The sequence below is a fragment of the Pseudomonas sp. TAA207 genome, from assembly GCF_001529285.1.
Classification (GTDB): domain Bacteria; phylum Pseudomonadota; class Gammaproteobacteria; order Pseudomonadales; family Pseudomonadaceae; genus Aquipseudomonas; species Aquipseudomonas weihenstephanensis.
Genome location: NZ_LLWJ01000048.1, coordinates 1 through 57,671, shown reverse-complemented (window position 1 = coordinate 57,671; position 57,671 = coordinate 1). Strand labels below are relative to the sequence as shown.

Below are 57,671 nucleotides of genomic sequence, written 5' to 3'. Positions count from 1 at the left end.
TGTGTCTTTGCCCCGTGGCGCGCCGCTCAGGGTTTTGCGGTTGAGTGTGGCAATGCCCTGGCACAGTTGCTGTTCGAGGTTGGCGTTGAGCAACACGCCGTCGTTGAGCACGAAGTTGGCTGTGCCGTTGAGGCTTTCAATCAGCGCGTTCTGGCTGTTGCCGCTGCCTGTCACGTTACTGTTGAGAGTCAACAAGCCGTTGATTGGAGGTTTTTGACCCTGGCTTTGCAGGATTTTTTCCACCGGTACGTTGTTGATGTGGGTTTGCAGGTTCACCAAGGGCAGCATCGGGCGCACATCGAGGCTGCCGTTGGCGGCGAAGTTGCCTTTGTACAAATCGCCGCGCAGGGTTTCGAGGGTCAGCAGGCCGTCTTTGCTGTTGGCCTTGAGCGCAGCGTTTTGAATCGGCAGTTGGCTCACGGTCAGTTGGCCAAAGCTGATGTCCGCCGTCAGGTCCAGTGCCTTGAGGCGCGTGACAGGAATCAGCTTGGCGGTGCTCCAGCCGCTTTTGGTCGGCGCAGCAGGCAGTGGCGTGTCGCCTGACGCGGCCAGGGCACCGGCTTCGCTCGTTTGCACTTGGGCCTGGCGTGCGGCAGTGGCGCTGGCGGCTTCTGCGGTTTTAGGCGGCAGGTAGCGATCTGCGTCGAACGTGTCACCTTTGAGCTGAATACGCAGGGCTTGTTTGGAGAAGTCTTCAACGGCCACGTGGCCGGTGAAGGTGCTGCCATCAAGTTTGAGGTTCAGTTCGTCGAAGGTCAGGCTCGAAGGTGTGCCTGACAGGCGACTGACCAGCTCAAACGTGCTCAGGCTGCCCGGTGCCATCGGCGGCAACGTGTGGCCGATGCTGTCGAGGAACTTGGCCAGATCAAGCTGGGCAATCGACAGGCCGCCACTGATTTGCGGGGTGGTATCCAGGCTGTGGGCCTTGAGTTCGCCCAGTGCTCGCAGTTGGTTGGCAGAGATCTTCAGGCTGCTCCATTCGGCGACGTTCGCTGCCAGATCAACCAGAAGTTGCCCTTGGGCTGCATAGGTGACGGTTTTGCCCTGTAACGGCTCGCCCGACGCTTCACCGGTGACTTTCATGTCTTCGAACTGGTAGCGCTTGAGCACGCGATCAAAGCGCAGTTTGCCGTCGACTTCGGTTTTGACCCGCATCACTGGCTTGTTGGTGCCCAGAAACGCAGTCAATTTGACCGGGGTGCTGGTGGCTTCGTGAATCGGGCCGGTGCTCAGTTGAATGCTTTCAGCGCTGAACTGCTGGCCGTTGCGCTCGTCGTTGTATTCCACCCGTGCGTTGTTCACGGTCAGGCTGTCGATATCGAGCTTGATCGGCTGGCTGGAGGTGTCGGGCTTGGCCTGCGGCGCTGGTTGCGTACTGGCTGGCGGTGTTTGAGCGCTGGCACTCGCAGGTGCGGGCTGGCCGATGTCTTGCCAATTGCCGTGGCCGTCTTTGTCACGGGTTAAACGCAGGTTCAGGCCTTCAACGCGTACGTCGCTCATTTGCACTTCTTTGCGCAGCAGCGGCAGCACGCGCACAGACAAACCGAGCATTTGCAAGTCAGCGAACGGTTTGGTCGGCGCCGCGAGGGTCGCTACGCTGGCGTCGTGCAGTTCCAGGCCGAGCCAAGGGAAGAGGCTCCAGCCAATGTCGCCATTGAGAGTCAGCTCAATGTGGGCTTTGTCACGGGCTATCTGGCGGATCTCGTCTTTATAGTCGTTGGGATCAAACAGATGGCTCAGGGCAAAGCCCAAAGCCACGATGATCAGCAACAATCCGAGAAGCACCAGACCCAGGATTTTGCCGAACGCTTTCATGGGCGGGTCCTTGTAGGTCTGTGTGAAGGTAAGTTTTAAAGTTAGCCGCAGAGTATAGCGCCACGTGTCGGCCGACTGGAGTTGGATACGTGGTGTGTCCACGTTCGGTGCATCACCTCTGCGCTACGCGGTGTAGACACCTGAAAAGATTTGAGCGCGAAAAATAGGATCAATTTTGCCGAAAAAGACCGCATCAGTTTGATCTTTCTCCCGCGACCCAATGGTAATCTGCGCCTGTTTTTCGGGCCGTCTGCGGCGCATTGTCGCGCCTGGAACTCAAGCCAATAACAAGACTGCGCGCTGCATGGCGCCAAAGTCGGGGGTTGAGTGTGCCTGGAAAGCTTTTTTATTCATGGGGGATACACCAATGAGCACCAGCACCGCTGCGGGCAGCCTTGCCTCACAGCCGGCGTTCCTGTCCAAGGAGCGCATCATCGCAAAACCCGGTTTTAATCGTTGGCTGGTTCCGCCTGCCGCGTTGGCCATCCACTTGTGCATCGGCATGGCCTATGGCTTTTCGGTGTTTTGGTTGCCGCTGTCCAAAGCGCTGGGCGTGACCGCGCCGGTGGCGTGCGCGCCGGACATGAGCTTTATCGCGCAGGTGTTTTCGTCGCAGTGCGACTGGCCGATTTCAATGCTCGGCTGGATTTACACCTTGTTCTTTATCTTCCTCGGCTGTTCGGCTGCCGTGTGGGGTGGCTGGCTTGAGCACGCCGGGCCGCGCAAGGCTGGCGTGGTGTCTGCGTTGTGCTGGTGTGGCGGCTTGCTGATTTCAGCGTTAGGCATTTATACCCACCAGATCTGGCTGATGTGGTTGGGTTCCGGGGTGATTGGCGGCATCGGGCTGGGCCTGGGCTACATTTCGCCGGTGTCGACCTTGATCAAGTGGTTCCCGGACAAGCGCGGCATGGCCACCGGTATGGCGATCATGGGCTTTGGCGGCGGCGCGATGGTCGGTGCGCCATTGGCCGCGGCCTTGATGGGCCACTTCGCCGGGCCGGATGGCGTGGGCGTGTGGCAGAGCTTTTTGGTGATGGCGGCGATTTATTTCGTGTTCATGATCGGCGGCGCGTTGTCGTATCGCGTGCCCCCGACCGGCTGGAAGCCTGAGGGCTGGACCGCACCTGCAAAAAAAGCTGCCAATGCGATGATCACCCAGCGTCACGTCCACGTCAGCGTGGCCTGGAAAACCCCGCAATTTGCGTTGGTGTGGCTGGTGCTGTGCCTGAACGTTTCGGCCGGGATTGGCATTTTGGGCATGGCCTCGCCGCTGTTGCAGGAAGTGTTTGCGGGCAAGTTGCTGGGCAATGACCTGACCTTCAGCCAACTGGACGCCGCGCAACTGGCACAAATCGCGGCCATTGCTGCCGGTTTCACCGGCCTGCTGAGCCTGTTCAATATTGGCGGGCGGTTTTTCTGGGCGTCGTTCTCGGACTACCTGGGGCGCAAAAACACCTACTTTGTGTTCTTTGCATTGGGTTTTGCGTTGTACGCGCTGGTGCCGAACTTGGGGCATTTGGGCAACGTGTCACTGTTTGTGGCAGCGTTCTGCATCATTTTGTCGATGTACGGCGGTGGCTTCGCCACCGTGCCGGCTTACCTGGCCGACCTGTTCGGCACCCAGATGGTCGGCGCAATCCACGGTCGCTTGTTGACGGCGTGGGCGGCGGCGGGAGTATTGGGGCCGGTATTGGTCAACTACCTGCGTGAATACCAGTTGAGCATCGGTGTTGAGCGTGCGGCTGCCTATGACATCACGCTGTACATTCTGGCGGGGTTGTTGGTGTTGGGCTTTATCTGCAACTTGCTGGTGCGTCCGGTGGCTGACAAATACTTCATGACCGATGCGCAGTTAGCAGCCGAGCAGGCGCTGGGGCATGACAAAGGGGCGGATGCCAGCACCTCGCTGGAATGGAAAGCCGCACCGGGCAGCTTGCCATTGACGGTCGCCGCCTGGCTGGCAGTGGGTATTCCACTGCTGTGGGGCGTGTGGGTCACGGTGCAGAAAACAGCGGTGTTGTTTCACTAAGGCTATCGCGCACCTGTAGCTATTGCCGGACGCGGCGTCCGATTGCGCAGCGATCGTAAAACCTGAGGGCGGCGAACAGAGCGCTCTGGTTTTACGACGGCTTCGCCGCCGGACGCCGCCTGCGGCAGCTGCTACGCGTCAGCGGGCATTCCGTCAGTCATATCGTGTTTCTGTTTGTCAGACCCGTGCCTATAATGGCCACCTTTTTCGCCCAATGATTTTGCGGAGCTGGTGATGGCCGAACGTAAGGCGTCAGTCGAGCGCGATACTCTGGAAACCCAGATCAAAGCCTCGATCAACTTGGATGGTACCGGTAAGGCCCGATTCGATATCGGTGTGCCTTTTCTTGAGCATATGCTCGACCAGATCGCCCGGCATGGGCTGATCGACCTGGACATCGAGTGCAAAGGCGACCTGCATATCGACGATCACCATACCGTCGAGGACGTGGGTATTACCCTCGGTAAAGCCTTCAACCAGGCCGTTGGCGACAAAAAAGGCATGACCCGTTACGGGCACGCTTATGTGCCGCTGGATGAGGCGCTGTCGCGTGTGGTCATCGACTTTTCTGGCCGCCCTGGCCTGCAAATGCATATCCCTTATACCCGTGCCACCGTGGGCGGTTTCGACGTTGACCTGTTTCAGGAGTTCTTTCAGGGCTTCGTGAATCACGCCAACGTGACGCTGCACATCGATAACCTGCGCGGTACCAATACCCACCACCAGATCGAAACCGTGTTCAAGGCTTTCGGTCGTGCGCTGCGCATGGCGATCACGCTGGATGAGCGCATGGCCGGGCAAATGCCTTCCACTAAGGGCGTGCTCTGATGCAGACCGTGGCGGTAATCGATTACGGCATGGGCAACCTGCACTCGGTGGCCAAGGCGCTGGAGCACGTGGGCGCCGGTCGGGTGCTGATTACCAGCGATGCCAACGTTATCCGTGAAGCGGACCGCGTGGTGTTTCCCGGTGTGGGCGCAATTCGCGACTGCATGGCGGAGATCCGTCGTATGGGCTTCGATTCGCTGGTGCGTGAAGTCAGTCAGGACCGCCCGTTTCTCGGCATCTGCGTGGGCATGCAAGCCTTGCTCGACAGCAGTGAAGAAAACGGCGGCGTGGACTGCATCGGTCTGTTCCCGGGGCAAGTGAAGTTCTTCGGCAAGGACCTGCACGAAGACGGCGAGCACCTCAAGGTGCCGCACATGGGCTGGAACCAAGTGCAACAGAAGGTCGATCACCCTCTGTGGCACAGCATCCCGGACTTGGCGCGTTTCTACTTTGTACACAGCTACTACATTGCGGCGGGCAATCCTCGCCAAGCGGTCGGTGGCGGGCATTACGGCGTCGACTTTGCGGCGGCGCTGGCCGAAGGTTCGCGCTTCGCGGTGCAATTCCACCCCGAAAAGAGCCATACCCACGGCTTGCAGTTGCTGGAAAACTTCGTGGCCTGGGACGGTCGCTGGTAATGGCGCCTCGCAAAAAGCCGCCGATTCTTACGCTCACCCCCGAGCAAGAGAACGAAGCCAACAGCAAGATCAAACGCTTTATGGAAGACCGTTTCGAACTGGACCTGGGTTCGTTCGAAGCGGCTGAAATCCTTGAGCTGTTCACGCGTGAAATCGCGCCGCATTACTACAATCGCGCGATTTTCGATGTGCAGGCGCACCTCAAAGAGAGGTTCGAGAGCATCGAAAGCGACGTGTGGGCGCTCGAAAAGAATTGATTTCCGAGTCACTGACTCCCGAATTTAAAGGTTTGCCAGATGCTGATTATCCCCGCTATCGATCTTAAAGACGGTGCCTGTGTACGTCTGCGCCAGGGCCGCATGGAAGATTCCACGGTGTTCTCCGATGACCCGGTGAGCATGGCCGCCAAATGGGTTGAGGGCGGTTGCCGCCGCTTGCACCTGGTCGACCTGAACGGTGCCTTTGAAGGCCAGCCGGTCAATGGCGAAGTGGTCACGGCGATTGCCAAGCTGTACCCGCATTTGCCGATCCAGATCGGCGGCGGGATTCGCTCGCTGGAAACCATCGAACACTACGTCAAAGCGGGCGTGAGCTACGTCATCCTGGGCACCCAAGCGGTGAAGAACCCTGAGTTCGTGGCACAGGCGTGCCGTGCCTTCCCCGGCAAAATCATCGTGGGTATGGATGCCAAAGACGGTTTCGTGGCCACCGATGGCTGGGCAGAAGTCAGCACCGTGCAAGTGATCGACTTGGCCAAGCGTTTTGAAGCGGATGGCGTGTCGGCCATCGTTTATACCGATATCGCCAAAGACGGCATGATGCAGGGTTGCAACGTGAGCTACACCGCAGCACTGGCGGCCGCGACCACCATCCCTGTGATCGCCTCGGGCGGCATTCATAACCTGGGCGATATCAAGGCCCTGATGGACGCCAAGGCACCCGGTATCGTCGGTGCCATCACCGGCCGTGCAATCTATGAAGGCACGCTGGATGTGGCCGAGGCGCAAGCCTTCTGCGACAGCTACAAGGCCTGAGGAGAACGTCATGGCGTTAGCCAAACGCATCATCCCTTGCCTGGACGTGGATAACGGCCGGGTGGTGAAGGGCGTCAAGTTCGAAAATATTCGCGATGCGGGCGACCCGGTCGAAATTGCCCGTCGCTACGACGAGCAAGGCGCTGACGAGATTACCTTTCTCGACATCACCGCCAGCGTCGATGGTCGCGACACCACGCTGCACACGGTGGAACGCATGGCCAGCCAGGTGTTTATCCCGCTGACGGTAGGCGGCGGCGTACGCTGTATTCAGGACATTCGCAACCTGCTCAATGCGGGCGCGGACAAAGTCTCGATCAATACCGCAGCGGTGTTTAACCCGGAATTCGTGGGCGAAGCGGCGCAGCATTTTGGTTCGCAGTGCATCGTGGTCGCCATTGATGCGAAAAAAGTCTCCCAGCCGGGCGAAACTCCGCGCTGGGAAATCTTCACCCACGGCGGGCGCAAGCCAACCGGCCTCGACGCAGTCGAGTGGGCGATGAAGATGGAAGGTTTGGGCGCCGGTGAGATCCTGCTGACCAGCATGGATCAGGACGGCATGAAGAACGGCTTCGACCTGGGCGTCACCCGTGCCATCAGCGATGCGCTGGGTATCCCGGTGATTGCTTCGGGCGGCGTCGGCAACTTGCAGCATTTGGCTGACGGCATCCTGGAAGGTCACGCCAGTGCAGTATTGGCGGCGAGTATTTTCCACTTTGGCGAATACACCGTGCCTGAGGCCAAAGCGTACATGGCTGAACGCGGGATCGTGGTGCGTTAGGCCGACGGTTGCAACTGTCAGCGTCCTTGGGTCAGGCGCTGACAGTGCGGCGCTGAGAGGGATAACAATCAACGGTAGGCGATGTTGTGCCTCGTGGGTGCTCGACATCGCCTACAGAGAAATTCGCGCGTAGTTTGAGGGGCTTAGTCTATGAAGTCATACACAGGCTCGAGCATCTCCTTGGTAAATACCCCTTTACCCGTATCCTCTATCAGCTTGAATGTTCCATCGGGATAAACAGTCACGCCCAGTGAGCTGGCTACGGTGACGGAGACACCTTCTCGATCTTTTAACAAGCTCATCAGTGGCCGTTGGTTATTCGTCGTTTGCCCAATGATAATCCCCATTCCGACAGTGGAGTGAGAGTTTATGCCGGCCACCATAATGACTTTTCCTCCACGCTCCAAAGAGTCTTCTAATGTGCTCAGCAGTTTTGAGGCATCTTCACCTATTAATCCCTGCTCCACGTTGCTACCGCTCAAGTGCATCAGTGTGCGTGTGCGATAAACTTTGCCATCCCAGTCCGTCAGAACCGCGATGGCCGAGCAATCGGTCAGACTGCGAGTAGTCAGTATTGATTCGTTGCCCTGGTTAAGGGTCTGCGAGTTCCCCATGAAAATATCAATTGGCTGTGATGTTTGTGCCGGGAGGGCAGGCTTTACAGGTGGCGGCTCAGGCAGTTTTCGTGCGCTCGTTTGCAATAGGGTGGAAGTGTTGTTGGGCTGGAAGTTTTTCAGCGGTGGCCCAAAGAGCTTTTCGGTTTTTGGGTCGTAGGCATATAAGACGCCTGAGTCATCGCGCTTTGCGAGCACTTTTAAGGGGTCGGCATTGTTGGCAGTTTTAATGCTTCCCTGGATAACGTCGGGTCTTTTGATCGTCGAAAGAAGGTCCGCACTATTGGCTCCACGACGAAGGAATTGGAAACCTTGATTGGCCAGGGATACCCCCGAATTCAACAGCTTTACTGCGCCGGAAAATAGCGCTTTCCCGCCGGAAAATGGGTTGGCTCCGCTGGCCGCAGCCCGGCCCAGGATATTCACCCCTTTTTTAAATTTGCTGGCCAGGCTGCCAGTGTGACCTGCCACTTTGGCTATTCCGCCTGCGGCTTTGGCGCCCACGAATAAAAATCCAAAGATGTCTTGCACCAGATTCTCATACCCGTCCCGAGTATTACCTTTTGAAAAGTTGTGAATGGCCGATGCGAAGGGGACGAGGATGCGTGTGAAGTTCTGGATTTTTTCAAAGTCAGTAACTTCGGTGTCCAAGGTAGTGAGGCCTTGGGTTTGTTCGAATAAATTCCGGCTGTCATTCGGGAAGAACTTATTCGACATGAGCTGGGCAATGTATTGCGTTCGGCTGCTGTTGAACGACTGGAGGGGCGCGTCGGTTTTTTGGGTGGACTCACGCTGGCGGCGTTCTGCGTCGCTTTTGCCGTGAACTTCATTTATCTCCTTATTTGAGTACGTCGTATAGTTTGAAAAGCTGTTGTTGTCCTTGGGCGGCAGTTTTGTCCACTCACCCTGCACCCCCGGCTTAAAGTTTGTGATGGGGCGAATAAAACCTTGTGGGGGGTTGATTTCGTAGTGGTAGGTTTTGCCGTTGTACTGGGTTTCTATAATTAAGCCACGGTGATGTTCGTCTATGCTCCGTTGAACGCCATGTCGCCCAGGTGTTGTATCATCAAAACCGTTTAGTCTGAGGCCACTGATCGAACTGGTGGCATTGTGTTGTTCATATACTTTAATGGCCCCAAACTCCAGCCGCTCACGATCTTTCAGAGGCAGTTGGGATATAAGGTGTCGAACGGAGATGGCGGTGGAATTTTTTTTCCCCTCATAATAATTTGAGAAGGATTGTTTGAAAGCCTCTTGAATATCGGGAATTTCATGGCGACGCAGTGCAATCGTGTCGACAGGGATTGAGGGGTCGGATGATTGATAAATACCACGGGCAAGTTCACCTGAAATAACAAGATCAATGATCGAGTAAGGGCCTTTTAGGTGGTTCCACTGGTCAATGGGGGTGAGGCATTTTTTCTTGAAGTCAATACCGTCTCCAAACTTTTCTTTTAATATCTTATCGGCCAGGTCTTCCCGTGTAAGCAACTCAGTGTCTTTAGCCGAAGACGCTTTTTCTAAGGCAATGAATCGCTCTTTGGCTTTTCCTCGTACGTGCTCAATCTGTGCATCGGTGTAGCGGTTGTTGTCGTTTTTCTTGAGGATGCCATCGTTGATCGCCCAATACATCATTGCCTGTAGAGAGGCCTGTTGTTCGACCTGTTTTTCGGCCGCTGTAATGGGCGAGATGTTGGCGTATTGCATGATTTTTTCGTAACTCATGTTCAACGCCTGGCCAGGCGCTTGCGCCTCTATTCGGGCAACGGCAGCCTTCAGGCTGATCCAGCTGGGTGAGCCGTAGGTCACGCTATCCGGGATCTCTTTTACCAGCAGTTCCGGCGCATGACGGGCTAATAACGCAAAGGCTCTGACAGGCGCAAAGTCAGCAGCGGGCGTTTCAGGATTCGCCAAGTGTTCAGTGAGTGCCTTGACCACCTCGCTCAGAGGTTTACCCCCGAGGTCGGGGCTTGAAAGATCAAAGCCTGCGACCTTGTTGGTGCTGTTGTCCGGGTCGAGGATGCTCTTTGCGTCGATACCTATGGCAATGGCGGTCATGGCCCAATCGTTAATGCTGGTCGCTGAGGGTGCGCCTTTGAATTGGGTTTGCAGGGCTTGACCCAATGCATAGGCTTCAGGGGTGTTGAGGAGGTTGGTAAGAAATGCACGTGGGTCGCTCAACTCTTCGGGCGACCATTGCCGTGACTGGGTCAGATAACCCAATGCATCTTTGCTGCGGCGCAGATATTCAAACTCCTCGAGCTCTATGGCGTTGTTTCTCACCGATGCCAGGATGTTTTTTTTCATCTCTTGGCTCAAAGGGGGCGCAGACCAGGACAGTCCCCCACCGAAGTTACCGTAGGGAGCAGATTGAAGCGGGGGGTGGGATAAGGCGTTTGCGAGGTTTTGAATATCAGCGACGTTTTGAGGCAGGATCCAGTCGTTGGCGAGAATACATTGCTCCAGGCTAATTTGCTTTCCAGCCATGGGCTCGCCATTGAGTTGCAGGGGAGAGTCGGCGGGCAGGGTAATGCGCGTATCTCGCAGGCTGTCGCTCGCTGAGGTGACTCTTTTCCAGTAAGCCGGGCTTTTAGAAAGTTCGGCAACGTTATTTGTTACTTTTGCTTGGGCATAGACATGTGTTTTTTCGATGACTTGTTTATATGCCTGTACGAGTGCGTTTTTAATTGCGATTTTAGTTGCGTCTGGAGCGTGGTACTCCTCATGCGTGGCCACAGACGCCCATTTTGATATGTTTCTCCACCCCGAGGTGGCTCCATTTTGAGTCCGTTGCCTGGAGGGGGAGGAGGCTGATGAAGAGGGTAATTCTTGATCTGTCTCAGGGTTCGGACTACGCCTGACTCGGGGCAAGGGTTCAGAGGCGAAAGGAGGGGCTTGGTGTGTTTCGTTGGACGGGGGCTCAGCGTGTGCATTATTCGCGGTGTTGAGTGCGGGACTCAGGGGTTTTTCGACTTTTTTTTCAGGCGATGTTGTTGGGTAAGGATGATGGGAAGCAGAGGGTGTGAGTGACGTGATCATTGAGGAACTCCGGTCTCATATTTTTGTGAATTTCACAGTTGAGTGGCGAAGTTATTGGTGGTTGTTCCAGAGTAAGAATCCCTGTTCTATGTCCGTCTATGAGTTTACGAATTTTGGTGTGCCGCGCTGTCTTCAGTAGAGCTGCCCTTATTGCTATTGCTATTGCTATTGCTATTGCTATTGCTATGGCTTTGACTGGCGGCGGTCTATAGCCCATCCAACGAGTTCTTAGGGAGTGGCCTATCACTTGAATGGTCTGAATTGCTCTGCGTTTTTTGATGCCCTCGCTGCCTGACGTTCGCTACATCAAGTGGGGTCGAGTCATCACACTTTTTTGCGCTTAATTCATGATTGTTTTCATTCATCGCGCCTTTCCAGAATGTCGACGTGTGTGGAAAGTTGTACGGGGCCGTCTTCCAGTGTAAGGGGACTCAGAGGCATGGGCCGTGGTGTATGAATAGGGCGTACTTAACGTAATCAATAAAAAATGGTGGACGGTAATAAACATAAGGTTGACCTGCGAATAAGTCGTTGTTTCTTTCCTTCAAAATCACTCGCGGCATTAAATCAGGTCAATGCGACGCGTTGAGTTAGTTAAATAGGGTTAGCGACGGATGCACGCTGGCAGCACGTAGAACCGAGTCAGTCTAAAGGCGACTGGACAGCATGGCGTGCTCGCGGCACTCTTGGGCACGCCATGGATTTAGGTAGCTCGTATGTTCAAACGTCTTTTGCCAGTCTTCGCCGGCCTTTCACTGCTGTTGGCGAATGCGGCCTCAGCCGCCGAAAGCTCGGCTTACTCGATGGTCTTGCTGACAGAGAATTTTCCGCCCTACAACATGGCGAAAAATGGCAAAAACTTTGCGCAAGACGAAAACATCGAAGGCATCGCCGTCGATGTACTGCGCGAAACCTTCAAACGGGCCGGTATTTCCTACAGCATGACCTTGCGCTTTCCATGGGAGCGCATTTATCACCTCGCCCTTGAAAACCCCGGCTATGGGGTATTTGTAACGGCGCGCGTGCCAGAGCGCGAAGCCCTGTTCAAATGGGTCGGCCCCATTGGGCCAGATGACTGGGTGCTGCTGGCACGCGGTGACAGCCCGATCAACGTCACGTCTCTGGAGAAAGCCAACCAATACCGCATCGGCGCCTACAAAGGCGATGTCATTGCATTGTCACTGGAGCAAAAAGGCCTGCGTCCGGTGATCGTGTTGCGCGATCAGGACAACGCGAAAAAACTGCAAGCCGGGCAGATTGACCTCTGGGCCACAGGCGATCCGGCGGGGCGTTTTTTAGCGCGTCAGGTCGGGATTTCAGGGTTCAAGACGGTGCTGCGTTTCAATCAGGCTGAGTTGTATCTGGCGTTGAATAAAGACGTGCCGGATGCGGTAGTGGCCAAGCTGCAAAAAGCGCTGAATGAGCTGCGCGCTGAAGGTGTGGTCGAAAAGATCGTTGCCAAGTACCTGTAACGCTCGAAAAAGCCGGTAGCGCAGTGATGGGTTTACGACCGGTTGCAGCTTGCGTGCCTTGGCAGCGCCTAGAGGGTATGTGCGGTGCTTATGGCTGGCGATACACGCCATTTTCACCATGCCCGGCCATCGCTTTGTTGCTGCGCACGCCGATCATTTGCCGAATGTCGATCCAGTCAATGCCTTGGGCTTTGAGCTTGGGCAGTTCACGTTCCAGCACGGCCAGGGTTTGCGGGTAGGGGTGGCCAATCATGACCGTCGAGCCTTGTTTCCTGGCCAGTTTGATGGCGGTTTCAAGTTGTGTGGTGATGGCTTGCTCGGTGCGTACGTCGTCCAGAAACACATCCCGCGAGACGCTGGCCAAACCAATTTTTTGTGCCTGGGCCGCCGCCACCGTTTGTGCGCTGGTACGGCTGTCGACGAAGAATTTGTGACGGCGCTGCAAGTCGCCCATCAGCCAGGCCATCGCTTGCGGCTGGGAGGTCATGCGGCTGCCCATGTGGTTGTTGATGCCACTGGTATAAGGCACGGCCTTGAAGGCCGCATTGAGGCGCTTTTCGAGTTCATCGACGGGTAAGTCGGGGTGCCAGGCAAACGGCCCCGTCGCCGGGTCCATAGGCATGTGCAGGATTACGATTTTCCCGGCTTTGTACGCTTCACGGGCAAATTGGGCCGCGTGCGGGGTGTCGGGCATCACGGCCGCAGTGACCGGGCCGGGCAAGCCCAGCACACGGCGATCGCGTGGCAGGTTTTGCCCCAGGTCATCAATGATCAGGCTCAAATAAGCCTTGTGCGGGGCGGCTGGAGGGCTGGCCGGCGCCGCGTGGGCGGCCCCGGTCAGGCAGCAAAGCAGGCTGATGAGCAGCGAAAAACGCATCTCAATTGCCGCGCGTAATGCTCAGGCCCTTGAGCAGGCTCAGGGCCTGGCTCAACTGGAAGTCGTCATCCTGTGGCATTGGCTTGGCTTTAGGGCTGGAACCCGTTGGCTTGTCGGCACCGCCATTGCCATTGCCCAAGTGACCTTGCAGGTCGGCCTCTTTGAAGTACTCGGTGTCTTGCTCGCGGGTGATTTTGGCGCGGCTGACTTCGATGTCCGGCACGATACCCTGCGCCTGAATCGAGCGCCCGTTGGGCGTGAAGTACAGCGCGGTGGTGATTTTCAGGGCGCGGTCATTGTTCAGTGGCAGTACGGTTTGTACCGAACCCTTACCGAAACTGGTGGTGCCCATCACCACGCCGCGTTTTTGGTCTTGCAAGGCACCGGCGACAATTTCTGAGGCCGAGGCGCTGCCACCGTTGATCAACACCACCAGCGGTACGTTCTCGCTGAGGTCTTTACCGGTGGCCGAGAAACGCAATTCGGAATTGGCGATCCGGCCTTTGGTGTAAACGATCAGCCCTTTGGTGATGAAGTGGTCGACCACTTCAACGGCCGATTGCAGCACGCCGCCGGGGTTGTTGCGCAGGTCGAGGATGATGCCCTTGAGCTTCTTGTTACCGTTTTCGCGGCGCAACTTGGACAGGGCTGAGGCGACTTCTTCGCCGGTCTTGACCTGGAACTGGGTGATGCGGATATAACCGTAGCCGTCTTCGAGCAGCTGAGACTTAACGCTTTTGACCTGAATATTGGCGCGGGTCAGGGTCACATCAAACGGTGTGCCGCCATTGCGTACCAACGTAAGCGTGATTTTTTGCCCGACTTTGCCACGCATTTTGTCCACGGCTTCGGTCATGGTCAGGCCGCGTGTGGGCTGGCCATTGATCTTGACGATAAAGTCGCCGGCCTGGATGCCGGCTTTGCTGGCAGGCGTGTCGTCGATCGGCGAGACAATCTTGATATTGCCGTCTTCGGTGCCGACTTCGATCCCCAGCCCGCCAAATTCGCCGCTGGTGCTTTCTTGCAGCTCGGCGAAGTCTTCAGGGCCCAGATACGCGGAGTGCGGGTCGAGGTTGCTGAGCATGCCTTTGATGGCGTTCTCCAGCAGGGTTTTATCGTCGACCGGTTCAACATACGCCGCCTTGATTCGGTCCATGACCTCGGCGAAGGTGCGCAGCTCATCCAGTGGCAGCGGGGCCTTGGCGCTGGCTGCGGCGACTGGCTGGGCGGCTTGCCCGGCGGCCAGTGCCAAAGGCGCGGCAATCACCAGGGCGATCGTCAGGGCCAGCGAGTTGAGGCGGGACAAATGCGGCATGTTGAACGAACTCCTACGTATTAAAGGTGATGGGCTCATCCTTGAGCACGGCACCATTGTGCAGGGTCGCTGGGGCGGCCCTGCTGACGAATAGCAAAATACAGCGCCGCAGTGGCTTGGCCACCGCTGTTGCCCACGGTGGAAATCACTTCCCCGGCTTTAACAATGTCGCCGGCAGACTTGAGCAGTGTCTGGTTGTGGCCATACAAGCTCAGGTAGCCGTTGCCGTGGTCCAGAATCACCAGTTGGCCAGCGCCGCGCAGCCAGTCGGCAAACACCACGCGACCGCCGTGTACAGCGTGCACTTGGGTGCCTGCGCCGGCACTGATCATGACCCCATCCCACTTGGTACGGGCATCATCGCCGCGGGTTTCACCAAAGCGTGCAAGCAGTCGACCATCAACTGGCCAAGGAAGTTTTCCCCGCGCCTGAGAAAAAGGCCCGCCGTATGAAACGCCGGCGCTTGAAACCAATGCGCCGGGTGTGGATTTGACGGGTTTACGCGGGGCGTCGGTCACAACCGATTCAGCTTCGCGTTGGCGTTTGCGCTCGGCTTCTTGTTGAGCGAGCAGGGCTTTTTGGCGCGCGGCTTCGGCTTCGCGAGCCTGGCGTGCCAGTGTTTCTTCAATGGTCTTGAGGACTTTAGCCAGATCGGCCTGATCCTGCTCGCGGGCCTGCAATTTTTGGTCGCGGTCTTTGACGTCGGTACTGAGCTTGGCCAGCACTTGCTGACGTTCAGCCTTCACTTTGTCGAGTTCGGCGCGCTGGCTGTCCAGGCTGCTTTTTTGCGTCAGCAACTGGGCCTGTTGCAGGTTGATATCCGCTTCGACGTTGGCCAGTTGGCGCAGGGTTTCATTGAACCCCTTGAGCTGCTCCAGGCGGGCCTGGCTCAGGTAGTCGTAATAGGTGAGGGTGCGGGCGAACTTTTCTGGGTTTTGTTGGTTGAGCAGCATTTTCAGGTATTCCTGACGACCGCCCTGATACGCGGCACGGGCCTGAATGGCGATCAGGCGTTGCTGTTCAACTTTTGCGCTGTTGAGTTTTTTTTTCTCACTATCAAGGCGCAGCAGCTCGCCTTCACTCTTTTTTAGTTCTTTTTGCAGTTCCTCCACCTGTTTTTCCAGCTTGCCGATTTCGGTCTCGGTGCCGCGCAGGTCTTTTTGCACGCCGGACTTTTCTGCCTGGAGTTTGCCGAGGAGCTTTTTCAGCTCGCCGATATCCTGGCGCGTGGCGTCGAGCTGTTGTTGGGTTTGCGCGCGCTCATCGGCAAAGGCCGGTTGCAGCAGGCACGTGAGAGTCAGGGCTATAAGGGCGCGGAGCATGGGGCGGGCGACACCTGGGGAATGGGACGGCCTAGTATGCCCGCCCTCGTTGAGTATGAGAAATCCGTGACATGAAATAGTCGCTGGCGCAGGCTGCGAAGGGCAGCGCAGCTGCCCGTCTTCTCAAACCCACGCGATGACGTGGCGGGCGGGCAGCCTTTTTCGTCGCCAGTGGCAGCGATCACAAGGTTTACATTAGTCCACCAAAATAGAGGTGCCGGTCATTTCTGCTGGTTTTTCCATACCCAGCAGTTTGAGCATGGTGGGGGCCACGTCGGCCAGTACACCGCCGTCGCGAACCTTGAACTTGCGCTTGCCGACATAAATAAACGGCACCGGCTCGCAGGTGTGAGCGGTGTGCGCCTGGCCGGTGGACTCGTCTTCCATCTGTTCGACGTTGCCATGGTCGGCTGTGATCAGGGCTTCGCCGCCGACTTTTTCCAGCGCTTCAACGATACGGCCCACGCAGGCGTCCAGGCACTCAACCGCTTTGACCGCTGCATCAAACACGCCGCTGTGGCCGACCATGTCGCCGTTGGCGTAGTTGACCACGATCACGTCATAACGTTGATGTTCGATGGCATCGACAATGTTGTCGGTGACTTCGGGCGCGCTCATTTCTGGCTGCAAGTCGTAGGTGGCGACTTTAGGCGACGGGATCAGAATGCGTTCTTCGCCGGGGAACGGTTCTTCGCGCCCACCGGAAAAGAAGAAAGTGACGTGCGCGTATTTCTCGGTTTCGGCAATCCGCAGTTGGGTTTTACCGTTTTTGGCCAGGTAATCGCCCAGCACGTTTTCCAGGCTGCCCGGCGCAAACGCGCTAGGCGCCGGGATGCTGGCGGCGTATTGAGTCAGCATCACGAAACCGGCCAGTTTTGGCTGGCGCGTGCGCGGGAATTCTTTGAAGTCGTCCTCGACGAACACGCGGCTCAGCTCGCGGGCGCGGTCGGCGCGGAAGTTCATGAACACCACCGCGTCACCGTCTTCGACCTTGACCGGCTCGCCCAGGGTGGTGGCTTTGACAAACTCGTCGCTTTCGCCACGGGCATAAGCGGCTTCAAGACCTTCTTGCGCGGTGGCGGCGTTGAACTCGCCTTTGCCGTCAACGATCAGGTTGTAGGCTTGCTCGACACGGTCCCAACGGTTGTCGCGGTCCATGGCGAAATAGCGGCCGATCAGGCTGGCGATACGGCCTTTGCCGAGATCTTTGAAGGCTTCGTCCAATAGCTCTATAGAGGACGCGGCGCTTTTAGGCGGAGTGTCGCGGCCATCGAGGAAGGCGTGCAGGTAGATTTTTTCGGCGCCACGCTTGTACGCCAGCTCGGCCATTGCCACGAGGTGGTCTTGATGGCTGTGAACTCCACCCTCAGACAGCAGGCCCAGAATATGCACGGCCTTGCCATTGGCGACGGCTTTGTCGACGGCGGCGCAAAGGGTCGGGTTTTCGAAAAACTCGCCGTCGCGGATCGACTTGGTGACACGGGTGAAGTCTTGATACACCACGCGGCCAGCGCCCAGGTTCATGTGGCCGACTTCGGAGTTGCCCATTTGCCCGTCCGGCAGGCCGACATCCATGCCCGAACCTGAGATCAGGCCATTGGGCATGCTTGCACAAAGGCGATCGAGCACCGGTTTCTTGGCTGAATAAACGGCGTTGTAGTCGTGGCTTTCACTGTGACCGAAGCCATCCAGGATGATCAGGACCAAAGGTTTAGGCGTGGTAGTCATAGATCCCACTCGTGGCTGGTTTAAAAAGGAGGTATGCAGAAGACGGGCAGTTTAAAGCGAAGTTCATGTGGCGTCACCGCCGGGCGGGGTTTGGCCGACCAAGGCGGCTGTGTATACTGGCCCACATTTTACGACCCTGGAACCTTCTGATGGTTGATCACCTGATTGCATTTGCCACTTCTCACTACCTGTTGGTGGGCGCGTTTGTCATCCTGCTGGCGTTGTTGATTGCCCACGAAATGAGCCGTGGCGGACGTAGCATCAGTACCGGCGAGTTGACCGGTCTGGTTAACCGCGACGAAGGTGTGGTGATTGATATTCGCCCGGCCAAGGATTTTGCCGCCGGCCACATCGTGGGTGCATTGAACATCCCGCAAGACAAGCTGATGGCGCGCATTGCCGAGCTGGACAAGCACAAGGGCAAAACCATCATTCTGGTCGATGCCCAGGGCCAGCATTCTGGCTCCCACGCCCGTGAACTGCTCAAGGCTGGCTACAACGCCGCCAAGCTGTCCGGTGGTATCGCCAGCTGGCGCGCCGATAACCTGCCTGTGGTGAAGTAACTATGTCCAAGGTCATCGTTTACTCCAGCGATTATTGCCCTTACTGCATGCGGGCCAAGGCTTTGCTTGAGAAGAAGGGCGTTGCCTTTGAAGAAATCAAAGTCGACGGCAAGCCTCAGGCGCGTGCCGAGATGGCCCAGAAAGCGGGTCGCACCTCGGTGCCGCAAATCTGGATCGGCGACCAGCATGTTGGTGGATGCGATGACCTGTTTGCTTTGGAGCGCGCCGGTAAATTGGATGCGCTGCTGAACGTCTGACTCTCATTCTCTATAAGCCCCAAGATCAACAAGGATCTGTGATGACTGACCAACAGAATACCGCTGCGACTGAAGACGATACTTCTCCACAATTCTCGTTGCAGCGTATCTATGTGCGTGACCTGTCGTTCGAAGCGCCGAAAAGCCCGGCAATCTTCCGTCAGCAGTGGGAGCCGACCGTGGCTCTGGACTTGAACACGCGTCAGAAGCCGCTCGAAGGTGATTTCCACGAAGTGGTCCTGACCTTGTCGGTCACGGTCAAGAATGCTGACGAAGTGGCGTTCATCGCTGAAGTGCAGCAGGCTGGCATCTTCCTGATCAAAAACCTGGATGCGGGTTCGATGAACCACACGCTGGGCGCGTTCTGCCCCAACATCCTGTTCCCGTACGCACGCGAAACCCTGGACAGCCTGGTCACCCGTGGCTCGTTCCCGGCGCTGATGCTGTCCCCGGTGAACTTCGATGCCCTGTACGCGCAAGAGCTGCAACGCATGCAAGAAGAAGGCACGCCGACTGTTCAATAAACAGCCGCTGCTGGATTGAAAAAGCGCCGTAAGGCGCTTTTTTATTGGGCTTTGGAGCTGTGTGCTTACTTGAAGCCTAACTGGCGCCAGGCTTCGTACACGGCGACAGCCACGGTGTTGGACAGGTTCAGGCTGCGGCAGCCTTCGCGCATCGGCAAGCGCAGGCGGTGTTCGCCGTCCAGCGCATCCAGCACCTGGGGCGGCAAGCCACGGCTCTCAGGGCCGAAGATAAAAGCATCACCTTCGGCAAACTGCGCGTCATGAAATGGCTTCGAACCTTTGGTGGTAAAGGCAAACAAGCGCGGATGCCCCAGGTGTTCAAGGCAACTGGCCAGGTCGGCGTGACGCTTGAGTGGCGCATACTCGTGGTAATCGAGCCCGGCGCGGCGCAAGCGCTTGTCGTCGAGTTCAAAGCCGATGGGTTCAATCAAATGCAGGTGGCAGCCGCTGTTGGCGCACAGCCTGATAATGTTGCCGGTATTCGGCGGAATTTCTGGTTGAAAAAGGATGACGTGAAACATGCACGGCTCCGAACTTAAAGATGGCGAGGATTCTACTCCCGAAGAGGACCCGCGACCTAAACTATGGCCGCGTGTTTTAGGTTCTTTGGCGATTGTGGGGTTTATGGTCGGGATGATGATCGGCCGGCTGACGACGCCTGAGCCTGTGCAGTTGCAGCAGGTTGAGGTCTTGCCGGGGGCGTTGGTGGTGTGGTTCAGCGATGAGCCCAAACTGCACGGTGAAATGGTCGATGGCACAGTCGGCTTGCTGTTCGATGCGCAGGGTAAGGCGCAGAACGGCCAGTTCAAGCTCAATGGCAAAGATGTGAATTGGCGGGTGCAGCGCACCGATGGTGGGTTGCTGCTGACGTTGGTGGCGGCCCGTGCCCTGCACGGCGACTGGGCCGGAGCGCCACAGGATGGCCGCTGGCGGTTGCAGGTAAACCTGCGCGAGTAATAAAAGAGGGAATGCCGGCCTGCCTGTACCGGGTTCCCCAAAACGGCTGCGCGTTGATGCGCGGGGCATCAAGGCTGCGGGTGTAAAAGTGGGGAGTCCTGGCCTGCCTGTACCAGGGTCCCCTAAAGCGTTATCAGGGTTATTGCAGGGCGCGTGCCAGTTTTAGATTTTTTTGTCGAAAATGTCTTATGCAAATGCAAAGCCCCGGATTCCGGGGCTTTTTGTCTGTAGGGCAGGTTTGAGGCGCGGCTGCGGCTGCAGCCCTTGAGCCAGAGCTGTGCGCGTTAATGGTGCAGCCTTGCTCAAAAATGCCCTCTCCCGCAGGAAAAGGGCTGGGGTGAGGGCTTTTGATCTGCCTTAAGCTTCGTCAGCATCCTCCTCGTCGCCGTCGATCTTCATGCCCAGTTCTTTGATCTTGCGGGTCAGGGTGTTGCGGCCCCAGCCCAGCAGCACGGCGGCATCGCGACGGCGGCCCGCGGTGTGTTTGAGGGCGGTCTCGATCATGATGCGTTCAAATGTTGGCACCGCACTGTCCAGCAGGTTGGATTGACCACGGGCTAACGCTTGATCGGCCCACTGACGCAGCGCGTGTTCCCAGTTGGTCACGGGGGAAGCGTCTTGCTGGAGGTTGAGCAATTCGGGCGGCAAATCGCTGATATGCACTTCGCGCCCGGATGCCATCACGGTGATCCAGCGGCAGGTGTTTTCGAGTTGGCGCACGTTGCCCGGCCACGGCAGGTTTTTCAGATATTGCTCGGTCTCGGCCTTCAGCAGTTTTGGCTCCACCGACAGCTCTTGCGCCGCGCTGCTGAGAAAGTGGCGGGCCAGTGTCGGGATGTCTTCACGCCGATCCGACAGGCGCGGTATATGGATGCGGATCACGTTCAGGCGGTGAAACAAGTCTTCACGAAACTTGCCTGCCTGTACCAGTGTTTCGAGATTCTGATGCGTGGCCGCAATGATGCGCACGTCGACCTTGACCGGAATGTGCCCGCCCACGCGATAGAACTCGCCATCAGCCAGAACCCGCAGCAATCGGGTTTGTGTGTCGGCAGGCATGTCGCCGATTTCATCCAGAAACAAGGTCCCGCCATCAGCCTGTTCAAAGCGCCCGCGGCGTAAGTTGGCAGCGCCGGTAAACGCGCCTTTCTCGTGGCCGAACAGCTCGGACTCCATCAGGTCTTTAGGAATGGCCGCCATATTCAACGCAATAAACGGCGAGGCAGCACGCGGGCTGTGGCGATGCAGCGCATGGGCAACCAGCTCTTTACCGGTGCCCGACTCGCCGTTGATCAGTACGGTGATGTTGGAATGGCTCAAGCGGCCAATGGCGCGAAACACTTCTTGCATCGCCGGGGCTTCGCCAATGATCTCCGGGGTGCGTGCCAGCGTGGGCGCCACGGCCAAGCCTTGTTGCTCTTGGGCGTGCTGGTTGGCGCGCTTGACCAGCGACACGGCTTCATCAACGTCAAATGGCTTGGGCAGGTATTCAAATGCGCCGCCCTGATAGGACGCCACGGCGCTGTCCAGGTCGGAGTGCGCCGTCATGATGATCACTGGCAAGCGCGGGTGCTGTTCGCGGATCTTGGCCAGCAAATCCAGGCCGCTCGCACCGGGCATGCGGATGTCGGAAATGATCACGTCGGGTTGCTGGCGAGCCAGGCGACTCATCACCCCATCGGCGCTGTCGAAGCTTTGTGTGGTCATGCCTTCCTGCTGCAAGGCTTTTTCCAGGACCCAGCGGATTGAACGGTCGTCGTCGACGATCCACACGGTTTCACTTCGGCTCATGTCGATGCGGCTCCTTGTTCCAGTGGCAGAAAGATCGAAAAGAGTGTGTGGCCAGGGTGGCTTTCACACTCGATCAACCCCTGGTGCTGACTGATGATGTTCTGGGTGATGGCCAGGCCCAGCCCGGTACCGTCGGGGCGGCCGCTGACCATGGGGAAGAAGAGGGTGTCTTGCAGCTCGGCCGGGATGCCCGGCCCGTTGTCGATGATTTCGATTTTGGTCACCAGGCGATGGCGGATGTGGCCAATGGTGAACTGACGCATGGCCCGCGTGCGCAGGCTGATGCGCCCCAGCCGCAGTTCGTTTTGGCTGCCAATGGCCTGCATCGCATTGCGCACGATATTGAGCACGGCCTGAATCATCTGTTCGCGGTCGATCAGCAGGTCGGGCAGGCTGGGATCGTAATCGCGCACCAGGGTGATGCCGCCCTGGGTCTCGGCTTCGACCAGGTTGCACACGCGCTCCAGCACTTCATGCACGTTGGTCATGGCCAGCGAAGGCAGTTTGTTGGAACCCAGCATGCGGTCTACCAGGTTACGCAGGCGGTCAGCCTCTTCGATGATGACGTTGGTGTAGTCGCGCAAGCCTTCGTCGGGCAGCTGACGGGCCAAGAGTTGGGCCGCGCCACGAATGCCGCCCAAGGGGTTCTTGATTTCGTGAGCCAGGCCGCGCACCAGCATTTTGCTGGTCTCTTGCTTGGACAGCTGGGCTTCTTCTTTAGTGATGCGCAGCAGGCGATCGCGGGGGTGCACTTCGAGCAGCAGCAAGGTCGTGCCGGCACTCAAGATCGGTGTCACGGCGTAATCCACGGTCAAGGTTTGACCCGTGAGCGAGGTCAGCATGGCTTCACGCTTGGTGAAAGGGTGCGCTTGCTCAACGGCTTGACGCAATGAATGCAGGGCTTCAGTGGACTCGGTAAACAATTCGCTGATGAATTGCCCGTGGCTGCGTTGACCGCTGATGGCCAATAGCATCTCTGCCGCCGGGTTCATGTACTCAAGGCGCAAGTCGGCATTGAGCAACAGGGTTGCGGTGGTCAGATTGTCGAGTAGCAGTCGGTGCAAGGCATCACTGATGGTCATGGGCCGATCCCGGATTACGTGCGTGGGTTACACGCTGAGACAAGGAAAATGCAAAAACCAAACCAAGGCTCTGAAAAGAAGCGCTAATCGCCTGAAATAAGACGTTACAGCTCATCAACAGGGTGTAGATGCTCACGGAGTGAGTCGTTTTGAACCAAATTGGGCTGGCGAGGTGGGCGGTGATGTTTCTATTGCACCAATATAGTGCAAATCAAGTGAAAGGTTTCAGTCTCGGCTGCATGTTCATGGGGCAGAAGGTCGTTGGCTTGATGTTGATCACTGTATGGCCGGAGGCGGCTTGCCCATCCGTGACGGCAACGGCCACATCCCGCTGATGGCCAGTCACGTGTTTTTCACGTTTTGACATCAGCAGGTGCGGATGGGCGCGGAGGGTGAGATCAGTCGGGTTTCGAGAGCGGTAAGCCGGGAGCGCCTGCATAGAAAACAATCAGTTCCACGGGGCTGTTACCGCTCGTACCACGGTGTGGAATATTCACCAGTTCGGGCAGTACTTCTCCGGGTTTAAGCCGGGTTTGATGACCGCTGCGGGTTTCAACCATTAACTCGCCGCTGAGCACATACGCCACGTTGGGCATGGGGTGGGTATGCCACTTGAGCGTGGTGTTGGCGGGAATGGTTATTTTAAGGACCGTGAGTTCCGGGGTTGAACCGGGGTAGGTGTCATAGGCTGTGCCATCCCAGGAATGGCTGGTTTTGAGCAGTTGTTCGGTCTGGACTTCCTGGGGGCCATGCGTACAGCCCAGCAGGCTCGTACAGAGGGTGGCGAAGAATAAGGGCTTGATAAGGCGTGCTGGCAGCATGGGCGAGTCCTGAGGTGATTGAACGCGTGTGAGGCGCTCAAACTACGCAGGGAGGCATGCAATGGCTGTCAGTCGAAGCAATATGGCGTGCGAGTAAAGGATGGGATGTGCGTAAGACCGCGGGCATAAAAAAACCTCCCGAAGGAGGTTTTTTTACATCACGCGGCGATCACCGGTGTGACGGGATCAGCAGCTGTAGTACAGCTCGTATTCCAGAGGGTGCACGAAGGTGCGCACTTTGATTTCTTCTTCGCTTTTCAGAGCGATGTAGGCGTCGATGAAATCGTCGCTGAAAACGCCGCCTTTGGTCAGGAACGCACGACCTTTGTCCAGCTCTTCCAGAGCTTCTTTGAGGCTGCCACACACTTGCGGGATCTCTTTGGCCTCTTCAGGCGGCAGGTCGTACAAGTTTTTGTCAGCAGCGTCGCCCGGGTGGATCTTGTTCTGGATGCCGTCCAGGCCAGCCATCATCAGTGCTGCGAAGCACAGGTACGGGTTGGCAGCCGGGTCCGGGAAACGCGCTTCGATACGGCGAGCTTTAGGGCTGGACACGTAAGGGATGCGGATCGAGGCAGAGCGGTTGCGGGCCGAGTAGGCCAGCATGACCGGCGCTTCGAAACCTGGCACCAAACGCTTGTAGGAGTTGGTGGCCGGGTTGGTGAAGCCGTTCAGTGCTTTACCGTGCTTGATGATGCCGCCGATGAAGTACAGGGCGGTGTCGGACAGGCCGGCATAGCCTTCGCCAGCGAAGGTGTTTTTGCCATCTTTGGAGATGGACATGTGTACGTGCATACCCGAGCCGTTGTCGCCGTACAGAGGCTTGGGCATGAAGGTCGCGGTACGGCCGTAGGCGTCAGCCACGTTGTGTACGCAATATTTGAGGGTCTGAACTTCGTCAGCCTTCTTCACCAGGGTGTTGAACTGCACGCCGATTTCGTTCTGGCCTGCGGTTGCCACTTCGTGGTGGTGAACTTCGATAACCAGACCCATTTCTTCCATGGCGTTGCACATGGAGGTACGGATTTCGTGGTCATGGTCGAACGGTGGCACCGGGAAGTAGCCGCCTTTGATGCCTGGACGGTGGCCACGGTTGCCGCCTTCTACGTCCTGGTCGGACATCCACGAACCTTGTTCGGAGTAGATCTTGAACATGGAACCGGAAATGTCGGACTTGAACTTCACTTCGTCGAAGATGAAGAACTCAGGCTCCGGGCCCACGAACACGGTGTCACCGATACCGGTGGACTTCAGGTATTCCTCGGCACGGTTGGCGATAGCGCGCGGGTCGCGGTCATAGCCTTGCATGGTTGAAGGCTCGATGATGTCGCACACCAGGATCAGCGTTGGCTGTTCGGTGAACGGGTCCAGAACGGCCGTGCTGTCGTCTGGCAGCAGGATCATGTCGGACGCTTCGATACCTTTCCAGCCCGCAATGGAGGAGCCGTCGAACATTTTGCCGTCGGTGAAGAAGTTTTCATCCAGCGCATCACGAGCCGGCATGGTCACGTGGTGTTGAGTACCTTTGGTGTCCGTGAAGCGCAGATCAATCCACTTGACGTCATGATCTTTGATGAGTTGAACCGACTTCGACATATGTCCTCCGGGGTGGCTTCGGGCGGGTAGTAGTGGTGCGCCCTTAGTAATGTGCTTGATGCCGGCGCGAATACTCTGCCAAGGCAACCTGCCTCACAAGGGAGCAAATTGCATGCCAGTGCCCCGAGTTGGGTGTAATGCGCCAAACTCAAGCCGGTAAGCGGTGCAGCCTACCGATTAGCGCCCGTTATCGCACTCAAATGAAGCGAAAAACCGTGGTTTTGCTCTATTTTGGTGCGTGCAAAACCGTTTGTACGATAACTGGTTAAACCTTGAGCAATTTCCGCTATAATCCGCGCCCCCCTTTTTTGGCAGGCTGCTCGCGCGCTGTTTTCATGAAACTAATCGTTAAAGTCTTCCCCGAAATCACTATCAAGAGCCGTCCGGTTCGGATGCGTTTTGTCCGTCAATTGGCTAAAAACATCCGTGCTGTGCTCCGCGATCTGGACCCGGCTGTGGTGGTGACCGGTGTGTGGGACAACATCGAGCTGCAAACGCGCGTGAGCGACCCCAAAGCCTTGAAAGAAATGACTGCGCGCCTGAGCTGCATGCCAGGCATTGCGCATTTTCTTCAGGTAGATGAGTACCCGTTGGGCGACTTCGACGACGTGGTAGAAAAGTGCAAATTGCACTTTGGCGAGTCGCTGGCCGGCAAGGTTTTTTCGGTGCGTTGCAAACGCGCTGGCAAGCACCCATTTACCTCGATGGAAATCGAGAAATACGTGGGCAGCAAGCTGCGTCGCGAGTGCGGTGCGGCCGGAATTTCGCTGAAAAACCCGGAAATCGAAGTCCGAATCGAAATTCGCGACCAACGGTTGTTTGTGATTCACAGCCAGCACGACAGTATTGGCGGCTTCCCGTTGGGTGCGCTTGAACAGACCCTGGTGCTGATGTCCGGTGGTTTCGACTCTACCGTGGCGGCTTACCAGGTCATGCGTCGCGGCTTGATGAGCCACTTCTGCTTCTTCAATCTGGGCGGGCGCGCCCATGAATTGGGCGTGATGGAAGTCGCGCACTATATATGGAAGAAGTACGGCAGCTCGCAGCGCGTGCTGTTTGTCAGTGTTCCGTTCGAAGAAGTTTTGGGCGAAATTCTCGGCAAAGTCGATAACAGTCATATGGGCGTCATTTTGAAGCGTATGATGTTGCGCGCTGCGACCCGTATTGCTGAGCGACTCGACATCGAGGTGTTGGTCACCGGAGAAGCGATTTCTCAGGTTTCGAGCCAGACACTGCCCAACTTGTCGCTGATTGACTCGGCAACAGACAAATTGGTGTTGCGTCCGCTGATCGTCAGCCACAAGCAAGACATCATTGATCAGGCGGTTGAAATCGGTACGGCCGATTTTGCCAAGCATATGCCTGAATATTGCGGGGTGATTTCGGTCAACCCCAAGACCCACGCCAAGCGCAACCGCGTGGAGTATGAAGAACAACAGTTTGATATGGCCGTGCTTGAGCGTGCGCTTGAGCGGGCCAAACTGGTGCCGATTGATCGGGTAATCGATGAATTGGGCCAGGACTTGCAAGTCGAAGAAGTCAGCGACGTGCTGGCGGGCCAGATCGTCATCGACATCCGTCACCCGGATGACCAGGAAGATCGACCGCTGGAACTGGCTGGCATCGAAGTACAAGCGTTGCCGTTCTATGCTTTGAACAGCCGCTTCAAGGAACTGGATGATACCCGTCAGTACCTGTTGTATTGCGACAAAGGCGTGATGAGTCGCCTGCATGCTCACCATTTGCTCAGTGAGGGACATGCCAATGTGCGCGTTTATCGACCGAGCTAAGAGCCCGGGGCTGTATGCCTGTGGCCTGCGTCACCGGCCCCCCGACGCCGCCGTCAAGCTGTAATGGTTTGCACGGACTCTACTGTTAATCGCTGCCTGGACTCAGTCAGCACACCGAATCCTCTGATCGAGATACACAAGTGATCGAAAATCTACGTAACATCGCCATCATTGCTCACGTTGACCACGGTAAAACCACCCTGGTAGACAAACTCTTGCGTCAATCCGGCACTCTGGAGCGCAACGAGCTCAACGACGAGCGCGTGATGGACTCCAACGACCAGGAAAAAGAGCGCGGCATTACCATTCTTGCCAAGAACACCGCGATCAACTGGAACGGCTACCACATCAACATCGTGGACACCCCGGGCCACGCCGACTTCGGCGGTGAAGTAGAACGCGTAATGTCGATGGTTGACTCCGTTCTGCTGCTGGTTGACGCTCAAGACGGCCCTATGCCGCAAACCCGTTTCGTGACCAAAAAGGCGTTCGAAGCCGGCCTGCGTCCAATCGTGGTAATCAACAAGGTTGACCGTCCAGGCGCGCGTCCGGACTGGGTTCTGGATCAGATCTTCGACCTGTTCGACAACCTGGGTGCTACCGAAGAACAGCTGGACTTCAAAGTGGTTTACGCCTCTGCCCTGAACGGTATTGCTGGTCTTGACCACACCGACATGGCTGAAGACATGACCCCGCTGTACCAGTCGATTGTCGACAACGTACCAGCACCACAAGTTGACCGTGATGGTCCGTTCCAGATGCAAATCTCGGCACTGGACTACAACAGCTTCCTGGGCATTATCGGCGTTGGCCGTATCGCTCGTGGTCGCGTCAAGCCGAACACCCCGGTTGTTGCCATCGACGCTGACGGCAAGCGCCGCAACGGTCGTATCCTGAAGCTGATGGGTCACCACGGTCTGCACCGTGTAGACGTTGAAGAAGCTTCGGCAGGCGACATCGTGTGCATCAGCGGTATGGATTCGCTGTTCATCTCCGACACCCTGTGTGATCCGCTGAACGTTGAAGCGATGAAGCCGTTGACCGTTGACGAGCCAACCGTTTCCATGACCTTCCAGGTAAACGACTCGCCTTTCTGCGGTAAAGAAGGCAAGTTCGTGACGTCCCGTAACATCAAGGAACGTCTGGACAAAGAGCTGCTGTACAACGTTGCACTGCGCGTTGAAGAAGGCGACTCGGCTGACAAATTCAAAGTATCGGGCCGTGGCGAGCTGCACTTGTCCGTACTGATCGAAACCATGCGTCGTGAAGGCTTCGAAATGGGCGTTGGTCGTCCAGAAGTGATCATCCGCCTGGTTGACGGCGTTAAGCACGAACCGTTCGAAAACGTCACCATCGACCTGCCTGAAGAATCTCAGGGCAAGGTGATGGAAGAGATGGGTCTGCGTAAAGGCGACCTGACCAACATGGTGCCGGATGGCAAAGGCCGTGTGCGTCTGGAATACAACATCCCTGCTCGTGGTCTGATCGGTTTCCGTAACCAGTTCCTGACCCTGACCAACGGTGCTGGCATCCTGACCTCGATCTTCGATCGCTACGACACCATGAAGTCGGGCCACATGTCCGGCCGTCAGAACGGTGTTCTGGTATCGGTTGAAACGGGCAAGGCGCTGACCTACTCCCTGGAAACCCTCCAGGCGCGTGGCAAGCTGTTCGTTGAGCACGGTCAAGAGATCTACAACGGTCAGATCGTTGGTCTGAACAGCCGTGACACCGACATGGGCGTTAACCCTACCAAGGGCAAAAAGCTCGACAACATGCGTGCTTCGGGTAAAGACGAAACCATCGCTCTGGTTCCACCTGTTCGCTTCACTCTGGAACAGGCTCTGGAATTCATCCAGGACGACGAGCTGTGTGAAGTGACGCCTAAGTCCATCCGTCTTCGTAAGAAGATCCTGGACGAAGGCGAGCGCACCCGCGCTGCTAAAAAAGCCAAAAACTAAGTCACTTAGTTAGCGGTTACAAAAACGCCCCCGACCTTGCGGTCGGGGGCGTTTTTTTATGTCCGGGATTTGTGTCTACAGCAGCCTCTCACCCCAGCCTTCTCTCAAGGGAGAAGGTGAGGGTCTGTACTGAATCAAAAATCCATCAATTTAACGCTGCTGTTTTTGCGCTCGACAGCCTTTGGAATATACGCGCAGTACCCTGGACGCGGACCGATGCGCGGGTGGTTGCGGCACGTGTCCGGGCGCTTGTCGTAGATGGTGCACATGCGCGACTTGCGGTCCAGGTACAGGCAATCGTTGTTGCTCATGCGCTGCAACGTGAAGATGCCCGACTTCTGGTTGAAACGTTCCACAATCCCTTCTTTTTGCAGGCGCTTGGCGATGTTCTTCGGCGGATCGCCGAGTTCGAACTCATCAACCAGACCGATGCGGATCAAGTCTTTGACCTTGACCTCAACCGGCAGGGTGCAGCAGCTGGAAATGCAGGAGCCGCACATGGGCGCGGTGTATTTGGCCCACGTATCGAGACGGTCGATTTCCGCGGCGGCGATCAGGTTGGACTTCATCAGGCTTATATTCCAGCGTGTAACAGGGCGCGCGATCATACCGGGGTTGATGAATATTTGAACAACCATTTGCCGGTTTTTTGCTCGCCAGGGGGTTCTGCCTCTTTTCAGGGCGTATTTGCGCGCTGCGGGCACCATAAAAACCTGCAAAAACCTCGAACCTGAGCCGCCGCCTTTTGTCAGAGCGTCTAGGCTGACTCCATTCGTTCTCCAAATCGCTCCATCTCGCTTGAGGTCGTATCGATGTCCCAGGAACCGCTTGTTTGTGATGCACAAGTGGCGGCATTTCGTGCTGCTGTACTGGCTAAACTGACGTACGCGGTGGGTAAGGACCCTGAACACGCGTTTGACCACGACTGGTTTGAAGCCATTGCGCTGGCCGCCCGCGACCACATGGTCGAGCACTGGATGGACCACACGCGGCAGATTTATCGCAAGGGTCAGAAGCGGGTGTACTACCTGTCTCTGGAATTTCTGATCGGCCGGTTGCTCTACGACAGCCTGAGCAACCTCGGGCTGCTGGACATCGCCCGTGAAGCATTGACCGAGCTGGGTGTCGACCTTGAGCAGATCCGCCTGCTTGAACCCGACGCTGCGCTGGGCAATGGCGGGCTGGGGCGTTTGGCGGCGTGTTTCATGGAAAGCATGGCAACCCTGGGCGTCGCGGCCCACGGGTATGGCATCCGTTATGAGCACGGGCTGTTCCGCCAAAGCATTGTCGATGGCTGGCAGCAGGAGCAAACCGAGAATTGGCTGGATTTCGGCAACCCGTGGGAGTTCGAGCGCGCCGAAGTGGTGTACCCCATTGGTTTTGGCGGGGCGGTTGAAACCAAAGTCGACGAGCAAGGGCATTCGCGGCAAATCTGGTGGCCTGGCGAAACCGTACGCGCCATTGCCTATGACACCCCCGTCGTGGGGTGGCGCGGAGCCAGCGTTAACACCTTGCGGTTATGGCGGGCGAGGGCGGTGCATGAATTGCACCTCGAACGCTTCAACGCTGGCGATCACTTGGGCGCGGTGGCCGAAGTGGTGCGCGCCGAAAGCATTTCGCGGGTTCTGTACCCGGCCGACAGCAATGAGGCGGGCCAGGAGTTACGCCTGCGTCAGGAATACTTCTTTGTGGCGGCCTCTTTAAAAGACTTGATCCGCCGCCACCTCGATCAAGGCTTCACATTGCTCAGCCTGGGCGAGCATGTCGCCATCCAGCTCAACGACACTCACCCCTCCATCGCCGTGGCCGAGCTGATGCGCATTCTGGTCGACGAGCACGACATGGAGTGGAGCGTGGCCTGGGATGTCACGGTGCAAACCCTGGCGTACACCAATCACACCCTGCTGCCAGAGGCACTGGAGACCTGGCCGGTAGGACTGATGGAGCGGTTGCTGCCGCGCCACATGCAAATCATCTACTTGATCAACGGGTTGCACATTGATTCGCTGCGTGAGAAGGGCGTGCATGATTTTGACGTGCTGCGCGCCGTGTCTTTGATCGAAGAAGACAACGGCCGTCGCGTACGCATGGGCAACCTGGCGTTCCTGGGCTGCCACAGCGTCAACGGCGTGTCGGGGCTGCACACGCAACTGATGCGCAGCACTGTGTTCTCTGAAATGCACAAGCTGTACCCCGATCGCATCAACAACAAAACCAATGGCGTCACCTTTCGCCGCTGGCTGTATCAGTCCAACCCGCCGCTGACGGCGATGCTGGTTGAGGCCCTGGGCCCGCAGATTCAGGACGATCCGGAGCACAACCTGATTGAACTGGAGCCATTTGCCGAGCGCGCCGACTTTCGCCAGCAGTTCGCAGAGCAACGGCTGCAAAGCAAATGCACCCTGGCCGCTTTGATTTACGAGCGCCTCGCCATCGTGGTCAACCCTGAGGCCATGTTCGATGTGCAGGTCAAGCGCATCCATGAGTACAAGCGCCAATTGCTCAATTTGCTGCACACCGTGGCGCTGTATCAGGCGATTCGGGCCGAGCCGGGCAACCGCTGGGTGCCACGGGTGAAAATTTTCGCGGGCAAGGCCGCGGCCAGTTATCAACAGGCCAAATTGATCATCAAACTGACCAACGACATCGCCCGCACAGTGAACAACGACCCCACCGTGCGCGGGTTGCTCAAAGTGGTATTTATCCCCAACTACAACGTCAGCCTGGCCGAAAACATCATCCCGGCGGCCGATTTGTCCGAGCAGATATCCACCGCCGGTTATGAAGCGTCCGGCACCAGTAACATGAAGTTCGGGCTTAACGGTGCGTTGACCATCGGCACGATGGATGGCGCAAACGTTGAAATGTGCGAGCGGGTAGGGGCCGAAAACATGTTTATTTTCGGCCTTAGCGCGCAGCAAGTCGAAGCACGCAAGCGCAATGGCGAATTTAACGCCAGTGCTGAAATTGCGGCGTCGCACCGCCTCAATGATGTGTTGCAGGCCATACGCGGTGGCGTGTTTTCCCACGATGACCCGGCGCGCTACACCGGCCTGATTGACTCGCTGATTGATTACGACCGTTTTTTGGTGTGCGCAGACTTCGATGCCTATTGGGAGGCGCAAATGCGCGTCGAACAGCTGTGGCACGACAAAGACGCGTGGTGGCGTACCGCAGTGCTCAACACGGCGCGCATGGGCTGGTTCTCCTCAGACCGCACCATTCGTGAATACGCCACAGACATTTGGAAGGCGCTATAACCGCCCCGTAGCCGCTGCCGCAGGCGGCGTCCGACGGCGTAGCCGTTGTAAAAAAGCGCTTTGTATTTGTCCGGCTAAACGCAGGCGCTGAATCCACGAGCGCTTCGCAATCGGACGCGGCGCCCGCTGCTACGGGGCGCCAGCGCCTGTTTTTGCGCCTCAACTGAACCCGCCCGGCCGGTTATCAGTCTGATTAGAAGATTTGCACGGCAACACGCGTTAAACTGCGCGGGTTTTTTGCCCCCTCCCCCTTGTTCGGAGCCTTACATGTCCCGCGTTACCCTGAGTCGCTATTTGATCGAGCAGACCCGCAGCAACAACACGCCTGCTGATTTGCGTTTCCTCATCGAAGTGGTGGCGCGTGCTTGCAAAGAGATCAACCACGCCGTGTCCAAAGGCGCCCTGGGTGGTGTTCTGGGCAGCATGGGCACCGAAAACGTGCAAGGTGAGGTGCAGAAAAAACTCGACGTGATTTCCAACGAAATCCTGCTCGAAGCCAACGAATGGGGCGGTCACCTGGCCGGCATGGCGTCCGAAGAAATGGACAACGCCTACCAGATCCCTGGCAAATACCCTAAAGGCGCGTACCTGTTGGTATTCGACCCGCTGGACGGCTCGTCCAACATCGACATCAACGCGCCGGTCGGCACGATCTTCTCCGTGTTGCGTTGCCCGGAAGGCCACCTGGCTGAAAACGGCGACCTGGGCGAGAAAGCCTTCCTGCAACCGGGCACCACCCAAGTGGCTGCCGGTTATGCCATCTATGGCCCTCAAACCATGCTGGTACTGACCTTGGGCGATGGCGTTAAAGGCTTCACGCTGGACCGCGAAATGGGCAGCTTCGTGCTGACCCACGAAAACATCACCATTCCTGAAAGCACGCAGGAATTCGCCATCAACATGTCCAACCAGCGTCACTGGGAAGCCCCGGTACAGCGCTACGTCAGCGAGCTGCTGGCCGGTGAAGACGGCCCGCTGAAAAAGAACTACAACATGCGCTGGGTGGCCGCGATGGTCGCTGACGTGCACCGTATCCTGACCCGTGGCGGTCTGTTCATGTACCCGCGCGACAGCCGCGAGCCGTCCAAGCCGGGCAAATTGCGTTTGATGTACGAAGCCAACCCGATGTCGTTCCTGGTTGAACAGGCCGGCGGCGCTTCAACGGACGGCCACCAGCGCATTCTCGACATTCAGCCTGAAGGCCTGCACCAGCGTGTAGCAGTGTTCCTGGGGTCGAAAGAAGAAGTGGCACGCATCACCGCTTACCACAAAGCGTAAGCCCTGCCTCAAACGCGCCGTCGCTGGCGCAGGCTGCGAAGGGGGGCCAAGGCCCCCTTTTCTCAAATGCCTTCGCTATTCTCCTCGCAGCCTTTGGCAGCGTCAGGGGGCCAGCATTCCCTCGTCGTATCTGCATTCAACAAATCTCCCCCTGCCTTCGGGAACCCCGTCACGCTTTTCTCTTCTAAGCTCTCATTGAGGCAGCGATGCCGACTTTCCCGTTCAGGAGCTTGTCCATGAAGTTGCGTTCTTTGGCGTTGTTGTCGTTTTGTGTGTTGCTGGCAGCTTGCAGCAAGGTCAACCAGGAAAACTATTCAAAACTGTCGGCGGGCATGCCCAAGGCCGAGGTTGAAAAGTTGCTGGGCAGCCCGACCGATTGCTCTGGCGCGCTGGGCATGTCGAGCTGCACGTGGGGCGATAAAAACAGCTTTATCAGCGTGCAATATGCCGGTGACAAAGTGTTGATGTTCTCGGGCCAGGGCTTGAAATAAGCCATCGCAGGAGCGTTCACCATGAAACGTCTTTTAGCGTGTCTAGGCGCTTCGCTGGTGTTGGCCGGTTGCGCCAGCTCTGGCGATGACACACTGGCGCCCAAAACGGTCGACAACGTTGATCTCAAACGTTACCAGGGCACTTGGTACGAGCAGGCACGGTTGCCGATGTTCTTCCAGCGCAACTGTGTGCAATCACAAGCGCATTACAGCCTCAAGCCCGATGGCAACGTGGCAGTGTTGAACCGTTGCCTCACGGCAGAGGGCAAGTGGGAGGAGGCCAAAGGCACAGCGACGCCACAAGTACCGGGCAAGACCGACAAGTTGTGGGTTGAGTTTGATAACTGGGTGTCGACGCTATTGCCGGGCGTGACCAAAGGCGATTACTGGGTGTTGTACCTGGGCGATAACTACAGCACGGCGCTGGTGGGCAACCCCGATCGCCGCTACCTGTGGCTGTTGTCGCGCAAGCCGACCATTGACCAGCAAACCCGCGATGAACTGCTCAGCAAGGCTCAGCAGCAGGGCTATGACACGACGCGCTTGATCTGGCGGGGGCAGGAGTAAAACCCTGGTCGCTACCTGCGCCACCCTCGTAGCAGGTGCCGCAGGCTGCGTCCGGCGGCGCAGCCGTTGTAGGTCGATGTAGGTGTTTTACCGGCCATACCGCGTTTTAAGGCATGGCGACGGCTTCGCCCTCGGACGTCGCCGTCGCCAACTTCGGCATGCTCACAAAACCCGACGTTGCGGCCTTAACCGCGCAGCAAGGTCTTCCAGGCGCGGTTCTGGTAGACCGCGATGGCTTGGTGCTTACGGGCGTCGAGCAAGGCATCGTTGGCCTCAGCGTCTTCTGTGATGGGTTGATTGGCCAAGTCTTGCAACTTGTTCATCTCACCGTACAGACGGTCAACTTCGGCGATGTCCAACACCCCACGCGCCAGACGCAGCCATGCCTGAATTCGCTCGATGCGTGGCAGTTGCTCGGCCAAGTCTTCCGGCTGCTGCTGGTAGCGGTTCAGACGCAATGCGATGGCTTCATCCGACAGCAAGCGCGGCAACCAGCTGCTCAGTTGTGCAGCACCCTGACGATTGCCACGGGTGGTGCCACGGTCCACGGTCCAGCTGCGGTCCATCAACCAGCGCGACGTGTTGAGCGAGAACTGGCCCCAGCGCGGGTCTTCGAGTTCTTCAAGGAACTGCTCCGGTGCGGCTTTGCGCACGTCTTCGTCGTCCTGACCGATTTGCACCAGCGGGCGCCAGTCTTCCAGCAGTGCGTCGAGGGACGCGCGCAACACGCTGGTGGATTGGCGTGGCGCGGCCTGGCCGAGGCTGCTGACCAGGGCGCGCAGGTCGATCAACTGTTGCACCCAATCTTGCAGCAGACGCCAGTGGCCATTGAAACGGTATTGCTCGGCCAGACGCTGGCTGCTGGCCAGCAAGTGCCAGGCCAGTGCGGCAAAGGCGTCGTCCAGTGGCGTTTCGGGTGTCAGCTCAGGGGCTGGCAGGTTGACTGAGTAGCTGTTGGCATCGAACAGGCGATAGCCGCGCTCAGCCTTGCTGATGTCACACGGCATCAACGCCAGTTTTTCAGCCAGCTCGGCGGCCAGTTCCAGCAGGGCAGCTGGCTCGCCTTCGCGCAGTTCGAGTTCCAGTTCGCAGATTTCTTCTTTGTGCTTGCCAGCAATTACATGGCCCAAGTCCAGTGCGGCTTCGATCACCACTTTGGCTTTGCCGCGGCCCCACGAGATTTCAGCGCGCTCGCGCACGAAATCAGTGGTGAAAATCGGTTTCAGGGTCTTTTTGTCCAGCTCGGCCAACGCTTCAGGCCAGCATTCACCGTCGAGCTTTTTGACGTCGAGTTTGGCTTTGGGCAGGTGCCAGTCGTATTCATTGCGCACCGACAGCCCGGCAACGCTTTCGCCGCGGGTCTTGAGGGTTTGAATGACGTCTTCACCATCACGGCGCAGGCGCAGAGCAACCTTGGCCTTGGCCAGGTCGCGCTCTGGGGTGTCGAAGTACTGATTGAGCAACTCACGGCTTTCCCAGCCACTTTTGTTGCGTTTTTTCAGCAAGGGGTGCTCGCGCAAGGCGGCGAGGGTTTCGCGGCTGACGCGGAGTTTGATTTCGGTTTCTTTCTGCATGGCCGGAAAATCCAGGAACGGTGCGCAGCCGGGGAAAGGTGTGGCTGCCAAGGCCGTGCAGTGTACAGGACTCGCCGCCCGGGCGCCCCGCATGGGTTTATTCTGCAAAGCAGATGGCTCTATGATGGGCCTCGTCCCGCCAACAGGAAGTCAGCGCATGCCTATACCTTCCATGAAAGAGCAATTCGCGGCCTTGATCAGCACGCCGTCCGTCAGTTGCACCCAGGCTCATCTGGATCAGAGCAATCGCCCGGTCATCGATTTACTGGCGGCATGGCTGGGCGACCTGGGGTTCAAGTGCGACATCCAGCCAGTCAGCCCCGGCAAATTTAACCTGCTCGCCAGTTATGGCAGCGGTCCCGGCGGTCTGGTGCTGGCGGGTCACAGCGACACGGTGCCATACGATGACGCCCTGTGGCAGACCGATCCGCTCAAGCTCACCGAAGTCGATAACCGCTGGGTTGGCTTGGGCAGTTGCGACATGAAAGGCTTCTTTGCGCTGATTATCGAAGCCGTGCGTCCGTTGCTCGACCAGCCGTTCAAGCAGCCGTTGCTGATTTTGGCCACTTGCGACGAAGAAACCTCGATGGCCGGCGCCCGCGCACTGGCCGAAGCGGGGCGGCCACTGGGCCGGGCGGCAGTGATTGGCGAGCCGACGGGCCTCAAGCCGATCCGCCTGCACAAAGGCGTGATGATGGAGCGCATCGACATTTTGGGGCGCAGCGGCCACTCCTCCGACCCCAGCCTGGGCCACAGCGCGCTGGACGCCATGCACGATGCAATCACCGAGCTTAAAAGTCTGCGCCAGCAATGGCTGCACGAATACCGCAACCCTCAGTTCAGCGTGCCGCAGCCGACCCTCAACTTTGGCTGTATCCACGGCGGCGACAACCCCAACCGTATTTGCGGCCAGTGTTCGCTGGAGTTCGACCTGCGACCTTTGCCGGGGATGGACCCGCAGGCCCTGCGTGCGATTATCCGCAGCAAGCTTGACCCTTTGGCCGAGCGGCATCAGGTAAGCATTGACTTCGCGCCGATTGCGGCGGGTGTTGCGCCGTTCGAGCAAGACGCAGACTGCGAACTCGTGCGGGTGGCCGAGCGCCTTACCGGGCATCGCGCGCAAGCAGTAGCGTTTGCCACCGAAGCGCCTTATCTTCAGCGCCTTGGCTGTGAAACCATTGTGCTGGGCCCCGGTGACATCACCTGCGCGCATCAGCCGGGTGAACACCTTGAAATGTCACGTTTGCAGCCGACCGTGCGTCTACTGAGTCAGTTGATCGAACATTATTGCCTGACCCCGGCGCAGTAAATCACCGCAGGCCCAACCCGTACACAAGGAGAGCACGCGTGTCGCCATTGTTTCGACGATAACTACCAGCCCGTTGTGCGTTTGCTGTTCAGCCCTTTTTAGGCGACTCACTTTTCTACAGGCTTCGGTTATGCCCGATTACGTTAACTGGCTACGTCACGCGTCCCCTTACATCAATGCCCACCGCGATTGCACCTTCGTCGTCATGCTGCCTGGCGATGGCGTTGAACACCCCAATTTCGGCAACATCGTTCACGACCTGGTGCTGCTGCACAGCCTGGGCGTGCGGCTGGTGCTGGTTCACGGCTCGCGCCCGCAAATCGAACACCGCCTGCAAGCCCGTGGCCTGACACCGCATTACCACGAAGGCATGCGCATTACGGATGCGCCGACGCTGGAATGTGTGATCGACGCCGTAGGCCATTTACGCATTGCCATCGAAGCGCGCCTGTCGATGGACATGGCCTCCTCGCCGATGCAAGGCTCGCGTCTGCGGGTGGCCAGTGGCAACTTGGTGACCGCGCGCCCGATTGGCGTACTTGACGGCGTGGACTATCACCACACCGGCGAAGTGCGGCGGGTGGACCGCAAGGGCATTAATCGCCTGCTCGACGAGCGCTCAATCGTGCTGCTGTCCCCCCTGGGGTATTCGCCGACCGGGGAGATTTTCAATTTGGCCTGCGAAGACGTGGCCACGCGCGCGGCCATCGATTTGAGTGCGGACAAATTGCTGTTGTTCGGCGCCGAACCGGGCTTGCTCGACGAAGACGGTCACCTGGTGCGTGAGCTGCGCCCGCAACAAGTGCCTGCACACATGCTGCGCCTGGGCAGCGATTACCAGGCCGAACTGCTGGAAGCCGCCGCCGAAGCCTGCCGTGGCGGCGTAGCCCGCAGCCACATCGTCAGCTACGCCGAAGACGGCGCATTGCTGACCGAACTGTTCACCCGCAACGGTGGTGGCACGCTGGTTGCGCAGGAGCAATTCGAAAAGATCCGCGAAGCGGCGATTGAAGACGTCGGTGGCTTGCTCGACCTGATCAGCCCGCTGGAAGAGCAGGGGATTTTGGTGCGTCGTTCGCGCGAAGTGCTGGAGCGTGAGATTGAGCAGTTCAGCGTGGTTGAGCGCGAAGGCATGATCATCGCCTGCGCGGCGCTGTATCAGATTGCCGACTCGGACGCGGGCGAACTGGCGTGCCTGGCAGTGAACCCGGAATACCGACATGGCCGCCGGGGGGATGAACTGCTTGAGCGCATCGAACAACGGGCGCGGGCACAGGGCCTCAAAACCCTGTTCGTATTAACCACGCGCACGGCCCACTGGTTCCGCGAACGTGGTTTCGAGCCGAGCAGCGTCGAGCGTTTACCGGCGGCGCGAGCGTCGCTCTATAACTTCCAGCGCAACTCCAAAATCTTTGAAAAGGCGCTGTAAAGAGCCGGATCGACGCAAGCCTCGTCGGCGCTGACGAGGCACGAGGCTGAGTCCGGTGGCGCAGCAGTCGTAAAGCCTGCGCACCGGATATATAGATCGCAACTATCAACTGCCTTCCCTAAAACGCTCGCAAGCACAAATAGTCAATTACCCCGGCAGGCCAAATGCTTCCCTTGCACAGCCGCCTAACACGGTTAGCGGGTACATAAAAACGCCATCTATCGTGGGGGCGGTGTCGCTCAGGTCGCTATTCTTTCTCGGTTTCTCAGGCCGCCCGGCCGCTGTTTATTTCAGCGGCGTTCTACAGTAAGCCGACGTTTAAACCCTGAAGTGGTCTATTGCCGTAGTTTGCGTAGGAGGCTGCGCTTTTGCGTGCGTGTATCTCAACCCGTGCTTTATAAAATGCACTCGACTATAAATCCAGTGCCCTACACAAACTCCGGACTGGGCTGATTTCGTTCAGTTTGTTATGCCGATAATGTGCGACGCTCTCCCCATAGGAAAGCATCATATGGCCAGCCCCAAAGGAAGTTTTAGGCAACGGAGATCTGGACAGAGGGCTTTACCTCAATCGGCACTTGATTGAAAACGCATTTGCCTGCCCGCAATGCTATAACCCAGCCTGCCTCAAAATGCACACGAGAATTAATCACATTGTTCGGCATAATACAGGTCCGTCCCTAAGTGAACTTTAAATACTAAGCCAGTACAACAATGTATAAAAATATAAGGAGGGCTCGTGAAAAATTTATATGGGGTTGTCGTAATATCGCTCTACTGCGCGACTGCTAATGCCGCGCTGAATGAGTTGTCAGGGGCGTGGGCTGGGAGTATAGGGGGGGCTAGTATCGCTGTTTGCTTTAATGAATCCGAAGAGTTAAAGGGTGTGTATTATTCGGATGAGTTTAAAGCGCCTATTCGACTCATCGCAATTGATGATGTGTTTTCCGCGAAAGACAAAAAAATTGAAACGTTGAGCGGTACCAAGAGGTCAGTAACTCATCTTCTTGTGCGCTATGAAAATACCTTGGCTAAAACTGAACAAGTCGTCAGTCTTAAAAGAGTAAATAATTCAGCGTTGTACGATTCTTGCTCGAGTGTCGCTTTTGCCGGGAAACTAGCGACCTCACGTTCGATGCCGACAATAGAGTATCAAGGGCATGTTTATAATTACTATAAAAAAAATGGCGTGCCGCTATTTTCTCTCACCGAAAAAAACGCTGTGACAGATAAAATAAATAAAGATATCTATGATCTAATCCACCCCCTAAAAACAATTAAAGCGTTTGAGTTGGAGCTAAAACCTTCTCTGGGTAGCAATGGAAGTATCGAAACAAGCGAGGCTTCAATTACGCCACAATTTTGGTCTTCTGATTATCTCAGTCTGAATTTTAATCAGTGGTCTGTCGATACTGGAAGGTCAGGCGTATCCTGGGCAAGTCACACATGGGATTTAAAAACAGGGGATAGAGTTGATCCATGGGCCTGGGTCAATACCAAATATCTGTGGAAGACACCTTATTCAGGTACTGTCAAACTTCCAAAGAAATTGACCAATCTTTTATACGCTATCACAGACAACTTAAAAAATTGCCCTGCTCTTGACTCGTACGATACTTACGAAATGGTCATTACACGGCAAGGCTTACTCGTCAGCAGTCCTGCCACCGGCAATGATTGCGACAAAGAGTGGAATTTGACGTGGGCGCAACTTTATCCAATATTAACGCCCGAAGGAAAAATAGCGGCTGCGAAGATGAGTGGTTCAAATAAATAACTTACAGCGACTTACGAGTCAATTGCCAGTCACTTTCGATGGATATCATTATAAATCGCTATTTTAAAGTATTCAGTGCATTCAGCGCTGCGTTGAGTGGTTTTGGGGGAGCGAGCGTCGCTTTACAACTTCCAGCGCAACTCCAAGATCTTTGAAAAGGCGCTGTAAAGCGTCGGATCGACGCAAGCCTTGTCGGCGGCTACAGAGCGTCCCGGATGGAACCCCTGTGGCCGCCACGCCGCCTTAGTTACTGATCGCCAAAATACTGGCTTGGTAGGAAGCTACGAACAGGTCGAAATCGCCTTCTTCAGTCTGCTCAATTTCAGTTTGTTCGAGCAGTGATGTGCGGGCTTTTTCTTCGAATGCCGCCTGGTCTTCCGGGCTCAGTGCTTCACTGCGGAAATACTCGGCGTGAGCCTGGCTTTGGCGCATGGAGAATTGGGCAAAGCTTTCTTTGCGCTCAATCATGCTGGCCAATACTTTGGCCGACGGGGTCAGGGACACGTCTTTGATTTTGGCCAATTGCTCGTCCAGGGCTTTGCTGTGCGCATCGCCACCATGACTTTGATCCAGCAACGCGGCCAATGGCGCGATCTGCTCCAGCAATTCGGCTGCCCATGCCTTCATGTCGACCGCTTCGCCGTCGCGCTGCAATTGCAGGCCCGGGCGGCGACCTTCTTTGACCACACTCATGAAGTTGGACGTGCAACTGCCACATTCCGGGCTGTTGAACTGCGGGCTTTCTTGCAGCGCGCAGTACAGCAAGAAGGCGTCCAGAAAGCGTGCCTCGGGCAGATCAATGCCTACCGGCAGGAACGGGTTGATGTCCAGCAATCGCACTTCAACGTATTGCACACCGCGGGCTACCAGCGCCTGAATCGGGCGCTCGCCGCTGTAGGTCACGCGTTTTGGGCGGATGTTGGAGTAGTACTCGTTTTCAATTTGCAGGATGTTGGTGTTCAGCTGCACCCACTCGCCATCCTGATGTGTGCCGATTTCGACGTACGGTGCGTAGGGCGTGGCTACAGCTTTACGCAGGCTGTCGGTGTAGCTGTTGAGATCGTTGTAGCAGGGCGTCAGGCCCGCTTGGGCATTGCTCTGGTAACCCAGGTCGCTCATGCGCAGGCTGGTGGCATAGGGCAGGTAAAGCGTGTCGGCATCCAGTTGTTCCAGCTGGTGCGCACGGCCGCGCAAGAAGCCTGCGTCCAGCGCCGGTGACGCGCCGAACAGGTACATCAGCAACCAGTTGTAACGACGAAAGTTACGAATCAGCGCGATGTAAGCGCTGGACTGGTAATCGCGGTCGGTGCCCACAAAGCCATCAGCCTCTTTGAGCACCGGCCACAACGCCTCGGGCAGCGAGAAGTTGTAGTGAATCCCGGCAATGCATTGCATGGTTTTGCCGTAACGCAGGGCCAAGCCCTTGCGATAAACGTACTTGAGCTGTCCGATGTTGGAGGTGCCGTAGTAGGCAATCGGAATATCCGCTTCGGCCGGCAATGGGCACGGCATCGAAGGGCTCCACAGGAACTCGTTGCCGAGCTTGCTGTAGGCAAAGCGGTGAATCTTGTCGAGGCTGGCCAGCGTGTCCGCCGGGTCAGGCAGGGCCGGGGTGATGAACTCCAGCAGCGACTCGGAATAGTCGGTGGTGATTTGATCGTTGGTCAGGGCCGAACCCAGTTCTTCGGGGTGCGGCGTCTGTGCCAGGCGGGCATCGCCGGTGACGCGCAAGCATTCGCGCTCGATCCCGTGCAGACACTGCTCCAGCAGAGTGAGGTTAGCGCGCTCGCTGAGCAGAGCCAGGCGGCGGTTGAGAAGTTGGCTCAAGTTGGATTCCTTCACGCGTCAGTCGCCCCAATATGGGGGTGGTCAGGACGGTCTACAAGGGTGAAGTTGAAGCCGGCGTGGTCGCCTGGCTTTAAAAAGTAGCGCTCAGCCCCGTCCGTGTTTCGGCCCCAGGCGCTCCAGGCGCATTTCGGCACCGCGTATGCAGTGCCGAAATTAACTCAAATCGACCGGTAACCGCTACAGGACAGCGAATGTGCCTAGTGCTTTTGCGACCAGCTTGTCGCCTTGCAGCACGTCAGCTTCGACGACCAGCGTGCGACGACCGGGGTGGATGACCTTGGCGATACACAGCACTTCGCCGTCGGACACCGCCCGGATGTAGTTGATTTTGCACTCCAGAGTGACGCTTTGTTGGTCACCCTGGGCGCTGGAGCAGGCCAGCCCCATGCTGATATCGACCAGGCTGAATATCACCCCGCCATGCAGCTTGCCGCCACGATTGCGCAGGTGCGGTTCCAGACTCAGTGCGACATGCGCCAGCCCTTCATCCAGTTGCACCACGCGACAGCCGATCAGTTCACTGAAAGCGCTTTGGGTTAGCCCGGTCGGGATCTGCATCAGCGTTTCTTCAACGGCTTGGCGTTGGCGAACAGCGAGGCCATCGCGTTATTGGAAGGGGCCGGGGTCACGGTTTCTTTACGCGGCGCGGTATTTGGCTGACGCCCGGAGGAACCCGGACGTGCGCCGCGTGCGCCGTCGATTTTCTCGCCGGGGGTGTCGCTCATGCGCATCGACAGGCCCACGCGTTTGCGCGGGATGTCGATTTCCATCACTTTGACCTTGACCACGTCACCGGCTTTCACCGCTTCACGCGGGTCTTTGATGAACTTCTCGGACAGCGCCGAGATGTGCACCAAACCGTCCTGATGCACGCCGATGTCGACGAAGGCACCGAAGTTGGTCACGTTGGTGACCACGCCTTCCAGCATCATGCCCAGCTGCAAGTCCTTGAGGTCTTCGACGCCTTCCTGGAACTCGGCGGTCTTGAACTCGGGACGCGGATCGCGGCCCGGTTTTTCCAGCTCTTGCAGGATGTCGGTGACCGTTGGCAAGCCAAAGGTTTCGTCAGTGAATTTTTTTGGATCAAGACGTTTGAGAAAGCCTGCGTCGCCGATCAGCGAGCGAATATCGCGTTCTGTGTCGCCGGCGATACGTTTGACCAGTGGATACGCTTCGGGGTGAACCGCCGAGCGGTCCAACGGGTTGTCACCGTTCATTACACGTAAGAAACCAGCAGCTTGCTCGAAAGTTTTTTCGCCCAGACGGCTGACTTTTTTCAGTGCTGCACGGGTTTTAAACGCGCCATTTTCATCGCGGTGATTCACGATGTTTTGCGCCAACGTGGCGTTTAAGCCGGAAATACGGGCCAGCAGGGCCACCGAAGCGGTGTTTACGTCCACGCCCACGGCGTTTACGCAGTCTTCGACCACCGCATCCAGGCCGCGCGCCAGCTTGAGCTGGGACACGTCGTGCTGGTATTGGCCTACGCCAATGGATTTAGGGTCGATTTTCACCAGTTCAGCCAGCGGGTCTTGCAGGCGACGCGCAATCGACACGGCGCCACGGATCGACACGTCCAGGTCCGGGAATTCCTTGGCGGCCAGCTCGGACGCCGAGTACACCGATGCGCCAGCCTCGGACACCATGACTTTGGTGACTTTCAGCGCCGGGTATTTTTTGATCAGGTCGATGATCAGTTTGTCGCTTTCGCGGCTGGCCGTGCCGTTACCGATGGCGATCAGTTCCACCGAATGCTTGGCGCACAGAGCCGCGAGGATCGAAATCGTCTGGTCCCACTTGTTGTGCGGCACATGCGGGTACACGGTGGCGTATTCGAGCAACTTGCCGGTGGCATCGACCACGGCAATTTTGCAACCGGTGCGCAGGCCCGGGTCCAGCCCCAGCGTGGCACGCGGGCCAGCCGGTGCGGCCAGGAGCAAATCGTGCAGGTTGTGCGCAAACACGTTGATGGCTTCGGTCTCGGCGCCGTCGCGCAGCTCACCCAGCAGGTCGGTTTCGAGGTGGGTGTAAAGCTTGACCTTCCACGTCCAGCGCACCACTTCGCTCAACCATTTGTCCGCCGGGCGGTTCTGGTTTTGCAGGCCGAAACGTTCGGCAATCATCATTTCGCCGGGGTGCATGCTGCCCGGCAGTTCTTCGCCGACTTTAAGCGAAGAGCTGAGAATGCCTTCGTTGCGACCGCGAAAAATCGCCAGCGCGCGGTGCGACGGCATGCTTTTGAGCGGTTCGTCGTGTTCGAAATAATCGCGGAACTTGGCGCCTTCCTCTTCTTTGCCGGCAATGACGCGGGCACTGAGGGTGGCTTCTTGTTTGAGAAAGCTGCGCAGTTTGTCCAGCAGGGTGGCGTCTTCTGCGAAGCGCTCCATGAGGATGTATTTGGCGCCATCGAGGGCGGCCTTGACGTCTGCCACGCCTTTTTCGGCGTCGATGAAACGGGCAGCTTCGGCCTCGGGGCTCAGGTCTGGATTATTGAACAGGCCGTCAGCCAATTCGCCAAGGCCCGCTTCCAGGGCGATTTGGCCCTTGGTGCGGCGTTTTTGCTTGTACGGCAGGTACAAGTCTTCAAGGCGGGTTTTGGTGTCGGCCAGCTTGATGTCACGGGCCAGTTCTGGCGTCAACTTGCCTTGTTCTTCGATGCTGGCGAGGATGCTGATGCGCCGTTCGTCGAGTTCACGCAGGTAGCGCAGGCGTTCTTCCAGATGACGAAGTTGGGTGTCATCCAGGCTGCCGGTCACTTCTTTACGGTAACGGGAGATGAAGGGAACGGTGGAACCTTCATCCAGAAGAGCGACGGCCGCTTCGACCTGCTGCGGGCGCACGCCAAGTTCTTCGGCGATGCGGCTGTTGATGCTGTCCATAAAACCACCTGACAAATTGTGATGCAGGCTCGCATGCCCGGGCTTGAAGGCTTGCGAGGCTGGTTGAGCGGCTCGTTAAACGCCGCTGCCTGGGCCAAAAGGGCAGCCTGTTGACCCGTGAAGTCAGCAAATTACGGCACGTATTGAAAAAATAAATTCGGCCGCAAACTTTGAAAATACGAGGTTGCCTGACACAAAAGGCGGCGCATTATAACCAGCGTTCCCGGATTCAGGGGACTGCAAGCTGCGCCCGCTATGATCTGTGTACTGGCTGTGAAGGAAAAATCTGCTAACAATGCACACGATGCGTATAACAGCAGCTAAGCCATAATGCGCGCCGAGATCACAGGAGCATCTAATGAGCAGCACTGCACAAACTGCTGAAGGCGAAAAAATTCTCATCGTTGACGACGACCCGGGCCTAAGCAGCCTGCTCGAACGTTTTTTCACCAGTAAGGGCTATCGTGCCCGCGCGGTGCCGAACGTCGAGCAAATGGATCGCCTGTTGGCCCGTGAGGTGTTCAACCTTGTGGTACTGGACTTGATGCTGCCTGGCGAAGACGGCTTGTCTGCGTGTCGACGTTTGCGCGCTGCCGGCAATCGCGTCCCGATCATCATGCTGACCGCCAAGGGCGACGAGCTGAGCCGTATCAAGGGCCTTGAACTGGGCGCTGACGATTATCTGGCCAAGCCGTTCAACCCGGATGAGCTGATGGCGCGTGTCAAAGCCGTCTTGCGGCGCCAGGCAGCCCCCGTACCGGGCGCTCCCGGCAGCGAAGACGAGAGTGTCACGTTCGGTGATTACGAGTTGTCGCTGGCCACCCGCGAACTCAAGCGTGGCGATGAAGTGCACATGCTCACCACCGGTGAGTTTGCGGTACTCAAAGCCTTGGTCATGCATGCCCGCGAACCGTTGACGCGCGACAAACTGATGAACCTGGCCCGTGGCCGTGAGTGGGATGCGCTTGAGCGTTCAATCGACGTTCAAATTTCCCGTCTGCGCCGCATGATCGAGCCTGATCCTTCCAAACCGCGCTATATCCAGACGGTCTGGGGCGTAGGTTATGTGTTCGTACCGGACGGTAACGCGACCAAGTGATGAACCATTTGTAGGAGCGGGCCACGCGGGTTATCAACACCTGAGTGGCTCGCAATCCCCTTTGTGCGAGTATCTGAACTCGCTCCTGCAAACTGCAAAAGCAGCAATCTATGAAAACCCCTCTCTGGTTTCCCCAAAGTTTTTTCTCTCGCACCCTCTGGTTGGTATTGATCGTTGTCTTGTTTTCCAAGGCTCTGACGCTGGTCTACCTGCTGATGAACGAAGACGTGTTGGTTGATCGTCAGTACAGTCACGGTGTTGCACTCACCTTACGTGCCTATTGGGCGGCAGATGAAGAAGATCGCGACAAAATTGCCGACGCGGCCGGGTTGATCCGTGTAGTGGGCGGCGGTGTCCCCGAGGGTGAACAACATTGGCCCTACAGTGGTGTTTATCAGCGTCAGATGCAGGCAGAGCTGGGAGCTGATACCGAGGTTCGCTTGCGTGTGCATTCTCCTCCGGCGCTGTGGGTACGAGCGCCGAGCCTGGGCGATGGCTGGCTGAAAGTCCCTTTGTATCCGCACCCGCTACGCGGGCAAAAAATATGGAGTGTGCTGGGCTGGTTTTTGGCCATTGGGTTGTTGTCCACAGCGTCGGCATGGATCTTCGTCAGTCAGCTCAACCAACCGCTCAAACGACTGGTTTACGCAGCTCGCCAGTTAGGTCAGGGGCGCAGTGTGCGCTTGCCGATCAGTGACACACCCAGCGAAATGACCGAGGTGTACAGCGCCTTCAACCAAATGGCTGAAGACGTGGAGCAGGCAGGCCGCGAGCGTGAGCTGATGCTGGCAGGCGTGTCCCACGACCTGCGTACGCCGCTGACGCGTTTGCGTTTGTCGCTGGAGCTGATGGGCAACCACAGCGACCTGACGGACGACATGGTGCGAGACATTGAAGACATGGACGCGATACTTGATCAGTTCCTGGCTTTTATCCGCGATGGCCGTGACGAGCTGGTCGAAGAGGTGGACCTGTGTGAGCTGGTGCGCGAAGTGGTGGCGCCCTACAACCAGAACGAGGAGCGTGTGCGTCTTTGTTTGCAGCCGATTCAGCCGTTTCCGCTGCGTCGGGTATCAATGAAGCGTCTGCTCAACAACCTCATTGGCAACGCCCTGCACCATGCGGGTGAAGACGTTGAAGTGGCCGCCTATGTGTCGGGTGACGTCAGCGCGCCGTATGTGGTGCTGAGCGTGATGGACCGGGGTGCCGGTATTGATCCTTCGGAGCTTGAAGACATCTTCAATCCGTTTATCCGCGGGGATCGGGCACGGGGCGGTAAAGGGACGGGGCTGGGCTTGGCAATCGTCAAGCGAATTGCCTCCATGCACGGTGGCAATGTTGAGTTGCGCAACCGCTCGGGCGGCGGCCTTGAAGCCAGGGTTCGCCTGCCGTTGGGCCTGATGCTGCCGCGCGGAGCGGTGTAAGGATTGCGCCGGGCGGCTGCAAGGTAGGCGCTGGCGAGGCGCGAGGCTGCGATCGGTCGCAAATCGGATCACGGCGATGTTTGTGAAACACCGTGATCGTAGGGTTTACGACGGCTCTGGCGCCGATCACAGCCTCGCATTACTCGTCAGTGCCTACGGGCTTGTTTAGCCTTTGCCTTTGGTGCGCGTCATGTTCGGGCCGCTGTTCTTCTCCAGATGCTCGATGATGATTCCGGCCACGTTCTTACCCGTGGTCGTTTCGATGCCCTCAAGGCCCGGTGAGGAGTTGACCTCCAGCACCAACGGGCCGTGGTTGGAACGCAAAATATCCACCCCCGCCACACTCAACCCCATGACCTTGGCCGCACGAATGGCGGTCATGCGTTCTTCCGGGGTGATTTTGATCAGGCTGGCGCTGCCACCCCGATGCAGGTTGGAGCGAAACTCCCCCGGCTTGGCCTGACGCTTCATCGCGGCAATCACCTTGTCGCCTACCACGAAGCAGCGAATATCGGCGCCTCCGGCTTCCTTGATGTACTCCTGCACCATGATGTTTTGCTTGAGGCCCATGAAGGCCTCGATCACGGATTCTGCGGCCGTGGCGGTTTCACACAGCACCACCCCAATGCCTTGCGTGCCTTCCAGCACTTTGATCACCAGTGGCGCGCCATTGACCATTTCAATCAAGTCGGGAATGTCATCCGGGGAGTGCGCGAACCCGGTCACCGGCAAGCCCAGGCCACGACGGGACAATAATTGCAGGGAGCGCAGCTTGTCCCGCGAACGGGCGATGGCGACGGATTCGTTAAGCGGGAACACCCCCATCATTTCGAACTGGCGCAGCACCGCGCAGCCGTAAAACGTCACCGAAGCGCCAATACGCGGGATAACTGCGTCGAAACCTTCCAGCGGCTTGCCGCGATAGTGGATCTGCGGCTTATGACTGGCGATGTTCATATAGGCGCGCAGGGTATCGATCACTACCATTTCATGGCCTCGTTCAGTCCCGGCTTCAACCAGACGACGAGTGGAATACAGACGCGGGTTACGCGACAGCACAGCGATCTTCATGCAACACCTGTGGCAAAGGTAGTAGTGACCGGAAATACCGGCTTGTCTTGAACGTATTTGAGCCCCGGATTGACGACCAGTTGGCCGTCGATCAGCGCTTTGGAACCCAACAAAAGGCGATAACGCATGGACTTGCGGCAGGCCAGGGTGAATTCAACCTGCCAGACCCGATCGCCCAGCGCGAGGCTGGTGCGGATCACATACCGTACTTGGGTATGGCCATTGGAGCTTTTAATGGTTTTTATCGCCACCAACGGGGCTTCGCAACGGCGGTGACGCAGTTGCACCAGCGTGCCCAGATGGGCATTGAACCGTACCCACTCGACACCGTCGCGCTCAAACGGCTCGATTTCAGTGGCGTGCAGGCTGGAGGTACTGGCACCGGTGTCGATTTTGGCGCGCAAGCCTGCGACGCCCAAATCTGGGAGCGCCACCCACTCGCGAAGACCAACAACGGTCAGATGATCAAATGTCTTCAATATGAATAACCAGCGATTAACGTGACCAGGCCGCAGCAGGAGCTGGGGCCAATGCTTTCTATGCAGGGCTGGCGAACCCAAGAGCCTGCATCAGAAACTTTCTACACTCGCCCAGAAAATCCCTTTTACCGACGCGTTTGATACTTTCGACAAGCACTCTAACGATCAATTTAGAACCCGCCATGACAAGCCCGCGAACATGTGCTGGTCGCGTGCATCATCACGGGTCGTTTAGACGCCGAATGTGCGGTATTCACGCAGAAACTGCTTCAAATGGCGACTGTTATCTCGCGTTCAAGTGTTTCATCGCTCGGCATGGCGTGTGCGATGCCAGGTTCATCTATTTACCTGAAACGGTAGTACAGTTCTGACTCTGTCTATGTAGAGGAATTCCAATGGCGCACAAGCAAGAGGACGACGACAAGATCCGTCTGGATAAATGGCTATGGGCGGCGCGTTTTTACAAGACTCGTGCGTTGGCCAAGGCGGCGATTGAAAGCGGCAAGGTGCATTGCCGGGGTGAGCGCTGCAAGCCGAGCAAAGAGCCGCGAGTTGGCGATGAGCTGCAAATCCGTGTCGGCCTTGAAGAGCGTACCGTGCACGTCAAGGCGCTGTCTGTGGTGCGCCGTGGTGCCCCCGAAGCGCAACTGCTGTATGCCGAAACGGAGCAGAGTATCGCCAAACGCGAACAGGCAGCCGCGTTGCGCAAGGCGGGTGCGATGGGTATCAGCACCGAAGGTAAACCGACCAAAAAACAACGGCGCCAACTGCATCAATTTCATGATGCCAGTGGCGCCGAGTAAATCCGCCTGACGGTGACGGATTCAGGCAACTGAAGCGGGTTGCCTAGCCGCGGATCACGCTCATGCGCGACACCAGCGGCAGGCGTTGCAACAGCGAGAAAATCGGTGCTGTAACGCGCATCAGTGCGTCAGAAACCTTGGCTGCAAACGGGGTGTAATAGCCCCAGCCCAAGGCGAGGAAAGCCAGCAGCAGCCCGCCGATGTAGTCGTCCTGGCCCCAATGGGCGCCCGCCACCAGGCGCGGCATCATAAACAGCAGCGTCAGGCCCCAAATCACGACCTTCTGACCTGGGGTGCGGCTGAACACAGTCATGAACATGCCCCAGATCAGCAGCACAGAGGCATGGTCGCCGGGAAAGCTCTGGCTGGAGCGGTCTTTGAGTTCCCAGGTCTTTTCCAGGCCCGGGAAGTAATCGCTCAAGTGAATAGCGTCTTCAAACACCATCGAGGGGCTGTTGTGCTGCCAGCCCATAGCGGCTGTGAGCTTGGAAAATACCGCGCGAATCACCACCAACAGCAACAGAATCGCCAAAAAGCCAAAGAAGGCGCGACGCACCTGGGTGGCTTCAAACACCCAGTTGCCCTTGATCAGCAGCGACAACATGATGATGCCGACCACTGCGTCAAAGGGTCGCAGACTTGCAACAGCCCACATGTGGAGCCATATAGGGTTATCAGCCAATGGGCGATTGAGCAGATGGAACAACCAGTCGTCGAAAGTCAGGCACAGAATTTGGCCGAATGGCCATAACCAGAAACACAGAAGTCCCAGAGCGAGTAAATTACATCCCGCTAGGGCTCCGAGGTTCCACCTTGTTTGGAACAGAGTGGGATTGTTCATGACGTGCCCCCTTGGCTGGTTTTTGCACCATACCGGTGCTAAAAACGCGCCTTTATAAAGACTCGAACACATTTTGTCACCAATTTAGAACCCTATTCCTATGTCAGATCTACCTAAAACCGACTTCACTCAGCGCTTCATCTTCGACAACTCCGACACCCGTGGCGAGTTGGCTTCGCTGGATCACAGCTACGCCGAGGTACTGGCCAAGCACACGTATCCGCAGCCGGTTCAACAGTTGCTGGGTGAGTTGATGGCCGCCGCTGCGTTGTTAGTGGGCAGCTTGAAATTTGATGGGTTAATGAGTCTTCAGGCGCGCTCCGAAGGCCCGGTTCCCTTGCTGATGATCGAAATCACCAGCGAGCGTGAAATTCGCGGTCTGGCCCGTTTTGAAGCCGACCAGATCAAGGCGGATGCCACCTTGGCCGACCTGATGCCCAACGGTGTGTTGGCCCTGACCATCGATCCTGCGGTTGGCAAACGCTATCAAGGCATCGTCGATCTTGACGGTGCAGACTTGTCAGCCTGTTTCACCCACTATTTTGTGATGTCGCATCAGGTGCCAACGCGTTTTTGGCTGGCGGCTGACGGTAAACGCGCGCGCGGCATGCTCTTGCAGCAACTGCCTGCCGAGGTGATCAACGATGAAGAGGCGCGCGCCGAAAGCTGGCAGCGCCTGAATATTCTGGGCGACACCCTGAAAGTCGGAGAGCTGTTGGGGTGGAACAACAAAAAGATCCTGACGAGTTTGTTTCACGAGGAAGACTTGCGCGTATTCGCTGACGAGCGCATTGAATTCCAGTGCAGCTGCTCGCGCGAGCGTTCGGGCAATGCGCTGACCAGTTTGGGCCATGACGACGCGCTCAATCTGGTCAAGGAATACGGCGGCCATGTCGAAATCGACTGCCAGTTTTGCAATGAGCGCTATCTGTTTGACGCGGCCGATGTTGATCAATTGTTCGCCGGTGCAGGGGTTGAGTCGCCTTCCGGCACTCAGCACTAAAACGTTTCAGCGCAGGTAAAACCCCTGTCAAAGCCCCGTACAACGCGGTTCTGACAGGTGGACCCTACTTTTTTTGGGCGTTTCTGGCATAATCCGGCCCACTTTTTTCGCGGTAGTAGTGCAAAAATTTCTACTACAAAACGTTTGGCGCAATCGGCCAATGGCCGACGGGGAACCTCATGACGCAAGCTAATAACGCCGTGTACACCGATCTGAGCATCGACGATCTGGTCAAAGAAGCCCTGAACCGTGGTGAAGGTGAGCTTGCCGACAATGGCGCACTGGTTGTTAAAACGGGCCATCGCACAGGCCGTTCGCCAGCTGACCGCTTTATCGTTGAAGAGCCGAGCACTCAGGACGCCATTGCCTGGGGCCCGATCAACCGCAAGTTCCCGGCTGACAAGTTCGATGCCCTGTGGGACCGCGTTTCTGCCTATCTGGGCGAGCGTGAGCGTTTCGTGTCCCACGTTCATGTAGGCTCTGATCCGGCGCACTACCTGCCCGTCAAAATGACCACCGAAACCGCGTGGCACAACTTGTTTGGCCGTTGCCTGTTCATCAACCCCGAGCAGTACAACCCGGCCGGCAAAGACGAGTGGCAAGTGATCAACGCACCGAACTTCGTGTGCGAGCCTGAGCGTGATGGCACCCACTCCGACGGTTGCGTGATCATCAACTTTGCAGCCAAAAAAGTCCTGATCGCGGGCATGCGTTATGCCGGCGAAATGAAAAAAGCCCTGTTCTCGGTTCAGAACTTCCTGCTGCCAGCGGTTGACGTTCTGCCGATGCACTGTGCGGCCAACATGGGCGAAGAGGGCGACGTGACCCTGTTCTTCGGCCTGTCGGGCACCGGTAAAACCACCCTGTCGGCGGATGAAAGCCGTTACCTGATCGGTGACGACGAACACGGCTGGGGCGTAGGCGTCGTGTTCAACATCGAAGGCGGTTGCTATGCCAAGTGCATCGACCTGTCCGAGAAAAACGAGCCGGTTATCTGGAAAGCCATCCAGCACGGCGCCGTGCTGGAAAACGTCGTACTCGACGCCAACAAAAAACCTGATTACGCCGATGACAGCCTGACGCAGAACAGCCGCGCCGCTTACCCGCGTGAGCTGATCGAAAAACGCGCCCCGCTGAACCTGGGTGGCGAGCCAAACGCTGTGATCTTCCTGACTTGCGACCTGACCGGCGTACTGCCACCGGTGTCGATCCTCAGCGAAGAACAAGCGGCTTACCACTTCCTGTCTGGCTACACCGCACTGGTGGGTTCGACTGAAATGGGTTCGGGCAGCGGCATCAAGTCGACCTTCTCCACCTGCTTCGGCGCGCCATTCTTCCCGCGTCCGGCGGGCGAATACGCAGAGCTGCTGATCAAGCGCATCCGTGGTTTCGGCTCCAAGGTTTACCTGGTTAACACCGGCTGGACCGGCGGTGGCTACGGCGTTGGCAAGCGTTTCAACATCCCGACCACCCGTGCTGTGATCGCTGCCATCCAGAGCGGTGCGCTGATCGGCGCAGAAACCGAGCACCTGGACATCATCAACCTGGACGTGCCAAAAACCGTACCGGGCGTGGACACTGTTCTGCTCAACCCGCGCAACACTTGGGCTGACCCGGCTGCCTACGATGAAGCCGCCAAAGCATTGGCTGGCCTGTTCACCGAGAACTTCAAGAAGTTCGACGTGAGCGACGCGATCAAAGCGGCTGGCCCGAAGGCATAAGCCTTCGATCAGTGAGCTGATCCATGAAAAAGCCGCCTGAAAGGGCGGCTTTTTTGTACCTGAAGATTGATGCAGCTCTTGCGCGGGTATTCAGGCTTCCAGTGTTTGTGTATCCCAATACCCGGCCCTGATCGCCTCGTACAGCATGCCAATCGTCAATGGCACTTTGCGTTCCCGGCCTTTGGCATTGCGCTTGAGGTGCGGGTCGTTGCCGGCCGGTTGAAAATAGCGATAGGCATCGTAGTCGGCCAGTTCCAGGCCGAAGTGCTGCTCCAGGGTTTCCATCAAGTGCTGGGCATCGCTGCCGTTGCACGCCAGGTCGATGTTGATCGAGGTCTTCAGGCTGACGGTCTTGTGTTCTGGCAGGCCGATTTCTTCGTGCAGCACCTGCATCAATTCGCGCAGGGTGTGAGAGTCCGGGAGGTCAGAGGCGAGTTTCATGGGCACGAGTCCTTAACAGAATGCGCCCAGTACAGCGCAGTCGCGTAGCCGCTGTCGAGGCACGAGGCTGCTATCGGGCGCGAAGCGGCCGTAAACCGGAGCACCGGGAGAGGGCCGCAGCCTCGCGCAGCTACACCGCTCTCAATGCCCGAAGAATGGCAGCCGACCCTGTATCATCCCCACTCAATTTACCCGCGACCTTTTCTCGATCTGCGCGCTAGCCTTTTGCGCTGTGCAACGGTCAATGGAGTGACAGTCATGTACAACACCCTGGAACAGGTATTCGGTTATCCACAGTTCAGAGCGGGCCAGGAAGCGGCGATCAGCGCTGTGCTGGCCGGGCGTTCGGCGGCGGCGATTTTCCCCACCGGCTCAGGCAAGTCGTTGTGCTATCAACTGCCTGCTTTATTGCTGCCCCACCTGACGCTGGTGGTGTCGCCATTGCTGGCGCTGATGCAGGATCAACTGGCGTTTTTGCAGCGCCACGGCATTGCCGCCGCCAGTATTGATTCGGCGCAGAGCCGCGACGAGGCCAATTCGGTCATGGCCCGTGCCAAGGCGGGGGAGTTGAAGATTCTGATGATTTCGGTCGAGCGCCTGAAAAACGAGCGCTTCCGACATTTTTTGCAGCAAGTACCCCTGTCTCTGCTGGTGGTGGATGAAGCGCATTGTATTTCCGAATGGGGCCATAACTTCCGTCCGGACTATTTGAAGCTGCCGGACTACCAGCGCCAGTTCAACATCCCTCAAGCCTTACTGCTAACGGCTACGGCGACGCCGAATGTGATCGCTGACATGCAGGCCAAATTCGCCATTGCCGAGGCGGATGTCATCACCACCGGTTTTTACCGCGCCAACCTTAATCTGTGGGTTGAACCCGTGACCGGTGCCGCCAAGCGCCAGCGTCTGGTGCAGTGGATGGGCGAGCGCAGCGGCCAGCCGAGCATTGTTTACGTCACGCTGCAAAAGACCGCCGAACAGATCGCGCAACACCTCAACCAGCACGGCATCAGTGCCAATGCCTACCACGCAGGTTTGCCCCACGATCAACGCGAAAGCATTCAGCGCCAGTTCATGGGCGGGCAACTGAACTGCATCGTCGCCACCATCGCCTTTGGCATGGGGATCGATAAGAGCGACATTCGCAACGTGGTGCATTTTGACTTGCCCAAGTCGGTCGAAAACTACAGTCAGGAGATCGGTCGGGCCGGGCGTGACGGCCAGCCTTCGGACTGCCTGGTGCTGGCCAATCGCGACAGCCTGAACGTGCTGGAGAACTTTGTGTACGGCGACACGCCGGAGCTGCAAGGCATTCGCTGTGTATTGGAAGAATTGAAGGCGGCCATCGCCCAAGGGGAGTGGGAATTCATGCTCTTGCCTTTGGCCGATCAGAGCAATATTCGTCAGCTACCGCTCAAAACCTTGTTGGTGCAACTGGAACTGCGTGGCCTGATTGCGCCGCGTTACGCCTATTTTGCCGAGTACCGTTTCAAATACCTGATCGAGCCAGACGCGCTGTTGGCCAGGTTTGAGGGCGAACGCCGGGATTTCGTGAGCGCCATTATCCAGACGTCCAGCCGTGCCCGTACGTGGGCGACGGTCAATTTCGACGCGCTTTATGCACAGCATCAGGCAGAGCGTAATCGGGTGGTCAAGGCCCTGGATTATTTCCAGGAGAAAGGCTGGATCGAGCTTGAAAGCAAGCAGATGACAGAGGTCTACAGCCTGCTGGTGAGCGACGTTGACGTGGACGCCTTGAGCGTTGAGTTGCATCGCTACTTCACGGCCCATGAGCAGGGCGAGATCGAGCGCATTCACGCGATGCTGGCCTTGTTTGCCAGCGATACCTGCCTGAGCTATCGCCTGGCGCATTACTTTGGCGACGCGCAGGCACCGCAACAGTGCGGGCATTGTTCGGTGTGCGCAGGCCACGTGGCGCAACTGCCTGAGCCTCCCGCGCTGGCGCCGCTTGTGGATAAAAACTTCGAAGCCCTGTGCGGCGCGTTTATCCACAGGCACCAGGAGTACGCGGGAAGTTATCCCCCGGCTGAACGGGTGACCCGATTCTTGTGCGGCATCAGTGTGCCGATGTTCACCAAGATGAAAGCCCGGGCGATTCCTGGTTTTGCCGTGTTGGAAAACTACCCCTACGCAGCGGTGCGTGACTGGGCGGCGGTGCATTTGCAGGCCATGTAAACCCAACGATCACGCACAAAAAGCCAGCCCCCTTGCTTGGGGGCTGGCGTTAGCGCGTTACATCAAACGATGTCTTTGTAGGTTACCGGGTTGTAGGCCAGGCTCTGTGACAGACCGGCTGGCGGCACATACGGAGCGCCTTTGATGGCGCTAAAGGCGATGCCTTTACTGCCCAGCGAGGCGTAACGTTCGTTTTTCTCCGACTCGGTGATCTTGGTGTAGGAGTACTTGTGCATCGCTGCGTATTTCGCGTCGTCGCTCACGATGGCTTTGTGCTGGGTTTCCAGATCTGCCGCTGACAGGCTCAAGCGCTTGTCCAGAGTCACGCCCCAACGGGTCAGGCACATTTCAGCGAAGTGACGCACCACCACACCCGGCGCAGCCAGCACTTTCGCACCTTTATCGCCATCAGCCGCTGCGTTGCCCACCAAAGTGGCGTGACGCCCGGCCATTGGGTAAATGTGTACGCGAGTGTTGGAGGCAGTTTCTGGAACGACGCAAGAAAACCCTTTAGAGCGTTCATCACGAGCAAAAAAGCCTACGTACTCCTGAACGTTTTTACCCAGTTCAACCCGTGCATTCTGGAAGTTCATCGGGCCTGGCACCGGGTCCACAGCGAAGATATTGACCGGGATGTTTTTCAGCTCATTGTCATTGAGCATGGCGTTGGCCAGCATATGGCAGCTCACCGCGCCACGGCTCCAGCCCACCAGGTTGACCTGGGTCGGAATCACGCCGTCCTTGCGGAAGGTTTTGATCAGCTGCTCTTGCAACTGTTGCTGGGTCACGGCGCGGTTGCCGTAATCGTATTTGCGCCACATCCACGAACCGGTCACGGTCACATCTTCGATGGGAATGCCGGCCGCTTTGAGGCGGTTGTATTCGGCTTCGGTGAGTTTCTCGCGTTGCCATTCACACTTGCCTTTGAGAATGCTCAACGCGTGCTTGACGTTCTCTTCCCAGCCTTTGCCGAACAGGCTGCCGGTCATGCCGTATTCCTTGTTCTGCACGAACATCTCATCGGCTTGCAAGTTGCCGCTGCCTGGGCCGTCGACGACGATCCATTCGGCAAATTCACGGCCTGTGCTGTGGGCGGCCAGTGTCGAAATCAGCTCGCCATTCCAATAGTTTTCATGGGTGGCGTCGAACTTGGTGGAGCCGGTGCCGCAGAAGTAAACAGTTACTGTAGTCACGATAAATCCTTGCGTTCATTGGAGAGAACACAAGGTAACTGTCGGCAAAATCGCGTATCAGCAGGAGAAGTTACCGCTACGGGAAGCGATTCCAATGAGGCCTGTAGTCGCTGACGAGTAACACGAGGCTGCGATCGGGCGCGAAGCGGCCGTAAAG

General features: G+C 57.4%; 47 protein-coding genes (1 of these 47 running past the window's edge). 26 read left to right on the top strand and 21 right to left on the bottom strand.

Translation table 11 applies throughout. The features are described 5' to 3' along the window. Positions 1-1,815, bottom strand: partial view of an AsmA family protein gene (locus AP059_RS02440; protein ID WP_059761742.1) — the 5' portion only. 405 nt of this gene lie to the left of the window's left edge; the window shows 1,815 of its 2,220 coding nt (coding positions 1-1,815); the start codon lies at positions 1,813-1,815; its stop codon lies beyond the left edge, outside the window. Positions 1,816-2,182: 367 nt separating this feature from the next. On the opposite strand from AP059_RS02440, the gene AP059_RS02435 reads away from it, so the two are divergent. The 6 genes from AP059_RS02435 (at position 2,183) to hisF (ending at position 7,125) form a co-directional block, all read left to right on the top strand. Then, entirely contained in the window at positions 2,183-3,844 is a 1,662-nt protein-coding gene (locus AP059_RS02435; RefSeq protein ID WP_059761741.1) for an OFA family MFS transporter, read from the top strand. A gap of 234 nt (positions 3,845-4,078) precedes the next feature. After that, on the top strand, positions 4,079-4,672 hold the full coding sequence (gene hisB / locus AP059_RS02430; RefSeq protein ID WP_019411757.1) for an imidazoleglycerol-phosphate dehydratase HisB: 594 nt from the start codon (positions 4,079-4,081) through the stop codon (positions 4,670-4,672). Then, complete coding sequence (gene hisH / locus AP059_RS02425; protein WP_059761740.1) at positions 4,672-5,310, top strand: imidazole glycerol phosphate synthase subunit HisH; 639 nt, start codon at positions 4,672-4,674, stop codon at positions 5,308-5,310. The genes hisB and hisH overlap by 1 nt, the downstream gene beginning before the upstream one ends. Continuing rightward, entirely contained in the window at positions 5,310-5,567 is a 258-nt protein-coding gene (locus AP059_RS02420; protein ID WP_048364627.1) for a DUF2164 domain-containing protein, read from the top strand. The genes hisH and AP059_RS02420 overlap by 1 nt, the downstream gene beginning before the upstream one ends. Before the next feature lie 39 nt (positions 5,568-5,606). Next, positions 5,607-6,344: a 1-(5-phosphoribosyl)-5-[(5-phosphoribosylamino)methylideneamino]imidazole-4-carboxamide isomerase gene (hisA, locus tag AP059_RS02415; RefSeq protein WP_059761739.1), complete on the top strand. Its 738-nt coding sequence runs from the start codon at positions 5,607-5,609 to the stop codon at positions 6,342-6,344. Between the two features lie 10 nt (positions 6,345-6,354). Continuing rightward, positions 6,355-7,125: an imidazole glycerol phosphate synthase subunit HisF gene (hisF, locus tag AP059_RS02410; protein ID WP_048400703.1), complete on the top strand. Its 771-nt coding sequence runs from the start codon at positions 6,355-6,357 to the stop codon at positions 7,123-7,125. Positions 7,126-7,268: 143 nt separating this feature from the next. On the opposite strand, the gene AP059_RS02405 is transcribed toward hisF, so the two are convergent. Further along, complete coding sequence (locus tag AP059_RS02405) at positions 7,269-10,475, bottom strand: hypothetical protein (protein ID WP_059761738.1); 3,207 nt, start codon at positions 10,473-10,475, stop codon at positions 7,269-7,271. Positions 10,476-11,494: 1,019 nt separating this feature from the next. Here AP059_RS02405 and AP059_RS02400 point away from each other — a divergent pair. Then, positions 11,495-12,250 carry a substrate-binding periplasmic protein gene (locus AP059_RS02400; RefSeq protein WP_059761737.1) on the top strand — a complete coding sequence of 252 codons (756 nt, stop codon included), beginning with the start codon at positions 11,495-11,497 and terminating at the stop codon, positions 12,248-12,250. Between the two features lie 88 nt (positions 12,251-12,338). Here the strand turns inward: AP059_RS02400 and AP059_RS02395 are convergent, their stop codons facing one another. The 4 genes from AP059_RS02395 to gpmI form a co-directional block, all read right to left on the bottom strand. Continuing rightward, positions 12,339-13,127: a divergent polysaccharide deacetylase family protein gene (locus AP059_RS02395; protein WP_059761736.1), complete on the bottom strand. Its 789-nt coding sequence runs from the start codon at positions 13,125-13,127 to the stop codon at positions 12,339-12,341. Position 13,128: 1 nt separating this feature from the next. After that, on the bottom strand, positions 13,129-14,442 hold the full coding sequence (locus AP059_RS02390; protein WP_059761735.1) for a S41 family peptidase: 1,314 nt from the start codon (positions 14,440-14,442) through the stop codon (positions 13,129-13,131). A gap of 35 nt (positions 14,443-14,477) precedes the next feature. After that, positions 14,478-15,764 (bottom strand): murein hydrolase activator EnvC family protein, encoded by a 1,287-nt coding sequence (locus AP059_RS02385; protein ID WP_059761734.1) that lies wholly within the window; start codon positions 15,762-15,764, stop codon positions 14,478-14,480. A 195-nt stretch (positions 15,765-15,959) separates the two neighbouring features. Beyond that, positions 15,960-17,492, bottom strand: a complete 1,533-nt coding sequence (gene gpmI / locus AP059_RS02380; protein WP_059761733.1) for a 2,3-bisphosphoglycerate-independent phosphoglycerate mutase — start codon at positions 17,490-17,492, stop codon at positions 15,960-15,962. A gap of 149 nt (positions 17,493-17,641) precedes the next feature. On the opposite strand from gpmI, the gene AP059_RS02375 reads away from it, so the two are divergent. The 3 genes from AP059_RS02375 to secB are packed head-to-tail and all read left to right on the top strand — an operon-like array spanning position 17,642 to position 18,836. Continuing rightward, positions 17,642-18,055, top strand: a complete 414-nt coding sequence (locus AP059_RS02375) for a rhodanese-like domain-containing protein (RefSeq protein ID WP_048364618.1) — start codon at positions 17,642-17,644, stop codon at positions 18,053-18,055. Positions 18,056-18,057: 2 nt separating this feature from the next. Further along, positions 18,058-18,312, top strand: coding sequence for a glutaredoxin 3 (gene grxC, locus AP059_RS02370; RefSeq protein WP_048364617.1), 255 nt, complete (start codon positions 18,058-18,060; stop codon positions 18,310-18,312). Positions 18,313-18,353: 41 nt separating this feature from the next. Next, positions 18,354-18,836 (top strand): protein-export chaperone SecB, encoded by a 483-nt coding sequence (gene secB, locus AP059_RS02365; protein ID WP_048364616.1) that lies wholly within the window; start codon positions 18,354-18,356, stop codon positions 18,834-18,836. 65 nt (positions 18,837-18,901) lie between these two features. Here the strand turns inward: secB and trmL are convergent, their stop codons facing one another. After that, positions 18,902-19,357 carry a tRNA (uridine(34)/cytosine(34)/5-carboxymethylaminomethyluridine(34)-2'-O)-methyltransferase TrmL gene (trmL, locus tag AP059_RS02360; RefSeq protein WP_059761732.1) on the bottom strand — a complete coding sequence of 152 codons (456 nt, stop codon included), beginning with the start codon at positions 19,355-19,357 and terminating at the stop codon, positions 18,902-18,904. On the opposite strand from trmL, the gene AP059_RS02355 reads away from it, so the two are divergent. After that, positions 19,356-19,793, top strand: coding sequence for a hypothetical protein (locus AP059_RS02355; RefSeq protein WP_059761731.1), 438 nt, complete (start codon positions 19,356-19,358; stop codon positions 19,791-19,793). The two genes, trmL and AP059_RS02355, sit on opposite strands and share 2 nt — an antisense overlap. Before the next feature lie 357 nt (positions 19,794-20,150). Here the strand turns inward: AP059_RS02355 and ntrC are convergent, their stop codons facing one another. The 4 genes from ntrC to glnA form a co-directional block, all read right to left on the bottom strand. Next, positions 20,151-21,584, bottom strand: a complete 1,434-nt coding sequence (ntrC, locus tag AP059_RS02350; RefSeq protein WP_059761730.1) for a nitrogen regulation protein NR(I) — start codon at positions 21,582-21,584, stop codon at positions 20,151-20,153. Then, on the bottom strand, positions 21,581-22,666 hold the full coding sequence (gene glnL / locus AP059_RS02345) for a nitrogen regulation protein NR(II) (RefSeq protein ID WP_059761729.1): 1,086 nt from the start codon (positions 22,664-22,666) through the stop codon (positions 21,581-21,583). Before glnL ends, ntrC begins: the two co-directional genes overlap by 4 nt. A 398-nt stretch (positions 22,667-23,064) precedes the next feature. Beyond that, positions 23,065-23,487 carry a cupin domain-containing protein gene (locus AP059_RS02340; protein WP_059761728.1) on the bottom strand — a complete coding sequence of 141 codons (423 nt, stop codon included), beginning with the start codon at positions 23,485-23,487 and terminating at the stop codon, positions 23,065-23,067. Positions 23,488-23,673: 186 nt separating this feature from the next. Next, entirely contained in the window at positions 23,674-25,080 is a 1,407-nt protein-coding gene (gene glnA / locus AP059_RS02335) for a glutamate--ammonia ligase (protein WP_048364610.1), read from the bottom strand. 335 nt (positions 25,081-25,415) lie between these two features. On the opposite strand from glnA, the gene thiI reads away from it, so the two are divergent. Together thiI and typA are read left to right on the top strand one after the other, a co-directional pair. Continuing rightward, a complete protein-coding gene (gene thiI, locus AP059_RS02330) occupies positions 25,416-26,870 on the top strand; it encodes a tRNA uracil 4-sulfurtransferase ThiI (RefSeq protein ID WP_048364609.1) in 1,455 nt (484 codons plus the stop codon). A 140-nt stretch (positions 26,871-27,010) separates the two neighbouring features. After that, the gene (gene typA / locus AP059_RS02325; RefSeq protein WP_048364608.1) at positions 27,011-28,831 is read left to right on the top strand and encodes a translational GTPase TypA; all 1,821 of its coding nucleotides are present in this window, start codon (positions 27,011-27,013) and stop codon (positions 28,829-28,831) included. Between the two features lie 134 nt (positions 28,832-28,965). Here typA and AP059_RS02320 read toward each other — a convergent pair whose 3' ends face one another. Next, positions 28,966-29,403: a YkgJ family cysteine cluster protein gene (locus tag AP059_RS02320; protein ID WP_047281788.1), complete on the bottom strand. Its 438-nt coding sequence runs from the start codon at positions 29,401-29,403 to the stop codon at positions 28,966-28,968. Positions 29,404-29,643: 240 nt separating this feature from the next. Between AP059_RS02320 and AP059_RS02315 the strand changes: the two genes are divergently transcribed. The 4 genes from AP059_RS02315 to AP059_RS02300 all read left to right on the top strand — a co-directional run bounded on the left by AP059_RS02315 (position 29,644) and on the right by AP059_RS02300 (position 34,427). Then, positions 29,644-32,091 (top strand): glycogen/starch/alpha-glucan phosphorylase, encoded by a 2,448-nt coding sequence (locus tag AP059_RS02315; RefSeq protein ID WP_059761727.1) that lies wholly within the window; start codon positions 29,644-29,646, stop codon positions 32,089-32,091. A gap of 267 nt (positions 32,092-32,358) precedes the next feature. After that, complete coding sequence (locus AP059_RS02310; protein ID WP_048400681.1) at positions 32,359-33,369, top strand: class 1 fructose-bisphosphatase; 1,011 nt, start codon at positions 32,359-32,361, stop codon at positions 33,367-33,369. Positions 33,370-33,605: 236 nt separating this feature from the next. Next, positions 33,606-33,860, top strand: coding sequence for a lipoprotein (locus AP059_RS02305; protein WP_047272919.1), 255 nt, complete (start codon positions 33,606-33,608; stop codon positions 33,858-33,860). Positions 33,861-33,881: 21 nt separating this feature from the next. Beyond that, on the top strand, positions 33,882-34,427 hold the full coding sequence (locus tag AP059_RS02300) for a lipocalin family protein (protein WP_059761726.1): 546 nt from the start codon (positions 33,882-33,884) through the stop codon (positions 34,425-34,427). A gap of 185 nt (positions 34,428-34,612) precedes the next feature. Here the strand turns inward: AP059_RS02300 and AP059_RS02295 are convergent, their stop codons facing one another. Continuing rightward, complete coding sequence (locus tag AP059_RS02295; RefSeq protein ID WP_059761725.1) at positions 34,613-36,001, bottom strand: CYTH domain-containing protein; 1,389 nt, start codon at positions 35,999-36,001, stop codon at positions 34,613-34,615. A gap of 157 nt (positions 36,002-36,158) precedes the next feature. On the opposite strand from AP059_RS02295, the gene argE reads away from it, so the two are divergent. From argE to AP059_RS02280, 3 genes are all read left to right on the top strand, one after another. After that, the gene (gene argE / locus AP059_RS02290; RefSeq protein ID WP_059761724.1) at positions 36,159-37,310 is read left to right on the top strand and encodes an acetylornithine deacetylase; all 1,152 of its coding nucleotides are present in this window, start codon (positions 36,159-36,161) and stop codon (positions 37,308-37,310) included. A gap of 130 nt (positions 37,311-37,440) precedes the next feature. Continuing rightward, positions 37,441-38,739 (top strand): amino-acid N-acetyltransferase, encoded by a 1,299-nt coding sequence (gene argA / locus AP059_RS02285; protein WP_048364602.1) that lies wholly within the window; start codon positions 37,441-37,443, stop codon positions 38,737-38,739. 739 nt (positions 38,740-39,478) lie between these two features. Continuing rightward, on the top strand, positions 39,479-40,516 hold the full coding sequence (locus AP059_RS02280) for a hypothetical protein (protein ID WP_059761723.1): 1,038 nt from the start codon (positions 39,479-39,481) through the stop codon (positions 40,514-40,516). Between the two features lie 243 nt (positions 40,517-40,759). On the opposite strand, the gene gshA is transcribed toward AP059_RS02280, so the two are convergent. The 3 genes from gshA to AP059_RS02265 all read right to left on the bottom strand — a co-directional run bounded on the left by gshA (position 40,760) and on the right by AP059_RS02265 (position 45,243). Then, the gene (gshA, locus tag AP059_RS02275; RefSeq protein WP_059761722.1) at positions 40,760-42,343 is read right to left on the bottom strand and encodes a glutamate--cysteine ligase; all 1,584 of its coding nucleotides are present in this window, start codon (positions 42,341-42,343) and stop codon (positions 40,760-40,762) included. Positions 42,344-42,541: 198 nt separating this feature from the next. After that, positions 42,542-42,922, bottom strand: coding sequence for a PaaI family thioesterase (locus tag AP059_RS02270; RefSeq protein ID WP_059761721.1), 381 nt, complete (start codon positions 42,920-42,922; stop codon positions 42,542-42,544). Further along, positions 42,922-45,243: a Tex family protein gene (locus tag AP059_RS02265; RefSeq protein WP_059761720.1), complete on the bottom strand. Its 2,322-nt coding sequence runs from the start codon at positions 45,241-45,243 to the stop codon at positions 42,922-42,924. The genes AP059_RS02270 and AP059_RS02265 overlap by 1 nt, the downstream gene beginning before the upstream one ends. A gap of 358 nt (positions 45,244-45,601) precedes the next feature. On the opposite strand from AP059_RS02265, the gene ompR reads away from it, so the two are divergent. Beyond that, positions 45,602-46,342: an osmolarity response regulator transcription factor OmpR gene (gene ompR / locus AP059_RS02260; protein WP_048400671.1), complete on the top strand. Its 741-nt coding sequence runs from the start codon at positions 45,602-45,604 to the stop codon at positions 46,340-46,342. A gap of 110 nt (positions 46,343-46,452) precedes the next feature. Continuing rightward, the gene (locus tag AP059_RS02255; protein ID WP_059761719.1) at positions 46,453-47,766 is read left to right on the top strand and encodes an ATP-binding protein; all 1,314 of its coding nucleotides are present in this window, start codon (positions 46,453-46,455) and stop codon (positions 47,764-47,766) included. A 165-nt stretch (positions 47,767-47,931) separates the two neighbouring features. Here the strand turns inward: AP059_RS02255 and rimK are convergent, their stop codons facing one another. Both rimK and rimB read right to left on the bottom strand, forming a co-directional pair. Beyond that, positions 47,932-48,837 carry a 30S ribosomal protein S6--L-glutamate ligase gene (rimK, locus tag AP059_RS02250; protein ID WP_048364596.1) on the bottom strand — a complete coding sequence of 302 codons (906 nt, stop codon included), beginning with the start codon at positions 48,835-48,837 and terminating at the stop codon, positions 47,932-47,934. Next, the gene (rimB, locus tag AP059_RS02245) at positions 48,834-49,316 is read right to left on the bottom strand and encodes a retropepsin-like aspartic endopeptidase RimB (protein WP_059761718.1); all 483 of its coding nucleotides are present in this window, start codon (positions 49,314-49,316) and stop codon (positions 48,834-48,836) included. The genes rimK and rimB overlap by 4 nt, the downstream gene beginning before the upstream one ends. A gap of 395 nt (positions 49,317-49,711) precedes the next feature. On the opposite strand from rimB, the gene AP059_RS02240 reads away from it, so the two are divergent. Then, positions 49,712-50,119: an RNA-binding S4 domain-containing protein gene (locus tag AP059_RS02240; protein WP_059761717.1), complete on the top strand. Its 408-nt coding sequence runs from the start codon at positions 49,712-49,714 to the stop codon at positions 50,117-50,119. Between the two features lie 43 nt (positions 50,120-50,162). On the opposite strand, the gene AP059_RS02235 is transcribed toward AP059_RS02240, so the two are convergent. Next, positions 50,163-50,960, bottom strand: a complete 798-nt coding sequence (locus AP059_RS02235) for a phosphatase PAP2 family protein (RefSeq protein ID WP_059761716.1) — start codon at positions 50,958-50,960, stop codon at positions 50,163-50,165. 100 nt (positions 50,961-51,060) lie between these two features. Here AP059_RS02235 and hslO point away from each other — a divergent pair, with 100 nt between their 5' ends. Both hslO and AP059_RS02225 read left to right on the top strand, forming a co-directional pair. Next, complete coding sequence (gene hslO / locus AP059_RS02230; RefSeq protein WP_059761715.1) at positions 51,061-51,963, top strand: Hsp33 family molecular chaperone HslO; 903 nt, start codon at positions 51,061-51,063, stop codon at positions 51,961-51,963. A 179-nt stretch (positions 51,964-52,142) separates the two neighbouring features. Continuing rightward, on the top strand, positions 52,143-53,684 hold the full coding sequence (locus tag AP059_RS02225) for a phosphoenolpyruvate carboxykinase (RefSeq protein ID WP_059761714.1): 1,542 nt from the start codon (positions 52,143-52,145) through the stop codon (positions 53,682-53,684). A gap of 90 nt (positions 53,685-53,774) precedes the next feature. Here AP059_RS02225 and AP059_RS02220 read toward each other — a convergent pair whose 3' ends face one another. Further along, positions 53,775-54,125 carry a DUF1493 family protein gene (locus AP059_RS02220; protein ID WP_059761713.1) on the bottom strand — a complete coding sequence of 117 codons (351 nt, stop codon included), beginning with the start codon at positions 54,123-54,125 and terminating at the stop codon, positions 53,775-53,777. Positions 54,126-54,383: 258 nt separating this feature from the next. Here AP059_RS02220 and AP059_RS02215 point away from each other — a divergent pair, with 258 nt between their 5' ends. Next, complete coding sequence (locus tag AP059_RS02215; RefSeq protein WP_059761712.1) at positions 54,384-56,321, top strand: RecQ family ATP-dependent DNA helicase; 1,938 nt, start codon at positions 54,384-54,386, stop codon at positions 56,319-56,321. Positions 56,322-56,383: 62 nt separating this feature from the next. On the opposite strand, the gene AP059_RS02210 is transcribed toward AP059_RS02215, so the two are convergent. Then, positions 56,384-57,514 (bottom strand): hypothetical protein, encoded by a 1,131-nt coding sequence (locus AP059_RS02210; protein ID WP_059761711.1) that lies wholly within the window; start codon positions 57,512-57,514, stop codon positions 56,384-56,386. Positions 57,515-57,671: the final 157 nt, after the last annotated feature.

What these genes read in the sequence shown, in the direction of transcription:
- AP059_RS02435 (WP_059761741.1), top strand. Translation starts at nt 2,183, where the DNA reads ATGAGCACCAGCACCGCTGCGGGCAGCCTTGCCTCACAGCCGGCGTTC.
- hisB (WP_019411757.1), top strand. Translation starts at nt 4,079, where the DNA reads ATGGCCGAACGTAAGGCGTCAGTCGAGCGCGATACTCTGGAAACCCAG.
- hisH (WP_059761740.1), top strand. Translation starts at nt 4,672, where the DNA reads ATGCAGACCGTGGCGGTAATCGATTACGGCATGGGCAACCTGCACTCG.
- AP059_RS02420 (WP_048364627.1), top strand. Translation starts at nt 5,310, where the DNA reads ATGGCGCCTCGCAAAAAGCCGCCGATTCTTACGCTCACCCCCGAGCAA.
- hisA (WP_059761739.1), top strand. Translation starts at nt 5,607, where the DNA reads ATGCTGATTATCCCCGCTATCGATCTTAAAGACGGTGCCTGTGTACGT.
- hisF (WP_048400703.1), top strand. Translation starts at nt 6,355, where the DNA reads ATGGCGTTAGCCAAACGCATCATCCCTTGCCTGGACGTGGATAACGGC.
- AP059_RS02400 (WP_059761737.1), top strand. Translation starts at nt 11,495, where the DNA reads ATGTTCAAACGTCTTTTGCCAGTCTTCGCCGGCCTTTCACTGCTGTTG.
- AP059_RS02395 (WP_059761736.1), bottom strand. Translation starts at nt 13,127, where the DNA reads ATGCGTTTTTCGCTGCTCATCAGCCTGCTTTGCTGCCTGACCGGGGCC.
- AP059_RS02390 (WP_059761735.1), bottom strand. Translation starts at nt 14,442, where the DNA reads ATGCCGCATTTGTCCCGCCTCAACTCGCTGGCCCTGACGATCGCCCTG.
- AP059_RS02385 (WP_059761734.1), bottom strand. Translation starts at nt 15,764, where the DNA reads ATGCTCCGCGCCCTTATAGCCCTGACTCTCACGTGCCTGCTGCAACCG.
- gpmI (WP_059761733.1), bottom strand. Translation starts at nt 17,492, where the DNA reads ATGACTACCACGCCTAAACCTTTGGTCCTGATCATCCTGGATGGCTTC.
- AP059_RS02375 (WP_048364618.1), top strand. Translation starts at nt 17,642, where the DNA reads ATGGTTGATCACCTGATTGCATTTGCCACTTCTCACTACCTGTTGGTG.
- grxC (WP_048364617.1), top strand. Translation starts at nt 18,058, where the DNA reads ATGTCCAAGGTCATCGTTTACTCCAGCGATTATTGCCCTTACTGCATG.
- secB (WP_048364616.1), top strand. Translation starts at nt 18,354, where the DNA reads ATGACTGACCAACAGAATACCGCTGCGACTGAAGACGATACTTCTCCA.
- AP059_RS02355 (WP_059761731.1), top strand. Translation starts at nt 19,356, where the DNA reads ATGCACGGCTCCGAACTTAAAGATGGCGAGGATTCTACTCCCGAAGAG.
- trmL (WP_059761732.1), bottom strand. Translation starts at nt 19,357, where the DNA reads ATGTTTCACGTCATCCTTTTTCAACCAGAAATTCCGCCGAATACCGGC.
- ntrC (WP_059761730.1), bottom strand. Translation starts at nt 21,584, where the DNA reads ATGAGCCGAAGTGAAACCGTGTGGATCGTCGACGACGACCGTTCAATC.
- glnL (WP_059761729.1), bottom strand. Translation starts at nt 22,666, where the DNA reads ATGACCATCAGTGATGCCTTGCACCGACTGCTACTCGACAATCTGACC.
- AP059_RS02340 (WP_059761728.1), bottom strand. Translation starts at nt 23,487, where the DNA reads ATGCTGCCAGCACGCCTTATCAAGCCCTTATTCTTCGCCACCCTCTGT.
- glnA (WP_048364610.1), bottom strand. Translation starts at nt 25,080, where the DNA reads ATGTCGAAGTCGGTTCAACTCATCAAAGATCATGACGTCAAGTGGATT.
- thiI (WP_048364609.1), top strand. Translation starts at nt 25,416, where the DNA reads ATGAAACTAATCGTTAAAGTCTTCCCCGAAATCACTATCAAGAGCCGT.
- AP059_RS02315 (WP_059761727.1), top strand. Translation starts at nt 29,644, where the DNA reads ATGTCCCAGGAACCGCTTGTTTGTGATGCACAAGTGGCGGCATTTCGT.
- AP059_RS02310 (WP_048400681.1), top strand. Translation starts at nt 32,359, where the DNA reads ATGTCCCGCGTTACCCTGAGTCGCTATTTGATCGAGCAGACCCGCAGC.
- AP059_RS02305 (WP_047272919.1), top strand. Translation starts at nt 33,606, where the DNA reads ATGAAGTTGCGTTCTTTGGCGTTGTTGTCGTTTTGTGTGTTGCTGGCA.
- AP059_RS02300 (WP_059761726.1), top strand. Translation starts at nt 33,882, where the DNA reads ATGAAACGTCTTTTAGCGTGTCTAGGCGCTTCGCTGGTGTTGGCCGGT.
- AP059_RS02295 (WP_059761725.1), bottom strand. Translation starts at nt 36,001, where the DNA reads ATGCAGAAAGAAACCGAAATCAAACTCCGCGTCAGCCGCGAAACCCTC.
- argE (WP_059761724.1), top strand. Translation starts at nt 36,159, where the DNA reads ATGCCTATACCTTCCATGAAAGAGCAATTCGCGGCCTTGATCAGCACG.
- argA (WP_048364602.1), top strand. Translation starts at nt 37,441, where the DNA reads ATGCCCGATTACGTTAACTGGCTACGTCACGCGTCCCCTTACATCAAT.
- AP059_RS02270 (WP_059761721.1), bottom strand. Translation starts at nt 42,922, where the DNA reads ATGCAGATCCCGACCGGGCTAACCCAAAGCGCTTTCAGTGAACTGATC.
- AP059_RS02265 (WP_059761720.1), bottom strand. Translation starts at nt 45,243, where the DNA reads ATGGACAGCATCAACAGCCGCATCGCCGAAGAACTTGGCGTGCGCCCG.
- ompR (WP_048400671.1), top strand. Translation starts at nt 45,602, where the DNA reads ATGAGCAGCACTGCACAAACTGCTGAAGGCGAAAAAATTCTCATCGTT.
- AP059_RS02255 (WP_059761719.1), top strand. Translation starts at nt 46,453, where the DNA reads ATGAAAACCCCTCTCTGGTTTCCCCAAAGTTTTTTCTCTCGCACCCTC.
- rimK (WP_048364596.1), bottom strand. Translation starts at nt 48,837, where the DNA reads ATGAAGATCGCTGTGCTGTCGCGTAACCCGCGTCTGTATTCCACTCGT.
- AP059_RS02240 (WP_059761717.1), top strand. Translation starts at nt 49,712, where the DNA reads ATGGCGCACAAGCAAGAGGACGACGACAAGATCCGTCTGGATAAATGG.
- AP059_RS02235 (WP_059761716.1), bottom strand. Translation starts at nt 50,960, where the DNA reads ATGAACAATCCCACTCTGTTCCAAACAAGGTGGAACCTCGGAGCCCTA.
- hslO (WP_059761715.1), top strand. Translation starts at nt 51,061, where the DNA reads ATGTCAGATCTACCTAAAACCGACTTCACTCAGCGCTTCATCTTCGAC.
- AP059_RS02225 (WP_059761714.1), top strand. Translation starts at nt 52,143, where the DNA reads ATGACGCAAGCTAATAACGCCGTGTACACCGATCTGAGCATCGACGAT.
- AP059_RS02220 (WP_059761713.1), bottom strand. Translation starts at nt 54,125, where the DNA reads ATGAAACTCGCCTCTGACCTCCCGGACTCTCACACCCTGCGCGAATTG.
- AP059_RS02215 (WP_059761712.1), top strand. Translation starts at nt 54,384, where the DNA reads ATGTACAACACCCTGGAACAGGTATTCGGTTATCCACAGTTCAGAGCG.